The following is a 57,671-nucleotide window of genomic DNA, read 5'->3' as shown; positions in this document are numbered from 1 at the left end:
CGTCCTCGCTCGAAACAATTTGCATTATCACGTTCAGAACGCTATGCAGTCGATAATCCCATTTACTTCGATAGTGATATTTCTCTGGAAAACAAAAGTATTCTCCTTATTGATGATATTTACACGACCGGTCACACTGCTCACTGTGCTGGAAATGTATTATTACAACAAAAAGTCAGAAAATTAAGTATGTTAACGTTTGCGAGATAGCGTAAACATGTTAAAATATAAGTAAGGAATATATTATAAAAAGAGGTTGAAAGGAGCGAGCACTATGATTAACTTTGAAATTCATGGAGACAACCTCACAATCACAGATGCTATTAGAAATTATATTGAGGAGAAAATTGGTAAGTTAGAACGCTATTTCACTAATGTGCCAAATGCAACAGCGCATGTGAAAGTGAAAACATATCAAAATTCAAGTACTAAAATCGAAGTGACAATTCCATTGAAAAATGTAACGCTTCGTGCAGAGGAACGACACGATGATTTATATGCAGGTATCGATTTAATTAATAATAAACTTGAACGTCAAGTTCGTAAGTATAAAACACGTGTCAATCGTAAAAACAGAGACCGTGGTTATGAAGAGGATGTATTTACAGAAGTTGAAGCGACTGAACCAGAAGTGGAACAAGAAGCAACAGCGTCTGATATCGAAATCATTCGTTCTAAAACGTTCAGCTTAAAACCAATGGACTCAGAAGAAGCTGTACTACAAATGAATTTATTAGGACATGACTTCTTCGTGTTTAATGATCGTGAAACAGATGGTACAAGCATTGTTTATCGTCGTAAAGATGGTAAATACGGTTTGATTGAAACTGAATAATCTCTAATCATGATAAAGAGATAGCGTTCATTGCGCAGAACAATTTGATAACTATAAGTCTTGATTGAACGTGTGATGATGCGTGCAAAAAGGGTGGGGCAAGTGTATAAATCTAATCAGATGTATTAGATTTAAAGCTTGTCCCTTCTTTTATCAGATAGGAAATATTTATGTGTGTTTGATTCAAAAGCCTGACTACAAGTTTTTGATTTGGTTGATACGTCGAACGTCTATAAAGTAGGAAGCTGATTCGAATATCATAAAGAAATATCATGCATTGTTATTTGACGGTATGAGGTATTATAATAAAATTGTTAAATGATACGTATATATATAAGTGGTTTGAGTATAAATTTATACCGAAAAATGATATGATGGATAGTTGTAAGCGGCACAGTTTTATGGCTAAAGGAGCGAACAAAATGGGTTTGATAACTAAAATGATTGACGGTAATAAACGAGAAGTCAAACGTTTAAGTAAGTTAGCAGACAAAGTCATCGCATTAGAAGAAGATATTGCGTTGCTAACTGATGAAGAAATGAGAGCAAAGACGAAAGCTTTTCAAGAAGAAGTTCAACAAATAGAAGACATTAAAAAACAGAATAATAAATTAGATGATATTTTACCGGAAGCCTTCGCACTTGTACGTGAAGCTTCTAAACGTGTGTTCAATATGACACCATATAAAGTACAAATCATGGGTGGAATCGCCATTCATAAAGGTGATATTGCAGAGATGAGAACCGGTGAAGGTAAAACATTAACTGCAACGATGCCAACCTATTTAAATGCATTAACTGGTCGCGGTGTGCACGTTATTACGGTAAACGAATATTTATCTAGCGTTCAAAGTGAGGAAATGGCAGAACTGTACAATTTTTTAGGTCTGTCAGTCGGATTGAATCTCAATAGTTTAAGTACAGTAGAAAAACGTGAAGCTTATAGTAAAGACATCACATACAGTACAAATAATGAACTTGGCTTTGACTATTTACGTGACAACATGGTGAATTATAAAGAAGACCGTGTTATGCGTCCATTACATTTTGCGATTATTGATGAAGTCGACTCGATTTTAATCGATGAAGCCCGTACGCCTTTAATTATTTCAGGTGAAGCGGAGAAATCTACATCTTTATATACACAAGCGAATGTGTTTTCAAAAATGCTTAAAGCTGAAGAAGATTATAACTATGATGTACAAACGAAAAGTATTCAATTGACGGAACAAGGTATTGACAAGGCAGAACGTATGTTTAAAATTGAAAACTTATATGATGTGAAACATGTAGATGTGATTCACCATATTAACCTTGCTTTACGTGCGCATTATACAATGCAGCGTGACGTAGATTATATGGTAACGGGTGGCGAAATTCTGATCGTTGACCAATTTACAGGTCGTACAATGCCAGGACGTCGTTTCTCAGAAGGCTTACACCAAGCGATTGAAGCGAAAGAAAATGTCCAAATTCAAAACGAATCTAAGACGATGGCGTCGATTACATTCCAAAACTATTTCAGAATGTACAACAAGTTAGCAGGTATGACAGGTACGGCTAAAACAGAGGAAGAAGAATTCCGTAACATTTACAATATGACTGTAACTCAAATTCCAACGAACCGACCTGTCCAACGTGTCGACCGTTCAGATTTAATTTATGTGAGTCAAAAAGGTAAATTTGATGCGGTTGTCGAAGAAGTGATTGAAAAACATCGCAAAGGTCAACCTGTTTTATTAGGTACTGTTGCAGTTGAAACATCGGAGTATATCTCGAATTTATTGAAAAAACGCGGTATTCGTCATAGTGTTCTTAATGCGAAAAATCATGAAAGAGAAGCAGAAATTGTTTCCGGTGCAGGTCAAAGAGGCGCTGTAACGATTGCGACAAACATGGCTGGACGTGGGACAGACATTAAACTAGGCGAAGGTGTTGAAGAGCTAGGTGGTCTAGCTGTAATTGGCACGGAACGTCATGAATCACGCCGTATTGATGATCAGTTGCGTGGTCGTTCAGGTCGTCAAGGTGATAAAGGGGACAGTCGATTCTATTTATCATTACAAGATGATTTGATGGTGCGCTTCGGTTCAGAACGTATGCAAGCGATGATGAGTCGTCTAGGGATGGATGATTCTACGCCGATTGAATCTAAAATGGTGTCACGTGCTGTAGAGTCTGCACAAAAACGTGTAGAAGGTAACAACTTTGATGCGCGTAAACGTATTTTGGAATATGATGAAGTTTTACGTAAACAACGTGAAATCATGTATGAAGAACGTAATCAAATTATTGACCAAGATCATAGTACGGACCTAGTGATGCAAATGATGCATTCCACATTAGATCGCGCATTGCTACATTACGTGAATGAAGATGAAGAAAAGATGGATTACGAACCACTGATTCACTATGTTCAAGATATCTTTTTACATGAAGGTGACTTAACAGAAAGTGAAATTAATGGCAAAGATAGAGAAGATATGTTTGAAGTCATTTGGGCGAAAATTGAAGCTGCATATAATCGTCAAAAAGATCAACTTGGCGACCGTATGCCGGAGTTTGAACGTATGATATTATTGCGTTCAATCGACAATCATTGGACATCACATATTGATACAATGGACCAACTCCGTCAAGGGATCCATTTACGTTCGTATGGTCAACAAAATCCATTGCGTGACTATCAAAATGAAGGACATCAATTGTTCGATATAATGATGCAAAGTATTGAAGAAGATGTCAGCAAATATATCCTGAAATCTGTCATCACGGTAGAAGAAGATGTTGAACGTGAGAAAACGAAAGAGTTAGAAGGTAAACACGTTTCAGCTGAAGATGGCAAAGAAAAAGTTAAACCACAACCTATTGTAAAAGAGCATGAGGTCGGACGTAATGAAACATGTCCATGTGGAAGCGGCAAAAAATATAAAAATTGCCACGGTAAATAGCGGTGGCAATAGTTGAATATTTAAAAGGAGCGATACATGATGGAATTGTCCGAACTTAAACGCAATCTGGATAGTTATAGTGCAAAATTAGAACAACTTAGGGGGTCTCTTTGACTTAGAAAACAAAGAGACGAACATCCAAGAATATGAAGAGATGATGGCGGACCCACAATTTTGGGATAATCAAGAGCGTGCGCAAACGATTATCGATCAAAACAATGCGATAAAGTCTGTTGTAAACAATTACTATGAAGTTGCTGAAACGCTTGAAGAGATGGTTGCGACGTATGAATTGCTACAAGAAGAATACGATGACGAAATGAAAGATGATTTAGAACAAGAAGTCATTGGATTTCAAACGAAAGTAGACCAATTCGAATTGCAACTCTTGCTAGATGGCGAGCATGATGCAAACAATGCTATTCTCGAGTTACATCCTGGTGCAGGTGGCACAGAATCTCAAGACTGGACAAATATGTTGTTACGGATGTATCAACGTTATTGTGAACAGCAAGGTTTCAAAGTGGAAATTGTCGATTATCAAGCGGGCGATGAAGCAGGTGTGAAGAGTGTTACAATGCTCGTCAAAGGACACAATGCTTATGGCTATTTAAAAGCAGAAAAAGGCGTGCACCGTCTCGTCCGTATTTCGCCTTTTGATTCTTCGGGTCGTCGCCATACGTCATTTGCGTCATGCGATGTCATTCCTGAATTTAACAATGAAAAAATCGAAGTTGAAATCAATTCAGACGATATTACTGTGGATACTTTCCGTGCTTCAGGTGCAGGGGGGCAGCATATTAACAAAACTGAATCAGCCATCCGTATTACGCACCATCCGACAGGTATCGTAGTGAATAACCAAAATGAACGTTCGCAAATTAAAAACCGAGAAGCAGCTATGAAAATGTTGAAAGCAAAACTTTATCAACTCGAGTTAGAACAAAAAGAGCAAGAACTTGCTGCCATTCGTGGTGAACAAAAAGATATTGGGTGGGGCAGTCAAATTCGTTCTTACGTTTTCCATCCTTATTCTATGGTGAAAGATCATCGCACAAATGAGGAGACGGGTAACGTCAACGCAGTCATGGACGGTGAGATTGGTCCGTTTATCGAAGCGTATTTAAGACATCAAATGCAATAAGATGAAGTGTATATCCAACTAGGGGCTAGGGCATTCAATTGTTCAAGCCCCTGAATTATATGGGTGATGAAGACGTTTGATGTTTGGTACGAGCACGTGCAAGTATTTTTTCAAAAGTTGGAGAAACAAGTGATATAAATAATATAAATATGTTAATATAATCAACAAATGGACATCAAATGTAAATATGACAGGAGGAGGTTGATTATGGGAATTCATCAATATTTTAAAAGGTTATCAGACTTAGAAAAGCTCATTCGATTACCTGGGAAATTTAAATACTTCGAGCATAATGTAGCCGCACACTCTTTTAAAGTTACAAAAATTGCTCAGTATTTAGGTACAGTTGAAGAGCATCACGGTAAGACAGTGGATTGGAAAAGTTTATACGAAAAAGCGCTCAACCACGACTTTGCCGAAGTGTTTACAGGAGATATTAAAACGCCTGTGAAGTATGCGAGTGGTGAATTGAAAAAACTGTTTTCACAAGTAGAAGAGGAAATGGTTGATACATTCATTAAAGAAGAAATTCCGGAACAGTATCAAGATATTTACCGTCGTCGCTTGCAAGAAGGCAAAGATGACTCGTTAGAAGGACAAATTCTATCAGTCGCAGATAAGATTGATTTATTGTATGAAACATTTGGTGAAATTCAAAAACGTAATCCTGAACCTCTATTTTTTGAAATATATGAGATGAGTCTTGAAACGATTATGCAATTTGATCATCTGGCTTCCGTACAGGATTTTATTGAAAATATTATTCCAGAAATGTTAACTGAAAGATTTATACCACGCACTGAATTAAAAGAAATGACGATGCAAATCCTAAATAAAAGAAAGATGTGATAGGGTTGATTTGGTATCTACTGGCCGCTTTTTTTCCTTGTGTCCTTGTGGTTATTTTCAGCACGATAACGAGAAGTAAATGGATGGGGACGCTCATTACATTAGTTGTAATCGGTGCATCAGTTTATAAAGGTTTTTTTCATAATGAATGGATTATTTTCCTTGACGTTGTATCATTGTTAGCAGGGTATATTATTGTAGAAGAACTAAAAATTCATCATATCGAACATGATAAAGAGGGCGGCATGTAATCGTTGTGCATACGCCTTCACAATTATAGCGACATCAGGAGTGAATCTGACACAGTTTGAAGGTAATCAGAAGCACTCCTCTTTGTGTTGGATTACGAACAAATGTTTGTATTTTATCATTGTGTTCTGTTAAAATATGAGTATTAAGTAGATAGGAGGCGGACAGTGAATGGAGCATCACGACTTTAAAATTGCTTCAAATTTCGAACCACAAGGGGATCAACCCCAAGCTATCAAAGCACTGGTAAAAGGAATAGAAGAAGGTAAACGTCACCAAACATTACTCGGTGCAACAGGTACGGGTAAAACATTTACGATGAGCAATGTCATTAAAGAAGTGGGCAAACCGACGCTGATTATTGCCCACAACAAAACGTTAGCGGGGCAATTGTACAGTGAGTTCAAAACCTTCTTCCCTGAAAATAGAGTGGAATATTTTGTTAGTTACTACGACTATTACCAACCAGAAGCGTATGTTCCGTCTACCGATACGTTTATTGAAAAAGATGCGTCAATTAACGATGAAATAGACCAACTCCGACATTCAGCAACGAGTGCGCTGTTTGAACGAGATGATGTCATTATTATCGCCAGTGTAAGTTGTATTTACGGTTTAGGTAATCCAGATGAATACCGTGACTTAGTTGTAAGCATTCGTGTAGGGATGGAAATGGATAGAAGTGAGTTATTGCGAAAGCTTGTTGACGTACAATATACACGAAACGACATTGACTTTAGACGCGGAACATTTAGAGTACGCGGCGATGTCGTTGAGATTTTCCCAGCTTCACGTGAAGAGTTATGTATTCGTGTGGAATTTTTTGGTGATGAAGTAGACCGTATTAGTGAAATTAACTATTTAACAGGCGAAGTATTAAAAGAACGTGAACATTTTGCACTTTTCCCAGCTTCTCACTTCGTAACCCGTGAAGAAAAAATGAAGATTGCAATTGAGCGTATTGAAAAAGAATTAGAAGAACAACTAGCATATTTAAGAAGTGAAAATAAATTACTCGAGGCGCAACGTTTAGAACAACGAACAAATTATGATTTAGAGATGATGCGCGAAATGGGCTTTACATCAGGGATTGAGAACTATTCGGTTCATCTTACATTGCGACCACTCGGTTCTACACCGTACACTTTGTTAGATTATTTTGGTGATGATTGGCTTATTATGATTGATGAGTCGCATGTGACGTTACCTCAAATTCGTGGAATGTACAATGGAGACCAAGCACGAAAACAAGTGTTAGTTGAGCATGGTTTCCGTCTTCCAAGTGCATTAGACAATAGACCATTGAAGTTTGAAGAGTTCGAACAAAAAGCGAAACAACTCGTTTATGTATCGGCGACACCAGGTCCATATGAAATCGAACATACAGATGAAATGATTGAACAAATTATTCGACCAACTGGCTTGTTAGATCCAAAAATCGAAGTCCGTCCTACGAAAAATCAGATCGATGACTTGCTCAGTGAAATTCAAGAACGAACAGAACAAGGCGAACGTGTACTGATCACAACGTTAACGAAAAAAATGAGTGAGGATTTAACGACTTATTTAAAAGAAGCCGGTGTAAAGGTCAATTATTTGCACTCTGAAATTAAAACATTAGAACGGATTGAAATCATTAGAGATTTACGTATGGGAACATTTGATGTGCTCATCGGTATTAACCTGCTTAGAGAGGGACTTGATATTCCAGAAGTCTCATTAGTGGTGATTTTGGATGCGGATAAAGAAGGTTTCTTACGTTCTGAGCGTTCGTTAATCCAAACGATGGGCCGTGCAGCGCGTAATGATAAAGGGCATGTCATCATGTATGCAGATCGAATAACGGATTCCATGAAAGTCGCGATTGATGAAACGGAACGACGTCGTGAAATTCAAATCGCATACAATGAAAAACATGGCATTGTACCGAAAACAATTAATAAAGAGATTCATGATGTCATTAGTGCAACGGTCGAAACGGATGAAACAAATGAAGATCAACGTAAAGAAGTACCGAAGAAAATGACGAAAAAAGAACGTGAAAAAACGATTGAAAATGTTGAAAAAGAAATGAAAGAAGCAGCAAAAGCATTAGATTTCGAAAGAGCAACCGAATTAAGAGATTTATTATTTGAATTAAAATCAAAAGGGTGAAACGCATGGAAGAACCATCAATCGTAGTGAAAGGGGCCCGTGCCCACAATTTAAAAAATGTTGATATCGAATTGCCAAAAAATCAGTTAATTGTCATGACAGGACTGTCAGGATCGGGGAAGTCCTCGCTCGCATTTGATACGATTTATGCGGAAGGGCAACGTCGATATGTGGAGTCTTTAAGCGCATATGCTCGTCAGTTTTTAGGGCAAATGGATAAACCAGACGTAGATACAATTGAAGGTTTATCTCCAGCGATATCGATTGATCAAAAGACAACGAGTAAAAACCCACGTTCAACGGTGGCGACTGTAACAGAAATTTACGATTATATTCGTCTCCTTTATGCGCGTATCGGAAAGCCTTTTTGTCCCAATCATGGTATCGAAATCGAATCACAAACCGTACAACAAATGGTTGATCGTATTATGGAATTGGAAGAACGTACGAAAATCCAACTATTAGCACCTGTTGTGAACCATCGTAAAGGGACGCATGAAAAATTATTAACGGACATTAGTAAAAAAGGTTATGTACGTGTGCGTGTTGACGGTGAAATTATGGACGTGACACAAGTACCGGAACTTGATAAAAATAAAAACCACACGATTGAAATCGTCGTGGACCGTTTAGTCGTGAAACCGGGTATTGAAACACGTTTAGCAGATTCCATCGAGACCGTACTTGAATTAGCAGACGGTCGACTCGTCGTGGACATTATTGATGGAGATAAGCTAGAGTTTTCAGAAAAGCATGCATGTCCAATTTGTGGTTTTTCAATCGGTGAATTAGAGCCGAGAATGTTCAGTTTTAATAGTCCGTTTGGCGCGTGTCCAACGTGTGATGGTTTAGGACAAAAGCTAACTGTAGACTTGGATTTAGTCGTTCCGGATAAAGATAAAACGCTGAATGAAGGCGCCATTTTACCGTGGGAGCCGACAAGTTCGGACTTTTATCCATCGATGTTAAAACGTGTATGTGAAGTATACAAAATCAATATGGACAAACCATTTAAAAAATTAACTGAACGCCAAAGAAACATCATTTTATACGGTTCTGGGGACAAAGAAATTGAGTTTACATTCAAGTCGAAATTCGGTCAAGAGCGTAAACGTACGATGCCGTTTGAAGGGGTGGTCCCGAATATTGAGCGCCGTTACCACGAATCACCTTCAGAATACGTACGTGAAATGATGCAAAAATATATGGGTGAACAAGTGTGTGAGACGTGTCATGGCCAACGATTGAGTCGCGAAGCATTGTCGGTGTACGTGGCAGGTAAAAATGTCGGCGAAGTGGTGGAACAATCCATTAAAGAAGCTTTGACATATTACGAAAATATTGAGCTAACTGAACAAGACGCACAAATTGCTCATTTAATTTTAAAAGAGATTACGTCGCGGTTAGCTTTTTTAAATAACGTTGGACTCGATTATTTAACGCTGAACCGTTCATCTGGCACATTGTCAGGTGGGGAAGCGCAACGTATTCGACTCGCAACACAAATCGGTTCTCGTTTGTCAGGTGTCTTGTACGTGCTAGATGAGCCATCTATTGGTTTACATCAACGTGACAACGATCGTTTGATTCATACATTACAAGAAATGCGTGATCTTGGAAACACATTAATTGTGGTTGAACACGATGAAGACACGATGATTGCGGCAGACTACCTTGTTGATATTGGCCCAGGTGCAGGTGAGCACGGCGGTGAAGTCGTTGCGAGCGGTACGCCGAAACAAGTGATGCGTAACGCCAAATCACTCACTGGTCAATATTTAAGTGGTAAAAAGTTCATTCCCGTTCCGGAACATCGTCGTCCAGTGACTGACCGTAAAATTTCAGTCAAAGGTGCGCGCAGTAATAACCTCAAAAATGTCGACGTTGATTTTCCGCTCTCTGTCATGAATGTTGTGACAGGTGTATCAGGTTCAGGAAAAAGTTCGCTCGTGAATGAAGTGTTGTACAAATCATTGGCTAAAGCGATTAATAAATCAAAAATCAAACCTGGTGAACATGACGAAATTACAGGTATGGATCAAATCGATAAAATTATTGATATCGATCAGTCGCCTATTGGAAGAACGCCGCGTTCTAATCCAGCCACATATACAGGCGTATTTGATGATATTCGAGACGTCTTTGCCTCAACGAACGAAGCAAAAGTACGTGGTTATCAAAAAGGGCGTTTTAGTTTTAACGTTAAAGGTGGCCGTTGTGAAGCATGTAAAGGTGATGGTATTATAAAAATAGAGATGCATTTTCTGCCTGATGTGTATGTGCCTTGTGAAGTATGTCATGGCAAACGTTACAATCGTGAGACGTTGGAAGTCACTTATAAAGGAAAAAATATTGCTGACGTGTTAGAGATGACTGTAGAAGACGCAACTCAATTTTTTGAAAACATTCCTAAAATCAAACGCAAATTACAAACTTTAGTCGATGTTGGATTAGGTTATATTACGCTTGGGCAGCCTGCAACGACACTTTCAGGTGGAGAAGCGCAACGTGTTAAACTTGCCTCAGAATTACACAAACGAGCAACAGGACGCTCAATCTATATTCTCGATGAACCGACAACAGGCTTACATGTCGATGATATTAGTCGATTGTTAAAAGTGCTCAATCGACTTGTTGAAAATGGTGATACCGTTGTAATCATCGAACATAATTTAGATGTCATTAAAACAGCAGATAACTTAATTGATTTAGGCCCTGAAGGTGGTGACGGTGGCGGTACGATTCTTGCGACAGGGACACCTGAAGAAATTGCCGCTATCCCAGAATCTTATACGGGTCGTTATCTTAAAACTGTATTAGCGCGTGATAAGGAACGAATGGAGGGCTAAGCCATGGAAGAAGCTAAAGTCAAAGTATTGGAATTACTGAAAGATGGCAAAATTTCTGTAGAAGAAGCAACGACATTATTGGACGCGATGACAACGGAAGAAAAAGTAACACATGCTACAACGACAAATAAAAGTGATCGTACTGAAAAGACGACGCGTGATTTTGAAGAGACGGTAGAGGGTTTTGTGAATAACACATTGGATAGTGTAGCGAGTTTGTTAAAGCATGGTCAAAAGCTTATTAATGTGAATCGTGATAAAGTGAAAGAAATGAGTGAAAGTGAACGTCAAGCGGCTTTGAAAAAAGTGGAGGAGACGTTGAATGAAGTGAGAGAGAAAATGAAGAAAGATTAATAGGTGAGGAAGTGTACTGTGAATGGTATGCTTCCTTTTGTTTTGCCACATATGTTTCACATAGACTAGGTTGTCATCATACATAGATTGTCACACCGTGCTGCACGTTCTTACGGTTTCACAATGAAAGCTGTGTGGTTAATACTACATCGCATTGATTCAACCTGAAAACGTGAATAACATTTTAGATTCGCTGCCTCAAAGTAATCCATTTTTTCAAACTAAAGTTGCGTATCTCTCATGCGTTTTTAATGGTATACTTTGAATTCTAAAGGGTACTGCAAAAAAGATGGGATATGTGTTAAGATATAGCGATGCTCATACGGATACACTGAACTTTTGATAATGGAAATGCACAACAAAGCTAGCACGTTTTTCGTGATTTTGCATACGTGTTGAAATGTGTTTCAATTGTGGAGATTCATGTATAATGAAACAAGTAATGCGTAGTCAAAAGTGATTAAAAATAATGTTTGATTTAAAGTAAACAGTAAAACTGAGGTGATTAGATGTTAACGACGCAAGATTTAGTTAAGCGATTTAATTTGAATGTGGTCGCTGGTGAAGCGGGGTTAAATCGTCCAATACGTAATACAGATATTTCAAGGCCCGGTTTGGAAATGGCAGGGTATTTTTCTCACTACGCTTCCAATCGTATTCAACTTTTGGGTACAACGGAACTATCTTTCTACAATTTATTACCAGATGCTGAACGTCAAGGACGTATGCGCAAACTTTGCCGTCCTGAAACGCCAGCCATTATTATTACACGAGGGCATGATGCGCCGGATGAGTTGTTAGAGGCGGCAGAGGAGTTAGATACGCCATTGATTTATGTCGAAGAAGCAACGACACGTGTCATGGGGCGTTTGACGACGTATCTCGAACATGAACTTGCTAATTCTACATCGTTACATGGTGTCCTCGTCGATGTGTATGGTGTCGGTGTATTAATTACAGGTGATTCCGGTATAGGTAAAAGTGAAACAGCTTTGGAACTTGTGAAACGTGGTCATCGTCTTGTTGCGGATGATAACGTAGAAATCAAAGAGATTACGAAAGATCAACTCATTGGTAAGGCGCCTAAAATCATTGAACATTTGCTAGAAATTAGAGGATTGGGCATTATTAACGTGATGACATTGTTTGGTGCGGGTTCGATTTTAACGCAAAAACGCATTCGCTTAAACATCAATCTGGAAACTTGGCATCAAGATAAATTGTATGACCGTGTCGGTTTAAATCATGAAACACTTAAGATTTTAGATACCGAAATTACGAAAAAAACGATTCCTGTTCGTCCAGGGCGAAATGTAGCTGTCATCATTGAAGTGGCGGCCATGAATTACCGCTTGAATATTATGGGAATTAATACAGCAGAAGAGTTTAATGAACGTTTAAATGCTGAAATCTTAAAAAACAGTCAACAAGATAAAGGAGACATAGAATAATGATAGGATACATTGATCCAGTCGCTTTTTCCTTGGGCGGCTTAGAAGTGAAATGGTACGGTATTATCATAGCGAGCGCGATTTTAATTGGGTATTGGATTGCACAAAAAAGTGCACAGTCAGTCGGTTTCCACGAAGATGATCTTGTCAATATTTTATTAGTTTGTGTATTTGTTGCGATTATTAGTGCGCGTTTATATTTCGTGCTTTTCCAACTGGATTATTATATTCAAAATCCGATAGAAATTCCGATGATATGGCATGGCGGTATTGCAATACACGGTGGTCTCATCGGTGCGTTTGCGATGGGTACTTACTATTGTTATCGCAAAAACTGGCATCCGTTTCAATTAGGTGATGTGGTGGCACCAAGCATTATTTTAGCACAAGGTATTGGACGTTGGGGTAACTTTATGAACCACGAAGCGCACGGCGGTCCAGTGAGCCGTTCATTTTTAGAATCGTTACACTTACCACAATTTATTATTGAAAATATGCAAATCAACGGCATTTATTACCAACCGACATTTTTATATGAATCGATTTGGGATGTTATCGGTTTTATTATTTTAATCACTATCCGTCGTCATTTGAAAATCGGCGAAACATTTTTCATCTATATCATTTGGTATTCGGTCGGTCGTTTTTACATAGAAGGCTTACGTACAGACAGTTTGATGTTAACGGAGACGATTCGAATTGCACAAGCGGTCTCAATTGTATGCATTATCATCGGTGTTATCTTTATTGTATGGCGTCGACTTAAAAAAGATGTCCCGCTCTATCGCGAAGTGAACGTGCTCAATTGGCCGTTCGACAAGAAAGGAAAACGTTAAGTTGAAGCGACGACTTAAAGTTTATCCTGCGGGCTGTCATAATGCATTACATGATCTGTATCGTTATATCCGCTTTATGCGACTTCTTAAAAATACGCTCATTATTGAAATAGCCAGATATGTCCCTCACGTAGGTGTGAAACGATGGATGTACTGCCGTTTATTAAAAATGACGATAGGTGAAAAAACTGCATTTGCTTTTAAAGCGGTGCCTGATTTATTATATCCAGAAAAAATAAAAATTGGTCATAACGTCATCATTGGTTATAATACGACTTTATTAACCCATGAATTTTTAACTGAATCGTTAAGAGTCGGTGAAGTTGAAATCGGGGACCATACGATGATTGGTGCGAATGTGACCGTATTACCAGGTGTGAAAATCGGTAGCCACGTTCAAATTGGTGCGGGGAGTGTCGTTTCTAAAGATATTCCCGATTATACTGTGGCGTATGGCAATCCGATACAACTGCACTCAAAACATTAGAAAAGAGAGGTGACAATGGATGACACAAAAACGAAATATTATACAGTTCAGCGATGATGTGGCACTTTATGAACGTCTAGCAAAACAAAAAATACAACAACAAGATTATGTAAAAGCACAACGCTATTTAGAAAAAGTGTTAGCGTTGTCACCAGATTGTTTTGAGGCGAAACAGCAACTTGCGACATGTTTTATCAAGTTAAATGCGCCAGGACGTGCTGAAGCAATTTATTATGAAGAAATCAGTAAGGGGAATGAATTGGAAGCTTCTTACTATGAATTAAGTCAGTTGAATATTGATTTAAATGAGCCAAACAAAGCGTATTTATTCGGTTTAAGTTATGCTTTTTTAGCTGATGACGAAGCCTATCGAGAAGAGTTGGAAGACTTATTTGAAGTGGCATTCAACGGCGAACATCCGCTTGAAGAAGAAAGTCAGTTGTTTGTCGTACAAGTCATTTTTCAATATTTATTCGGTCAAGGCCGTTTGGTAGAAGCGCGTGAGTATTTGTTGAGACAGGACGAAGAAATTCAAGATAATCGAATCATCCGTAATTTGCTCGCGATGTGTTATCTTTATTTAAATGAAAACAAAATCGCTCAAGAGATGTTTGAGCGTTTGTTGAAAGAGGACCCTTCCGATGTGCATGCGTTATGTCATTACACTTTGTTACTCTACAACATGAATCAACAAACACGCTTCCAAAATTATGTGAAAATATTAAACAAAATCCGACCGATGAATGATGAAGAGTCTTTTAAGCTTGGGATTGTGCTCAGTTATTTAAAGCAGTATCCAGCCTCTCAACAGTTGTTAGTGCCACTTCACCGCAAAGGCAAGTTTCAGACCTTTCAACTGTTTCATGCGCTTTCATTCAATTATTATTACCTAGGAAATATCGAGCAAAGCCATCACTTTTGGCAAGTGTTAACTCAATTTTCGAAAGCGAATCGTGGTTTTCCACCATGGGTCATTGAGGAAAGTGCCCATTATTTTAATCAACATGTGGAGCCTTTGTTGCTAAGTGATGATCAACATGAACGTTTGTACGGTCTCTTTTTGTTAAATCAACTCAACGGTAAAGAAATTTTGATGACGAAAGAAGTTTGGACGATTTTAGAATCAATGGGAGATTATGAAAAATTGTATCTCTCTTATCTCATTCAAAATCTGCAACTGAGAAAACTACACTTTATTCATCAAGGTATGGAGATACTTTATCGCCTCCCAGAAACACAATCTTATGCCTCTCTCTTTTTAAGTTGGATTAGTTATGCAGAAAGTCTATTAGTCGAGCAAGTCGACCAGGAACAAGTGGAAGCGTATGTGGCTGCGGTCGCTTATCTCTTTTTCAATCAAAAAGAAGACCATGATATGACGCGACCACAAATTATTGAACATTTTGATGTGGCAACCGATGCTTTTGAACAAGCACTTCAGCATCTGTTGAGCATTTAAATTTGAGTCCATGAATTAAATGTTGTAAAATGCGTATGATGAAATTAAAGGAGGAACAGATCATGTCAGAACAAGTAAGATATGATGTTGCGATTATTGGTGCAGGACCAGCAGGCATGACAGCTGCTGTTTATGCTTCACGTGCGAATTTAAATACAGTAATGATTGAACGTGGTATGCCAGGTGGACAAATGGCAAACACTGAAGAAGTAGAAAACTTTCCAGGTTTCGAAATGATTTCAGGACCTGATCTTTCAAGTAAGATGTTTGATCATGCTAAAAAATTCGGCGCTGAGTACAAATATGGCGATATTAAAGGCATCGAAGATAAAGGCGATTACAAAGTCATTGATTTTGGTTCTAGTACACTTGAGGCGACAGCTGTGATTATTGCGACAGGTGCGGAATACAAAAAAGTGGGCGTACCCGGAGAAGAACAGCTCGGAGGTCGCGGTGTCAGCTACTGTGCTGTATGTGATGGTGCTTTCTTTAAAAACAAAAATATCTATGTCATCGGTGGTGGCGATTCAGCAGTAGAAGAAGGTACGTTCTTAACTAAATTCGCTAGCAAAGTAACAATCGTACACCGTCGTGACCAATTAAGAGCACAAAAAATTCTCCAAGACCGTGCTTTTAAAAACGATAAAATTGATTTTATTTGGAATCACACACTTAAATCTGTCAATGAAAAAGACGGTAAGGTCGGTTCATTAACACTTGTTTCAACGGTGGATGGCACTGAACAAACAGTAGAAGCAGATGGATTATTTGTATATGTAGGTATGAAGCCTCTTACACAACCATTTGAAAACTTAGGTATCACAAACGAAGCAGGTTATATTGTGGCAAACGATGATATGAGTACTGCCATTAAAGGTATTTTCGTAGCAGGAGACGTTCGTGAAAAAGGCTTACGTCAAATTGTGACAGCAACAAGTGACGGTAGTATTGCCGCTCAAAGTGCACAAGAATATATCGAAAGCTTACATGACTAATTTTTAAACACTTGACATTGAATCAACAGGAGCTGGGACCCCGTTTCCAGTTCTTTTTTTATAGCATTTAAAGGAATGTCTGTGATATTGAATTATTCTTGAAAATTTTATTGATTGAATTTCATCGCGTATGCATGAACCACAATTGGAAATAGGATAAGTGGTCAATGTTCATGTGATAACGCAATGATTTCAAAAACATAGGCGTTACGAGATTCACTTCCTCTCTCTTCTAATAATCATGAATATATGAATTGTTTCTAAGTAGAGGTTAAATTGGACAAAAAAATGACGCTATTGTTTTTTGATTTCATAATCTTGCTCTCAGTTTTTCTATATTTGATGTAAGATTGCCTAGAAGGCTAAGATGCCTAAGGGATAAAGTTGAAAGCAAGCCGAGTTGAGTTGTAGAGCCAGCCTCTAGCAAAAGAGAAGTCACGATGGCACTCAAAAACCACAAACCCAAACCAAAGGAGGAGGGCAAGTTAAACAAATGCTTTATCCATCAGTAGCATCAAAATTTTGATGTCCTATATCCATCCCTCTATAACTTTAGACTGTTTTCATGTAAACTAATAGAGAATATGATTGGATGGTGGTTAATAATGCAACATGAAGAAAATAATGAAATCGTAAAAAGTGAACTCCTTGTTGTCACAGGCCTATCTGGTGCAGGGAAATCATTAGTCATTCAAAGTTTAGAAGACTTAGGCTATTTCTGTGTCGACAACTTACCGCCGATTTTACTTCCGAAATTTGTAGAGTTAATGGAACAAGGTAATCCGTCGATGCAAAAAGTTGCTGTAGGGATTGACTTGAGAGGACGCGAATTTTTCCAATATTTAGTACGTGAAATCGATGCAGTACAAAGTCGCAAAGATGTTATTGTCGATGTGCTATTCGTTGATGCAGATACTGAAAAGCTCATTTCACGCTATAAAGAAACACGTCGTAAACATCCTCTACAAGAACATACCGAGTTACCGCTCGTCAAAGCCATCAATGAAGAACGTAAATTACTAGCAGAAATCAGAAGTTTGGCGAATTACACTTTAGATACAACAACGTTATCACCTAAAGCCTTGAGAAAACGTGTTTATGAATATTTTAACAAAGAAAATAAATCAACATTTACAATCAATGTTTCTAGTTTTGGTTTCAAGCATGGCATTCAAATCGATGCAGATTTAGTATTTGATGTCCGCTTTTTACCGAACCCATACTATGTGCCTGAATTGCGACCACTCACAGGTATGGATGAAGATGTTTATAAATATGTGATGAAGTGGAAAGAAACGAATACATTTTATGAAAAACTATTAGATTTATTGTTATTTATGATTCCCGGTTATAAAAAAGAAGGCAAATCGCAACTCGTTATCGCAATTGGGTGTACGGGTGGTCAGCATCGCTCAGTCGCACTAGCACAACGTTTAGCTGAAGAACTAAAGCAAATTTATGATTATAATGTGTATGTTCATCATCGTGATGCGCATATAGAAAGTGGCGAGTAAAATGAAACAACTTAAATTAGTACTGATTGGTGGAGGTACTGGTTTATCCGTTTTGGCAAGAGGATTAAAAACTTTTCCGATAGATATTACAGCAATTGTGACAGTAGCAGATGACGGTGGCAGCACGGGGAAAATCAGAGATGAGATGGATATTCCGGCGCCAGGAGATGTACGTAACGTATTGGCTGCTTTAAGTGATGTAGAACCGACACTTGAGCAACTGTTTCAATATCGATTTAAAGAAGATCAAATTAGCGGTCACTCATTGGGGAACTTGCTGATTGCGGCTTTAACGAATATTACTCATGATTTCGGTCATGCTGTGAAAGAATTAAGTAAAATTTTAAATATTAAAGGCCGCGTTATACCGTCGACGATTTCGAGTGTCTCTTTGAACGCGGAGATGGAAGATGGTGAAATTGTCACAGGGGAGTCTAATATTCCAAGAAAACAAAAGAAGATTAAGCGTGTGTTTCTAGAGCCTGCAGATGTCCAACCAATGGACGAAGCAATTGAAGCATTGCGTGAAGCGGATTTGATTGTGTTAGGTCCGGGTTCTTTGTATACGAGTGTGATTTCAAACTTGTGCGTCAAAGGCATTGCTAATGCGATAGTCGAAAGTGACGCGAAAAAATTATATGTTTCTAACATTATGACGCAACCGGGTGAAACAGATCATTACACAGTCATGGATCATATCGATGCCATTCATCAACAACTCGGTAATCATGTGCTTGATTTTGTGATTGCGAATCAACTAGAATTTTCACCTCAGATTATTGAAAAATATGAATCAAAGGGCGCAAAGCCTGTGTATTATAATAAGGATGAATTGAATCAACTCGGTGTACAGCTCGTGACAGGACAGCATCTTGTAGAAGTTTCAGAACATGATTATGTGCGCCATCGTACAGAAGTTTTGGCAGAAATGATTTATGAAATTGCCTTACAAGAAATTAGTACGATTCAGTTTGACCCAGATCAATTCAAATCCTAATTGTAGCCATTTTGAACCATAGTAAATAGAAAGGGAAAGATTCATTATGAGCTTTGCATCTGAAATGAAAAATGAACTGACACGAATTGAAGTTGACCATGCGAACGCTAAGGCAGAACTAAGCGCACTGATTCGAATGAACGGGGCTTTGAGTCTGTCTAACCAACAATTTGTGATTAATATCCAAACGGAAAATGCAACGACGGCGCGACGTATTTATTCACTGATTAAATTTGTGTTTAAAGTTGAAGTTGAAATATTAGTACGCAAAAAAATGAAGTTGAAGAAAAACAATATTTATATTTGTCGAATAAAAATGAAGACGAAGGAAATTTTAGATGAACTTGGGATTTTGAAAAACGGCATGTTCAGCCATGATATCGATCCTGAAATGGTAAAAGATGACGAAATGAGACGGAGTTATTTACGTGGCGCATTTTTAGCAGGTGGCTCCGTGAACAATCCAGAAACGTCTTCATATCATTTAGAAATTTTCTCGCTCTATGAAGGTCATTCAACTGGTTTGACACAATTGATGAATACGTATGAATTAAATGCAAAAAGTTTAGAACGTAAAAAGGGATGGATTACATATCTCAAAGAAGCTGAGCGAATTGCTGAATTTTTAAGTTTGATTGGTGGCTATCAAGCGTTACTAAAGTTTGAAGATGTGAGAATTGTCCGAGATATGCGGAATTCAGTTAATCGTCTCGTTAATTGTGAGACGGCAAATTTAAATAAGACAGTCAGTGCGGCTATGAAACAAGTGGAAAGTATTCAATTGATTGATCAAGAAATCGGCATTGATAACTTGCCAGATCGATTAAGAGAAGTTGCGAGATTGCGTATTGAGCACCAAGATGTCTCGCTAAAAGAATTAGGTGAAATGGTGAGCACTGGTACCATTTCTAAATCAGGCATTAATCATCGTTTGAGAAAACTGAATGAAATGGCTGATAAAATTAGAAGTGGAGAACCATTTGAAGTGTAAATATAGTCCTGTTGATAACAAGCATCTTAGACCTCTAAAAAGGTTTAAAGATGCTTATTTTAATGCAGAAATTGATGTATTGTTGAATGAGTGAATTTAGATAGACCATCAGAAGAAGATGAATTAGGGGGATTCGTTAGAGTGATGGAGAAAGAAGTCATCTTTGTTTTTGATAAGTATAAAATAAAACGTAGATGTCAAATCATGAATATGTATATGCTATACGTTGAAGCTTAAGTTATCATCGCAACACTGCTATCAACAAATCAAAAATTTAAAGATGTGTTTATGAATATAGGGGATGTAAGAACAGAGAAGCAAATCTGTGTATATGACACAAGTTGCATAGTGTATAATAAAGCAAGAATTGTTGAGTAAGAGGGATTTTCTATGTTTGATATCAATAAAATTAAAAAGTTGCTAAAGAAATGGGTGTTGAAGTTAATCCTTCAGATGCAAAGACAAAAAACGGTATTTAAAGACCATTGTAAGCGTACGCACCGGCAAATAGAATAAGTTTCCTAGCTATAGTATCTCAGTAAGGAAAATCGCTCATGAACTTGCCAGTAGAGGGAATATCCGTATTAATGTAAACGAGTTATACGATAATGATTTATCGTGTTATCATAGTAAGGACATAAATTTACAATGCTTTTGAGCGACTTTTGTAGTACTAATTCTCATGACCGTATTGATGTTAGTGCGGTTGAGTGAATGTTAATTTTAAGGCTAGATCGCCGTAACCATTATCAACAACGTAAAGGTTACAGTGACGACTGAATCGGGAATAGATGAATGAAAGTCCTTGAAATGTTCGTCATCTAGCGCGCTATTGACTAGCAAAACAAAAAGAACCCCGCCGTTATGGGATTCTTAATTTTAAAAAGTGTGTTATTGAATGGTATGAACCCCCTCGAGAGGAATCGAACCTCTATTGTAAGAACCGGAATCTTATGTGTTATCCATTACACTACGAGGGGTTAATTGCTTAAGTCTATTCACCATTGTACCTTTCGGGCATGCGAGGGTCAACTCCTAGCAAAAATTTGTCTATGAGTGCGTTGTTTTTGACCATTTTTGACTTTTGGGTTAGAATAGAAACAAATTAATAAATTTAGGAGGAATCATCAAATGAATTTAATTCCTACAGTTATTGAAACGACAAACCGCGGTGAGCGTGCATACGATATTTACTCACGTTTATTGAAAGACCGTATCATCATGTTAGGTTCAGCGATTGATGATAACGTAGCAAACTCAATCGTATCACAATTATTATTCTTACAAGCACAAGACGCGGAGAAAGATATTTATTTATATATTAATTCACCTGGTGGTAGTGTAACAGCTGGTTTTGCGATTTACGATACAATTCAACATATTAAACCAGATGTACAAACAATTTGTATCGGTATGGCAGCATCTATGGGCTCATTCTTATTAGCTGCAGGTGCAAAAGGTAAACGTTTCGCATTACCAAACGCAGAAGTGATGATTCACCAACCACTTGGCGGTGCACAAGGTCAAGCGACTGAAATCGAAATCGCAGCGAAACACATTTTAAGAACACGTGAAAGATTAAATAAAATTTTGTCAGAACGTACAGGTCAACCTATTGAAAAAATTGAAAAAGATACAGACCGTGACAATTTCTTAACTGCTCAAGAAGCAAAAGAATACGGTTTAATCGACGAAGTAATGGAGCCTGAAAAAGCTTAATAAAGTGATGCGATAAATGTGGGGTGAGACAACAGTTTCATCCCTTTTTTGCTATATCGGAAGGGTTTGAAAGTGCGTATTAATGGAGGATTGACGATGAAGCAACATGTTAGACGAGCGACACTGAATGATTTAGAAGCAATTATGGCAATCTATAATCACGCCATTTTGCATACTGCAACAGTTTATACATATGAACCCACGCATATTGAAGAACGACGTCAATGGCTAGCAGAAAAGCAACGTGACGGTTATCCGGTTTTTGTTTATGAAAATGAAGGGACAGTGCTAGGTTTTGCGACTTATGGTCCTTTTAGGAATTGGCCTGCCTATCAATATACCATTGAACATTCCATCTATGTTAGCCCCGATGCAAGAAGACAAGGTGTGGCGTCTCAGTTATTAACAGTAGTGATTGAAGATGCAACAGCGAATGGTTATCAAACGATTGTGGCTGGCATTGATGATAGCAATGAAGGAAGTTTGAAATTGCATGAAAAAATGGGCTTCAACTATATGGGAACATTGAAAAAGGTCGGCTATAAATTTGAACGCTGGCTCAATCTCGTATTCTATCAAAAGCAGTTAAAATAAGATGAAAATTGTACGGGCATGCGACATAAAAATTTTTGATGCTATTGATGCAATATTTTTGTTAAACTTGCCCGCCCTATGATTTGTGGCTTTTGATTGCCCTCATGGCTTCGCGTTCTAGGTACTGGCCCTTCAACTTGACTTGATTGAAATAAACACTTGATCGATGCAGAATTAGATTTTTGGAGCAATACAGAAAGCTCATGTGTCACAAAGATTTTGTCGTATTGCCCCCGCATGACTAACTCGACTTCTTAAAAGTATGCGCATTGAGAAGTCAGACAGCTACTGCGTTGAACAGCGGCCACACTCAAAATTAAAAGACATCATTTTGTTTTCAACTGTATCCCTCAGGCGTCTCAGCCTTCTGGGCAAGCTTATATCAAATACAGTAAAACTAAGGGTAAAATTATGAAATCAAAAAACAATAGTATCAATTATCCCATTCACCCTTATTTTCTGACTGCTTTATAGCCGTTAATGAAATATCAATCTATGAATGGATTATGGCTAAAAATTTTCTATGTCCCCCTATAGGCCACTAAAAAGATGACTCGAATGGTTGTAAAATCAACAACATTTCGAGTCATCTATAGTGGTTTTTATTTCGAATATAAATCTTTTAAGGCTAACGGTAAGGTCGGATAGTCAAATTGAAATCCTAAGTCTGATATTTTTTGTGGTACCATGTATTGTGTATCGAGTATGAGCGTTGACATTTTGCCAAGCACAAGACGTAATATCAATGCAGGTACCCAAGTGTAATGTGGTCGATGCATGACGCTTCCTAAAACTTTGCCGAATTGATGTTGAGTTTCGGGTACTGGTGCTGATAAATTATACGGGCCAGAAGCTTTGGGAGACTGAATGAGAAATTGAATGGCACGTACTAAATCTGCTAAATGAATCCATGAATACCATTGACGGCCATTACCCACACGGCCACCTACAAAGAAACGATAAGGCAGTGCCATCATTGGAAGTGCGCCGCCGTCACGAGAGAGAATCAGTCCAAAACGTCCGCAAATGACTCGTGTGCCAAGTTGTTCAAACAGTGTCGCTTGTCTTTCCCACTGATACACGATTTCTGATAATAAATCATGAGGTGTCGTTTGATATGATTCAGTATACACAGCCGTTTTTGATGGCGGGTAATACCCCATAGCACTGGCGTTAAATAGGACATCAGGTGTTTGTTCACGTAGTTTAAATAAGTCAAATAGCGCACGTGTCGCTTGAATACGACTTGTCATCATAATTTGTTGATGTTGCGTTGTCCAACGTTTGTTCAATGTAGCACCTGCCAAATTAATAACTATGTCAATGTGAGGGACTTCTTCCTCCCAACCGTCCTTGCTCCAATTAATATAATGTACATGTTGTTGTTGTGAAGTTTGATCACTTCTTGTCAGGATATAAATTATCGCTTCATTAGAACGTGTAAGTTGTTCAACTAAAGCACGTCCCACCATACCAGTGCCACCTGTAATTAAATAGCGTTTCATAGGCTTCGCTCCTTTACTTTATATGAGTTCATAGTATTGTCAATAAATGGTCATCAATTCTTCACTTACGATGACTTGAATCTGTTTATTTTTTCACAAAGTACGTTATAATAGAGATACCTTCGATAATTAATACATCTCTTAATTAAATTCAGTATACCCCTTAAATATATACGACGAAGGTATTTTTGACTCCCTTTAGTAGAGATCTGGATGATGCAGCATTCAGATCTCTTTATTTATGTTAGGGAATCAACATTGTCTTCGTTAGTGGCTTCAAAGTGACTTATAAAAATGACTCGTGTAAAAAGTTATTTATTTTTACGTTGACGGTCATTCATTTTTTGAGTGATGAACTTGCCAATTACACGATAAACAATGAAACGAATGAGCATATTAACAATTCTTTTCATTTTGACTCTCCTTTACATTTGTCTTAGTACATACATTCCTTTATTTTTACAAATTAAACTTAAGAACGTGTCAGACTTAACTAGAACTAGAAACACGTATTTTAAAATGGTTTCTGTATGAATGATTTCAAGAGATATAAACGGGTAAATAATAAGATGAATAGTACAAAGTTAAATGGTTATATGCCATAGCTATGTCCGACATAATAGACAGAAAGAGAGGGTATCCATGTGATAATTAGATGATTGTGTCATTTACATTAATTGAAATTCCAGTATACTAAAAGCTAACTCATTTTATTAATTTCGGTAAAATGCGTGCGTTAAGTTTTGAATTCATAATGAAATATGATTGAATAAAATATATTGTCATCAATTTATAAAGAGAGGGAATGCAATGTCAGCACCAAAACCAAATGAGCAAGGCAGCCGCAATGTGAAACCTGATAAAAAAAAGAGACGTTTACTTGGCTTTTTAAGTGTCATTGTCATACTGTTATTGCTCGGGGGACTCGTCTTTGCCATTTTTTCATTTGTCGATCAATCGCATAGAGGGAATGAACGTTTAAAAGAGAAGTCAATTGAAGAACAAAAGGAAAAGCGTGACGCAGAGATTAAAAAAGAGAAAGCGCGAAAAGAACGCGAAGCACGAGAAAAAGAACGAAGCATTGAAGCGGCTCAAGCTGAACAAGAACGGTCAATTGAAGCGGCACGCCAAGCAGAAATAGAAGCCGAACGACAAGCGCAACTCGAATGGCAACGTCAACAACAGCAGCAACAACAACAAAGAGAAAAAGAAGCAGAAGCTCGAAAATCGAAGTCGAAAACGGAAGAAGAGAAGGACGACAGCGATAATAAAGCAACGGAAAAGGAACGTACAACGGAAGAGGCAACGACAGAAGAACCGAAAACGACACAATCCAAACCTTCAGCCGAGCAACGTACATCTCAAGGAACACAGACAGGTCAATCGGAGTCAAACGAACGTCCAACAGCTGAAAGGAATACTGCGCCACAACAGCGCTCAGAGCCATCCTCAAAAGCGCGGAATAGTGACGAGTCATAATATATCGTAATCATAGGCAAAATGAATAGGGCAAAAAAGGGTCGTTGAGATATGTAAGTCATCTCAGCAGCCCTTTTTTATTAATGATACGTATCGTTTTAGAATATAAGGTTAAGAAGCAATGTTAAGAGTATCGATAAAATAATTGAGAAAAGACAGCCAGGCAAACATCCCACTGGGGTACAACCTATTGTGCGCACATGTGTCCGCCGAAATGGTCCTGTATCGTTTTGGAATGTATTATCTTGACTGTGGTTAATCTCATCAGGATGTCGATAGCGTGGGTCGGATGGGTCAATGACTTCGGGTTGGTCAGATTGTTTAGACATAGTTTCACCTCTTTCTTTCAATGTAAATTATCTTGTCAATGATTGCAATGAATGGGGTATCGATGTTTAGTTTTAGTGGAAAATGTGAATAATAACATCACATCAGTTATCATGTTGTGTATTGATGGTCGTTATTTGTCCAACGTTTATAAAAATCGGGATGCTTTTTGACTTGCATTTGTTGTGCACAAATAGTATGATGAATTTGTAAACATGATAAGTATTTATTGTATTTGGGACTAAAAATGTCACGGCATGGCTTGAATATGGCCATCTTGTTACTATTAAGGAGGCCTTTATCATGGAACGTATGATTCATGTTCAACAAAAAATTGTGCCTGACTTGATAGACAAAATGCGTCGACGTTTTTCTATTCTAACAACGATTCAAAAGTATCAACCGGTTGGGCGGCGGACTTTAAGTGAGTTGCTTAACCTCACTGAGCGTGTGCTACGTTCAGAGACAGATTTATTGAAACAACAAGAATTAATATCGGTAAAATCGACAGGTATGACATTGACTTCACAAGGTTTAGATGTTGTCTCACAGCTGAATGCATATTTCGATCAGTATACGGACTATCATCACCTTGCACAATCTATCAAATCGACATATCAACTTGATGAAGTTCATGTGATTCCTGGTGATAGTGATAAAGATTCAAACGTTAAAGTAGAATTAGGTCGCATCGCTGGACAACTTCTTGAAAAGCAACTGTATGATCATGCTATTGTGTCAGTAACAGGTGGCTCTACTATGGCATCGGTAAGTGACGCAATGTCGCATTTGCCTTTCCAAGTACTCTTTGTGCCGGCACGTGGCGGTCTCGGTCAAAATGTCATCTTTCAAGCGAACACAATTTGTTCTCGTATGGCTCAAAGGACTGGTGGCAGTTATACAACGTTATATGTGCCTGAACAAGTGAGTGAATTGACCTATCAAAATTTAATGAACGAACCTTCAGTGATTCAAACGCTCGATAAAATACGTGAATCACAGTTTACAATACACGGCATTGGTGATGCGCTGAAAATGGCGAAGAGAAGACAATCGTCATCAGAAGTCATTGAAAAACTTCAACATCATTTTGCTGTGGGTGAAGCGTTTGGTTATTATTTTGATCAACAAGGGCAAATTATTCACAGAGTTAAAACGATTGGTATTCAACTAGAAGAAGCGCAATCAAAAGCACATATTTTTGCTGTGGCTGGCGGAGAATCCAAAGGGCTTGCGATTAAAGCTTATCTTAAGATGGCGACACCTAATACGGTGTTGATTACAGATGAAGCTGCGGCAAAGGTAATCACAAGGGAAAGATTTGTTGAAAATAAAAAGTGAGTGAATTGTTTAAGTATTGAATTGATCCACTTTTTAAATATCATTTAAAGGAGGCCATTAACATGGCAGTAAAAGTAGCAATTAACGGATTTGGTAGAATTGGTCGTTTAGCATTTAGAAGAATTCAAGATGTGGAAAATATCGACGTTGTAGCAGTAAATGATTTAACAGACGACGATATGCTTGCACACTTATTAAAATATGACTCAACACAAGGTCGTTTTACTGAAGAAGTAGAAGTAATTGACGGTGGTTTCCGTGTAAATGGTAAAGAAGTGAAATCATTCTCTGAACCAGAACCTAAAAACTTACCATGGGGCGAGTTAGACATCGACGTGGTATTAGAATGTACTGGTTTCTTCACTGATAAAGAAAAAGCTGAAGCACACATCGAAGCAGGCGCGAAAAAAGTATTAATTTCTGCACCAGCTAAAGGTGACCTTAAAACAGTTGTATATAACGTTAACCACGAAATTTTAGATGGTACTGAAACAGTTGTTTCTGGTGCTTCATGTACAACAAACTCATTAGCACCTGTTGCCAAAACTTTACAAGACAACTTTGGTATCGTTGAAGGTTTAATGACAACAATTCACGCTTACACTGGTGACCAAAACACATTAGACGCACCTCACAGAAAAGGTGACAAACGTCGTGCGCGTGCAGCTGCTGAAAACATTATCCCTAACTCAACTGGTGCTGCGAAAGCAATCGGTTTAGTTATTCCTGAAATCGATGGTAAATTAGACGGTGGCGCACAACGTGTTCCTGTAGCAACTGGTTCATTAACTGAATTAACAGTTGTATTAGAAAAAGAAGTTTCAGTTGAAGAAGTTAACAAAGTCATGAGAGAAGCAACTAACGAATCATTCGGTTACATTGAAGACGAAATCGTATCTTCTGACGTTATCGGTATGACATTCGGTGCGCTATTCGATGCTACACAAACACGTGTAATGACTGTTGGCGACCGTCAATTAGTTAAAGTTGCATCTTGGTACGACAATGAAATGTCATACACTGCTCAATTAGTTCGTACTTTAGAATATTTAGCAAGCCAATCTAAATAATATAGATTAAAATAGGTTTGTAAGTACTTAAATATGTGCTTCTAACTATTTTGTAGCTGATAGTAGGCGGGGGAGCACAAACGCTTCTCCGCTTATTTTAAAATTGAGAGCGATAACGAGGAGGATGCTTTATGGCAAAAAAGGATGTCACAAATGTTGAATTAAAGGATAAGGTTGTTCTTGTACGCGCGGATTTCAATGTTCCTATGAAAGACGGCGAAATCACGAACGACAACCGTATCGTTCAAGCATTGCCAACTTTAAAGTACATCATTGAGCAAGGTGGGAAAGTAGTCGTATTCTCACACTTAGGTAAAGTGAAAGAAGAAAGTGATAAAGAGAAACTTTCATTGGCACCTGTTGCAAAACGTTTATCAGAAAAATTAGGTCAAGACGTCCAATTTATTCCTGAAACACGTGGCGAAAAATTAGAGTCTGCAATCCAAGCATTAAATTCAGGCGATGTGTTGATGTTTGAAAATACACGTTTTGAAGATGTTGATGGTAAGAAAGAATCTAAAAATGATAGTGAATTAGGTCGTTACTGGGCATCACTTGGCGATATTTTTGTTAATGATGCATTCGGTACAGCTCACCGTGAACATGCATCAAACGTTGGTATTTCAACACATCTAGAAACAGTTGCTGGATTTTTAATGGAAAAAGAAATTAAATTTATCGGTGGCGTTGTTGAAAATCCAAACAAACCTGTTGTTGCCATCCTTGGTGGTGCAAAAGTTTCTGATAAAATTGGTGTCATTGAAAACTTATTAAATATTGCTGACAAAGTGCTGATTGGTGGCGGCATGGCGTACACATTCTTAAAAGCACAAGGTAAAGAAATTGGTCTTTCATTACTTGAAGCAGATAAAATTGACTTCGCGAAAGATTTATTAGAACGCGCAAGTGATCAAATCGTATTACCAGTTGATGCAAAAGTTGCGAAAGAATTCTCAAACGATGCACAAATTACAACAGTTTCTATCGACGACATTCCTGAAGATCAAGAAGCAATGGATATCGGTCCTGAAACAGTTGCACTTTTCAAAGAACAATTAAAAGGTGCACATACAGTGGTATGGAATGGTCCAATGGGTGTGTTTGAATTCAGTAATTTTGCGCAAGGTACAATTGGTGTGTGTGAGGCGATTGCTGAGCTGCAAGATGCGACAACAATTATCGGTGGTGGCGATTCAGCAGCAGCGGCAATGCAACTTGGCTTTGAAGATGACTTCACGCACATTTCTACAGGTGGCGGCGCGTCATTAGAATACTTAGAAGGTAAAGAATTACCGGGCATTAAAGCAATCGCAAATCTATAACTCTATAGATGAAATTTGATTGAACAATAGAGGGAGTGTTTAATAGTGAGAAAACCAATCATCGCAGGTAACTGGAAAATGAACAAAACTGTACAAGAAGCGAAAGATTTTGTACAAACGTTACCAGCATTACCAGATACAAATGAAGTTGAGGCAGTGATTTGTGCACCTACAATTCAACTTGATGCACTGATTTCATTAACAAAAGAAAATGTTGCGCCAGGTCTTAAAATCGGTGCGCAAAACACTTATTTTGAAGATAGTGGTGCGTTCACAGGGGAAACATCTCCAGTCGCATTAGAAGCATTAGGTGTGAGCTACGTTGTCATCGGTCACTCTGAACGTCGTGACCTATTCCACGAAACTGATGAAGATATTAACAAAAAAGCGCATGCAGTGTTTAACCACAACATGACACCAATCATTTGTGTCGGTGAATCAGATGAAGAACGTGAAAGTGGTAAAGCAAACGAAATCGTTGAAGCCCAAGTTGAAAAAGCGTTAAAAGGTTTATCAGATGAACAAATTAAAAAAGTTGTTATCGCCTATGAACCAATTTGGGCGATTGGTACAGGTAAATCTTCAACAGCGAAAGATGCGAACGAAATGTGTGCAGCGGTCCGTCAAAAAATCGCGAAGTTAACAAGTGATGAAGTAGCACAAGCAACACGTATTCAATACGGTGGTAGTGTAAAGCCAGGCAATATTAAAGAATATATGGCTGAAACTGATATTGATGGCGCATTAGTTGGTGGTGCATCACTTAAAGTAGAAGATTATACTCAATTGTTAGAAGGTGCAAAATAATTATGGCAAAAAAACCTACAGCGCTTATTATTCTTGATGGGTTTGCGAATCGAGAAGAGGTACACGGTAATGCTGTTAAACAAGCGCATAAACCAAACTTTGATCGCTACTATGAGAAGTATCCTACGACTCAAATTGAAGCAAGTGGTTTAGATGTGGGACTTCCTGAAGGACAAATGGGGAATTCAGAAGTGGGCCATATGAACATTGGTGCCGGACGTATTGTGTACCAAAGCTTAACACGTATCAATAAGTCTATTGAAGATGGTGACTTTTTCGATAATGACGTCTTAAACAAAGCAATGGACCATGCATTAAACAATCATAGCGCATTACACATCTTCGGTTTGCTTTCTGATGGTGGCGTACACAGTCATTACAAACATTTATTCGCGCTGTTAGAATTAGCGAAACGTAAAAACTTAACAAAAGTTTATGTCCACGCATTTTTAGATGGTCGTGACGTTGATCAAAAATCAGCTTTAAAATATATCGACGAAACAGAAGAGAAATTTAAAGCATTAGGTGTAGGTCAATTTGCATCTGTATCAGGACGTTACTATGCAATGGACCGTGATAAACGTTGGGATCGTGAACAAAAAGCATACGATGCAATTCGCGGATTCAGTGATGTAAAGTACGCATCAGCACGTGAAGGTGTTCAAGCAAACTACGACAACAATTTAACTGACGAATTTGTTGAACCGTTTGTAGTTGAAAACCAAAACAATGGTGTGAACGATGGCGATGCTGTGATTTTCTACAACTTCAGACCAGACCGCGCAGGCCAAATGTCTGAAATTTTCACAAGCAAAGCATTCGACGGTTTTGAAGTTGAGCGCGTAAATGATTTATTCTATGCGACATTTACAAAATACAATGATCAAGTAGATTCAGCAGTTGTATTTGAAAAAGTAGACTTGAAAAATACAATTGGTGAAGTGGCACAAGACAATGGTTTAGTCCAATTACGTATTGCTGAAACTGAAAAATATCCACACGTGACATACTTTATGAACGGTGGACAGAATGAAGAGTTTGAAGGTGAACGTCGTATTTTAATCAATTCACCTAAAGTCGCAACGTATGACTTAAAGCCTGAAATGAGTGCTTACGAAGTGCGTGATGCATTACTTAAAGAGTTGGATAAAGGTGAGTTAGACTTGATTATTCTTAACTTTGCCAACCCTGACATGGTAGGGCACAGTGGGATGTTAGCGCCAACAATCAAAGCAATTGAGGCAGTAGATGAATGTTTAGGTGACGTCGTTGATAAAATTTTAGACATGGACGGACAAGCTATCATTACAGCGGACCATGGTAACTCCGATGAAGTATTAACAGATGACGATCAACCGATGACAACACATACTACAAACCCAGTACCTGTCATTGTAACAAAAGAAGGCATCACATTACGTGAAACAGGCCGTCTTGGCGATTTAGCACCAACGTTACTTGATTTATTAAATATCGAACAACCTGAAGATATGACGGGTGAATCATTAATTCAACATTAAATCATTTGAGAAACACAGATGAATCGCTATAATAGCATTAAGTAGTCAAATATAAAACGGAATAAAGTATGTTCAAACCATATTGAATATATATTTATAAATTGATTGAAAAAGGAGATTTAACATTATGCCAATTATTACTGATGTATACGCTCGCGAAGTATTAGACTCACGTGGTAACCCTACAGTTGAGGTAGAAGTATTAACAGAAAGTGGTGCGTTCGGTCGCGCATTAGTGCCATCAGGTGCATCAACTGGTGAACACGAAGCAGTAGAATTACGTGACGGCGATGCGGATCGTTACTTAGGTAAAGGTGTAGAAAAAGCAGTTGAAAACGTAAACGAAATTATTGCACCTGAATTAATCGAAGGCGAGTTCTCAGTATTAGAACAAGTTTCAATCGATAAAATGATGATTCAATTAGATGGTACTGCAAACAAAGGTAAATTAGGTGCCAATGCGATTTTAGGTGTTTCTATTGCAGTTGCGCGTGCAGCAGCAGACTTCTTAGGTCAACCTTTATACAAATATTTAGGTGGATTCAATGCAACAGTATTACCAACACCTATGATGAACATTGTTAACGGTGGTTCTCACTCAGACGCACCAATTGCATTCCAAGAGTTCATGATTTTACCAGTGGGTGCTGAGTCATTCAAAGAAGCTTTACGTTGGGGTGCTGAAGTATTCCACGCATTAGCTAAAATCTTGAAAAAACGCGGTTTAGTTACTGCAGTAGGTGATGAAGGTGGATTCGCGCCTAAATTCGAAGGTACTGAAGATGGCGTAGAAACAATTCTTGAAGCAATCAAAGCAGCTGGTTTAGAGCCAGGTAAAGACGTATTCTTAGGTTTTGACTGTGCATCATCTGAGTTCTATGAAAACGGTGTATATGACTACACTAAATTCGAAGGTGAAAATGCAGCGAAACTTACTGCTGAAGAACAAGTAGACTACTTAGAGCAACTTGTTAACAAATACCCAATTATTACGATTGAAGATGGTATGGATGAAAACGACTGGGAAGGTTGGAAGTTATTAACTGAACGTATTGGTGATCGTGTTCAATTAGTAGGTGACGACTTATTCGTAACAAATACTGAAATCTTATCTAAAGGTATTGAGCAAGGTATCGGTAACTCAATCTTAATCAAAGTTAACCAAATCGGTACTTTAACTGAAACATTTGAAGCAATCGAAATGGCACAAAAAGCAGGTTACACTGCGGTTGTATCACACCGTTCAGGAGAAACAGAAGATACAACAATTGCTGACATCGCTGTTGCAACAAATGCTGGACAAATCAAAACAGGTTCATTATCACGTACAGACCGTATTGCGAAATACAACCAATTGTTACGTATTGAAGATGACCTTTACGAAACAGCTAAATATGAAGGCTTAAAATCATTCTACAACTTAAGCAAATAAGTAGATGAGATTATAATGTTATAATGAGAGGTTAGGACATCGCGTTCTAACCTCTTTTTTAAATGTCCAACATTGATTTTCTTTCATCGTTTTAAACTGTTATAATAGGCTTATATGATATAGAAGGAGCAAAGAAATGCCACAATTACAAGACACGGAGCTACGTGCCCAACATACAGGAAAGTTACTTGCTTATCTGTCGTTTTTATTCGCCGTTTGTTTAGTGATTCATCAAGTCATGATTGTGGATGGTCAAGTGGTGACGTATATGCTTGAACATTCGGGAAATAAAGCGACTGAAAATAGTATTAATGCGATTAATAACAGTTTACGTTACATCGGCATTCTATATATACTCGCGAATGCAGCAGGTGTGGTCGCATTAAAAAATCAACACCCTTATTTATGGTGGTTTATGTTAGCGGTTTTCATTTCACAAATTTTCAACGCGTTACTCAATCCACCAATCCTTTACACAGCGATTTTTCATGTGAAAGGTTTCTTCGGTTTAATCCCGTATGCGTTAGTAATCGTTGGATCGCTCGTACTGGCAGTGATGATGATTAGGGTGAGTGTCAAACGCAAGTCGACGTTTAATCGATAAAGCTTGTTGTGAATCGTTTAAATATATGATAAAATAGCTTTCGTATATGATGAATGGAGGACAGTCTGATGCATAGTTTTTTCGTAGTATTACTCATTATTGACTGTATCGCGCTCATCACTGTTGTTTTATTGCAAGAAGGTAAAAGCAATGGCTTATCAGGTGCCATTAGTGGTGGTGCTGAACAATTATTTGGTAAACAAAAACAACGTGGTGTAGATTTATTTTTGCATAGATTGACAATTGTACTTTCGATTATTTTCTTTGTATTAATGTTAGGTATCAGTTACTTCAATATGTAGAGTCCGGCCGTTGAAAAGTCGGACTTTTTTGTTTGTGTACGCCGTATCAAACCGATAGAATAGAGTGTATGAGTTATTGAAAGGACGAGAGTTTACCGATGAAGATTCAATTACCGAAACCTTTCTTTTTTGAGGAAGGAAAACGTGCAGTATTATTATTACACGGTTTTACTGGCAACAGTTCAGATGTGAGACAATTAGGACGCTTTTTACAGAAAAAAGGGTACACCTCTTATGCACCTCATTATGAAGGACATGCGGCCCCACCTGAAGAAATTTTGCAATCGAGTCCTCATGTATGGTATAAAGATGTGCTCGATGGTTATGAATTTTTAGTGGGACACGGTTATGACGAAATCGCTGTCGCTGGTTTATCATTAGGTGGCGTTTTTGCATTAAAACTAAGCTTAAATCGTACTGTAAAGGGTATTGTAACGATGTGCTCACCGATGTACATTAAAACGGAAGGGGCCATGTATGAAGGTGTACTAGACTATGCCCGTCAATTTAAAAAATATGAAGGTAAAGATGACGAAACGATTGAGCGCGAAATGGCAGCGTTTCATCCGACTGACACGTTGAGAGAGTTACAAGGGACGATTCAAGAAGTGCGCGACAGTGTGGATGAAGTAATTGATCCTATTTTAGTGATACAGGCTGAACAAGATGAGATGATTAATCCAGATTCTGCTAATGTCATTTATGATGAAGTGATGTCGGATGAAAAACGAATTTCTTGGTACAAAGAATCTGGTCACGTCATTACTATTGATAAAGAAAAAGAAGCAGTATTTGAAGATGTTTATCAATTTTTAGAGTCATTAGATTGGTCTGAATAAATAGCCGATAACACATCAATTTTAACTATTTTCTAAAAAGAAAGGAGGAGCAAAATGAATTTAAAAGAAGAGATTATCGGAATCATTAAAAGTGCAGATTATGAACCCATGTCTGTATCTGACTTCCAAGATGCATTAGGATTGAGTAGTGCGGATTCATTTCGTGACCTTATAAAGATTTTGGTAGAGTTAGAACAAACAGGAATGGTGACGCGTACGAAACAAGACCGTTATCAAAAACAACAACAGAAGACAAATTCAGGTTTAGTGAGAGGAACATTAAGCCAAAATAAAAAGGGATTTGCTTTTTTACGTCCAGATGATCAAGAAATGGAAGACATCTTTATTCCGCCGACAAAAATCAACCGTGCAATGGATGGAGACGTCGTATTAGTCGAAGTGAAGAAGTCGCGCGGTGATTTTCGCAAAGGCAAGTTCGAAGGTGAAGTGAAGGCGATTGAATCCCATTCGATTAAACAAGTTGTCGGTACATTTTCTGAAGCGCGTCATTTCGGTTTCGTTGTACCTGATGATAAACGCATTATGCAAGATATTTTCGTGCCAAAAGGTCAAGAACTTGGTGCAGTAGAAGGCCATAAAGTGTTAGTGCAAATTACCCAATACTCAGATGGTACGAACAGTCCAGAGGGGCAGATTTCAGCGATTTTAGGCCATAAAAATGATCCGGGTGTTGATATTTTATCGATCATTTACCAACATGGCATTGAAATTGAGTTTCCTGATGATGTATTGAAAGAAGCGGAAAACGTACCTGAAACAATACAACCCGATGAACTTAAAGGCCGTCGTGATTTAAGAGATGAACTGACGATTACAATCGATGGTGCAGATGCGAAAGATTTAGATGACGCCATTGCTGTGAAAAAGTTGGACAATGGCAACACGGAATTGACAGTCAGTATTGCGGACGTGAGCTATTATGTCACAGAAGGTTCAGCGTTAGACCGAGAAGCGTATGATCGTGCGACAAGTGTCTATTTAGTCGACCGTGTCATTCCGATGATTCCGCACCGATTGAGTAATGGGATTTGTTCGTTAAATCCTGAGGTCGACCGTTTAGCCATGAGTTGTCGAATGGAAATTGATGCACAAGGTCAAGTGGTCAAACACGAGATTTTTGAAAGTGTGATTCATTCTAACGCACGTATGACTTATGACGCGGTAAATCGGATCATTACAGATAAAGATGCAGTGACAAGAGCACAATATCCAGAAATTGTGCCTATGTTAGATTTAGCCCAGACGTTATCACAACAATTGATTGCGATGCGTAAAAAACGTGGCGAAATCGACTTTGATATTAAAGAAGCGAAAGTTATCGTAAACGAGGAAGGGATTCCGAAAGAAGTCGTGACACGTGAGCGCGGTGAAGGTGAACGTTTAATCGAATCATTTATGTTGATTGCAAACGAAACAGTGGCAGAACATTTCAATCAAATGGAAGTGCCATTCATTTACCGTATTCACGAACAGCCGAAGTCAGAACGTCTCCGTCAGTTTTTTGATTTTATTACGAACTTTGGCATTATGGTCAAAGGAACAGGCGAAGATATTCATCCAAGTACGTTGCAAAACATTCACGAAGAGATTGCTGGACGACCTGAAGATATGGTCATTTCAACCATGATGTTACGTTCAATGCAACAAGCACGTTATGATGCTGATAACTTAGGCCATTTCGGTTTAGCGGCAGATTATTATACGCATTTTACGTCACCAATTCGTCGCTATCCAGACTTGATTGTTCATCGTTTAGTGCGTAAATATTTAATCGAAAAGTCGATGGATGGTCGTGCAATGCATGAATGGGAAGAAAAGCTCCCACAAATTGCTGAGCATACATCAAATCGTGAACGTCGTGCCATTGACGCAGAACGTGATACGGATGAACTGAAAAAAGCGGAGTTTATGATTCAACATATTGGTGATGAATTTGAAGGTGTCATCAGTTCTGTCGCGAATTTTGGTATGTTTGTAGAGTTGCCCAACACGATTGAAGGTATGGTCAACATGCAAAATATGTCTGATGACTATTACCATTTTGATGAGCGCCAAATGGCATTGATTGGTGAACGAAAAGCGAAAGTTTACCGCATTGGTGATGTCGTAAAGGTTAAAGTCATTCATGTTGATGTGGATGAACGTCAAATCGATTTCCAAATTGTAGGTATGCCAATTGATGTAAGCTCGAAACGTGAAAGAGACCCACGTGGTAAAACGATTCAAGCGAAAACAAAAGGCACTCAATTTGAGAAAACTGATAAAAAGAAAAAGCGTAAATCACGTAAAGGTAAAAATGCGAGACAACGTGACAAATCAGGTAATACACAACACAAGCCGTTTTATAAAGGTAAAAAAGTAAAGAAAAAGGCACGAAAAAAGAAAAAATAATTTGAGGTGAAACCAATGCCAAAAAAATCAGGAAAAGGCACATTAGCAGAAAATCGTAAAGCGCGCCATGACTATAACATCGAGGACACGATTGAAGCGGGCATTGCGTTACAAGGGACGGAAATTAAATCGATTCGTCGTGGGAGTGCCAATTTAAAAGATAGTTACGCACAAGTGAAACATGGTGAAATCTTCTTGCATAATATGCACATTGCGCCTTATGAAGAGGGGAACCGTTTTAATCATGATCCGCTACGTGTACGTAAACTGTTATTACACAAACGTGAGATTTTGAAATTAGGCGAACGTACGCGTGAGATTGGTTATTCGATTATTCCGCTTAAATTGTATTTGAAACACGGCAATTGTAAAGTATTATTAGGCGTTGCACGTGGTAAGAAAAAATATGATAAGCGTCAATCATTAAAAGAAAAAGCGGTTAAACGTGATATGGACCGTGCGATGAAACAAAAATATTAAGAATTTGCGAAGTATGTCAATTTTTGATATGATATAATGTGCTTTCATATAACGGAAGCACATTGAATACTACGGGGACGTTTATGGATTCGACAGGGGTCCCCCGAGCTCATGAAGCGTGTCGGAGGGTTGTCTTCGTTACCAACACATCAGTTTATAATAACTGGCAAAACTAACAATAATTTCGCAGTAGCTGCCTAATTGCACTCTGCATCACCTAACAGCATCGCCTATGTGCTGTTAACGTGATTCAACTTTAGTAGGATACGCTCGTCACTGCCGTTTGAAGTCTGGCGAGAAGAGATGAATCAAACTAGCATCATGTTGGCTGTCTATCGCCTTGCATGATGTGAAATTGAAAGATAGACTACACACGTAGAAACATTTGTATCAGGACCTTTGGACGCGGGTTCAAATCCCGCCGTCTCCACTACATATAACCTAATTGCTAATATTCGGATTTTAAAAACATCTTACAAACATTGATGTATAAAGTTTGTAAGGTGTTTTTCATTATTTTGAGATTTGGGTCATTTTATGGTCAAAAAATATACGTTGACCAAAAATGATGACCCTCTCCATACAAATTATATTTAATATATTGATATAACAACGTTTTTGAAAAGCAAGTGTCAATAAAGTGTCAAGTGTATAGTACTCTGGCATTGCAACCTTGCTTTTTTTGTGTTGAATGAAAGCTATCATTTTGTGAACATGACCAATGATGGACAAACCTAACAGTCATGTCAATGTAGCAGGTGTCAAACAGGGCGAGTGAGAAACGTTTATATGTCTGTTTTTATATAATCTCAGCTTAAGTGGACAATTGTTTATATAATTTAATTATTATATTATGAGTATATATAGATATTCTTGGACTTTTGGATGGAGGAGAAAAGTATGAACAAGAAACGATTTGTCATCAGTTTATTGTTTAGCATTACAATCTTATTCGTTATTTCAAGTTCTACGGCTTTAGCAGATCATACGCTAGACCCAACACCAGACCAATTACACAAATCAAGTGAATTTAAAGGTTTGATGGGGAATGTGAAATATTTATATGACCGAAATTTTATATCTGAGAGTAATGTTAAATCTATCGATAGTTTATTGGCACACGATTTAATTTTCTGTATAAGAGAGTCTGAAATAAAAGAATATGGATTAGTAAAAACAGAATTTGCGAGTAAAGAATTAGCACAAAAGTATAGAAATAAACAAGTCGATATTTTTGGTGCAAATTATTATGTTAATTGTTATTTCTCTGGAAAAGAAAAGGGGAATGAAGAAGATAATGGTAAAACCTGTATGTATGGTGGCGTAACAAACTATGAAGGAAATCACTTAGATAATCACAAATCACAAACGATCTATGTAAAAGTTTTTGAAAATAGCAAGCATATCATTACATTTGAAATACAAGCCGACAAAAAACTGGTTACAGCACAAGAACTGGATGCAAAGGCGAGAAAATTTTTAATTGATAAACTCAATCTTTATGAATTTAAAGGATCGCCATACGAAACAGGGTATATCAAGTTTATTGAAAATGACGACAAATCGTTCTGGTATGACTTGATGCCGCCACCGGGTAATAATTTTAATCAATCTAAGTATTTAACAATGTATAGTGATAATAAGACCGTTGAATCTAAAGACATAAAAATTGAAGTTCATTTAACAAAGAAATGATATAAACACAATAATATGGCTAATGGATTTGGAGCAGGCCATCACCATAAGGGATACAATAGTTAAGTTCTAAAAGCAAGCATTACAGTGCTTGCTTTTCATTTTGCTCAATCTGACAATGTCGGTATCATGAAACACTGATGTATTCAAAATCGCAAAAAACAAAAAGGGTACGATGATGTACATATACCCTTTATACATTACTGAACCTTTGTACTAAACGTTCTTTATGATGGAATGACAAGACACTCACATTATATTGAGATAGCATGGTTGCCACAGCGTCACTGATATCATCTTCGTTATCAGTAATGATGTTGAGTCTAGCATTAGCATCAAACGTTTGATTTCTATACGTTTCGACATCGTCCCAATCAAAAAGTGCGTTTTTAGCAGTATTGATATTAATATTTTTTATCGCTTTAACATATTCAGTGGTTTGGCCAGGAAATACAGCGTCAAAATGATGAGTCAATTTAGATTTGCCTTCTATTTTAAACTCCGGAAAAATATTGGGATAAAGATTGCGATTATTTAAAAAATAATGTATAACTTCATCTTTAAACATGGATCTTATATTTTCTTTTTTCAAAATAGCGAGGTGGCTGATTTCGGATAAAGTTAAAACATAATCGTGTATCGCTTGAGGTAAGTTTTTTCTATTTGTATACAGCGATAATGTATCGTTTTCTAAAAATAAACCGTGACTGTCCATAATATTTTTTAGGAGTTGATACTTTTTTTGTTGTTTATGACGCATTAAATCTATACCGAATTCCTCCATATTCCACAATGTTTCACCATGGTCTGTTAATTTATAGTGGCTTCCAGTAAATGATATGTTTACAGAAATAGAATCTCCAAAAAAATCAACAACAGGGGAATAAAATTCGATTGACTCATTTTCTAATGGTAGAAACTTAGATTCGTTTTTTAAATAGTTGAAATATTCTTCACTAATAGATTTAATTTCATTTTCAAACATTGTATCACCACCTTAAAAAAATAGATTCGTTTCAACGTTAATATTATCATTGTGTCGTTTTTTTGTATATTCTAGTAGTGCAAACAACTGGTTAACAAAATCTGAATTATCTTCAAAAATTTTATAAGGAAGCGCATAAGCTCTCATGTAAGTAGAACCGTCATTTTTTCTTAAATGTTCTTCCTCAGAAAAGATTTTGATTCTGTTTCCTCTGATTATTTCGTTATTTGAATTTTTATGAAATCCATTATTTAAGTTTATTCTTATGAGACAAATATTGAATTCTGTCTCTCTAAAATTTAATGAGACTTTTCCTGGTCTAACGAAATAGCTTAATACAAAGGATTTTTCTGAATTGGTGGCTGTAATATTTATCGTTCCCTTACATTTTTCCTCCAATTGAATATTATATTGCGTTAAAATCTCTTTACACAAAACTAATAATTTTTGAACATCATTATCAGTTAATTTTATATCCATTGTAAATCTCCTTTTTAAATTTTTTTAAACTTCAGAACTGGTGTTGAGTTGTTTTAAATATTTTTTCTTTAACGATTCTCGCTGAAAATTGTCATATCGTGTGGATACAATGAATTTAAAATGTAGTCAATCAAAAACTTGAGTTAAAGGTAGGTGGATTGAACGGAGGTTGAGGTAACTGGAATATTTACATCAATATTATATTGTGTTTCTTATATTTGCAAGTCTCAATTTGAAGGATTGAATTGCGCTTGGAATGATTTAAGTCAGCCAAAATCCAAGGCGTAATAGGACTAAATAACGACCTTTTTTGTATGAAAGATGGAGGATATATACGAAGTCATCGCAAGTTTATCATTTCACAATAGCGTTGCACGATAAAAACATAAAATCATTTTTAAATTCGATATATTTCATGGTACACTTTTTTATCACATGTTTTTAGTGGCATATGCGATAAATCACATGTATTAAACAGTGGGCTTTCTAACTATTATTTTATTAACACAAAATATAGTTTAAAATATCGTTGAGATAAAAGAAGTCGTGATGTATTAAATGAGGATTTCATGATTAAAGCTATCAATCATATCACATATTCTGTTTCGGATTTAAGGAATTCTATTAAGTTCTATAAAGATATCTTAAAAGCGACATTATTAGTTGAAGGGAAGCATACAGCTTATTTTACACTAGGAGGTGTTTGGTTAGCACTAAACGAGGAAAAGAACATATCTAGAAATGAGATAAAACAATCATACACACATATTGCATTTTCTATAAGTGAAAGTGACTTTGACAGTTGGTACTATTGGCTAAAGTGTAATCAAGTGAATATATTAAAGGGGAGAGAAAGAAATATAAAAGACAAGCAATCGATTTATTTTACAGATCATGATGGTCATAAAATAGAGTTACATACCGGTACTTTACAAGAGCGTTTAGACTATTATCAACAAGAAAAAACACATATGAAATTTTTTAAGCATTAAACACGAATCACTTTTATTAAGGAAGTGATGGTGCTGTTAATACACAATTACTTGAAGGAGGCATTAAATAATTGAATACGAATGGAAACATTTGAAGCCTGAAAATCGGGAAAGTGGGCAATTTATTGAGGTTTTGCATCCAGATTTTAAAGAGTTTGGTATGTCGGGAAAAGTGTATGATAGGAGTGACTTTGAATGTATTGAATTACATGTAGCTGAGTATGAAATAAGTGATTTTCAAGTTGATCATTTAGCAGAAGATTGTAGATTATGTACATATACTTTGATAGATCATACGCGGCACATTAAGACAAATAGAACATCAATCTGGAAAATGCATGAGGGTGATTGGAAGTTATTGTTTCATCAAGGAACAGTGAAACAAGATCCATATTAACATGGAAAAGCACCTAAGACTTTGAGAAAGTCTAGGTGCAGTTTTATTCTTAGCTGGAAATATTGAATTGGAGTTATTTCAACTTTGAATCTTCTGTTATTACTTTACTGTGTCAAAATGGCTTTTATCCTATCTTTATCTGACCAATGTAATATTGAAAGATGTTCATGCTCTGCTGCTTGACGGGCTTTAACTGTAATTGGATGCTCAACGTCATTTGCGACGATGAGCATTTGAGGGGCTAATCCGCTTCTACTAGGTCTATTATGTTTAACATCTCTGTACATAAAAGCATCAGTCGTCACTTTATTAAAATCTAGATGGTTTGCAAAATTGATAAGTTTTTCAGGTTTTGATTTTGTTTCCGGTAAAATGAAATCAATAAAATATTTGATTCCTGATTCTCCTGAAACTGAAACCTTTGCCGAACCTAGAATTTCTTCGTTGTATAAAAAATCGAATACTTCTTCATAAAAGAGTCGTGACACATTTGACTTTGTCGTTAATGTTAAATCATATATTTTTAAAATCCCTTGTATCAAGTTATGTTTTGACTGAGCGAAACTATTATTTTTGACATTAGTGACAATTTCTTCTCCATCTAAAACGAGGTTAAATTGGTTTAACACATTTTGAATGAGTATACTTCTGGCTTTTGTATGAATATCAATACCTGCGAGCTCAAGTTCATTCATTGTTAAACTATCGTCAGATAATCGAATGTCGTTATTGGGTAATACATCAAGATATATTCTAATATAATCATTTAAAGGGTTGATAAACGGTGTAGTTATTTCTGTTGAATCTTCTAATTTTTTGTATTTATAGTTTTGTTTCATCCATTTAAAATATTCATTCATTTTTTGTTCAATGCTCTCCATATGCAATTCACTCCTTTCTGCTTTAAAGTGATTATGGCTTGATGATGATATTGTCTTTTTTTATTTTAGTATAATCCATAAAAAAATCTAGAGCATCTATCATCTCGTTAATCAGTTCAATATTTTGTATGTCGTATAATGGTATAGCAATAGTCCCGTTTTTATATTCATCAGTCATGATATGGAGGTGTGGCGTAGGTATTCGATCAAAGTTTGGAGGATTGGCATGATCACTTCCATTTACGTCAAATCGTATCATAGTGCTATTTTGATTCATACTGTATAGCATTATTGTAAGGTTATCGGGATTTTTATGACCTCGTTTATTAATGATTAATTTAAATCTTTCAGCGTCATCGATAATATGAATCAAATGGTGCTGAATTTGCTCTCCAACTCTCGGTAAGTTGACAATATTTTTTTCGAAGACCTTTATTTTACACATTAATTGTTCGTATATTTCTTTTTCCATAGGCATTCTCCTTTATTAATGTTTCATTGTGATTTGCTGATGTGGGACGGATTAGATTGAAAATAGTAGCTGAAAATTGTCATATCGTGTGGATACAATGAATTTAAAATGTAGTCAATCAAAAACTTGAGTTAAAGGTAGGTGGATTGAATGGAGGTTGAGGCAACTGGAATATTTACATCAATATTATATTGTGCTTCTTATATTTGCAAGTCTCAATTTGAAGGATTGAATTGCGCTTGAAATGATTTAAGTCAGCCAAAATTCAAGGTGTAATAGGACTAAATAACGACCTTTTTTGCATGAAAGATGGAGGATATATCCGAAGTCATCGCAAGTTTATCATTTCACAATAGCGTTACACGATAAAAACATAAAATCATTTTTAAATTCGATATATTTCATGGTACACTTTATACAATACAATTGCTCAAATGTTTCAATGGAGGGACATATCATTAAACAGCGAAGTATTACACCAACACTTCAATTCTCCTAATTTGATGATACCTTTAGTAGTTAACGCTTCAGTTAATGAATAGGTAAAAGTGGAGAATGATAGAGGAGTAGAACAAATGTGAACAAAAGAAAAACATCTCGATTCACTTATTTCATCATGAGTGTTTCAATTATTGCCATATTCGTAAGTGGTTGTTATTTATACTATCAGTTTAAACATTTGAATGAAGAGGATCCGTTGACGATTCAAGATAGGAAACAACAGCGACAAGCGCATACAGCTGAAAAATCACAAGAAATCAAACCACTTGAAACAATCGTTGATCAACAAAACCCTGTATTTAATACAATTGATCGGTATTTAGAAAGTGTCCAATTCAATGGAACTATAGCGGTGTTTGAAAATGGTCATTTAAAAATGGATAAGGGGTATGGTTATCAAGATTTTGAAAAACAAAAGAAAAATAGTCCCAATACGGTTTATTTAATTGGTTCAGCTCAAAAGTTTTTAACGGGTATCATCGTTAAAAAGTTAGAACTTGAAAATAAAATCCATGTTGAAGATTCAGTGTCAACCTATATACCTGACTTTCAATTACCACAAGATGTAACGATTAAAGACTTACTAATGCATCAAAGCGGTTTTTATAAATATCAAGGTTCAGATGATATTTCAGATTTAGATGGGGCGATTAAAGCCATTGAAGCACGTGGTATCGACCCTAAATTTTATCACAAACATTTTTATAACGATGCCAATTATCTTGTGTTGGCTAAAGTGATCGAAAATGTAACAGGACAATCTTATGTTCAAAATTATTATCGTTATATTGGGAATCCATTTAGATTAATGCATACGAGCTTCTTTGATGATGAACGGTATAAAGAGGATATGGCGAAAGGATATCGATTAGATAAAAAGACACACAATGTTGTCTTTCGAGAGCCGCATTATTTAAATCAATATTATGGTGCGGGGAACTTATATATGTCAGCACACGATATGGGTGTGTTGGTGAGAAAGTTACAGACGAATCGTATATTTCCTGAAAAGATTACCTTACCATATATTCACGAATTCATGACGCCACGTTATCCTGAAAAATATCGTTACGGTTTTTATGTATATAATAATTTCAACCGCATCAATGGTATTTTCTTCGGACAAATATTTACGACGTATTACAACGATAAATACATTATTGTGTTAGGTACGAACTATGATCAACCTAAACCGAACAACAACGAAGCACGTATTAAGCATATTTATTTTGACATTTTAAATCAGCATGCGATTATCAATCAGCCTGGTATCACAGTGCCAGTGCCGAAATCGTCATAAATCGACACAATAAAAACGCAATGAATCTCATCATCAAAGGTTCGTTGCGTTTCTTATTATAGTTTCATGATAGCACTTTGAAGTAAATAAGGTTGTTCATATTTTAGCGTGAGGTGCTGGATAAATTGAATACATTTGTCATATGCTACTGCTTGCATGTCAAGTTGTTTGAGTAAAGTGGTATACCTTTCTTTTTCTGAGGGTGTCGCGATTTTTTTGAAATAACCCCATAAATGTTGGAATGTATTCATAAACGCGGGATGTTCAATTGGTTTTATTAAAATCTCTTGAATGGTTGCGTCTACCACTTTAAAAGAGGCGCCTTGTTTGATTAGTGCTTGAATTCTTTGATAGTCCTTATAGTTACGCATCATGACGTTGTATTTTTGATAGCGCCAAGTATGTTGAATTTTCGTCGTTTCTTTCATTTTACACCTCTTATGTATAATAAATGAGCCAATGATCCTCAATGTAATGCCCATTAATCTTACGTGCATTTTCTTCTAAAGCTAGAAATTCGAACCCAAAGTTATCATAAAAAATTTTTGCGGCAATGTTGTTTGATGCGACAGAGATGAAGATGTTTTCAATGCCATTCTCTTTGGCGTGAGGGATGAGGACTTCTAATAATTGTTGGGCAACCCCTTCACTTCGATATTGAGGTACAACATATAAATGTTCAATGACTGCTTTATGACGTTTCGTAAGCTGTGAATTGTAGTTAAGCTGAATGAAACCGACTAATGCATCAGCGTCAAATGCACCTAATAGTACTGTGCGTGCCTGATTATCTGGGTGAAATAAAGCAGCGATGTCTTCAGGTGTGAGTTCAACTTCATAATGATTGGGATTTGTTTCAATCAGTTGCGCGTCGTTGATGAGTTGTTTAAATTGATTCAAATCGTTGTGCGTCAATATTTTTATCATTGCGCCACCTCCAGTTTACTTCAATCCGATATCTCACTATTAATCATAAACAAATAAAATTGTAAATTCAACGTTATTTAAGAATTTTCTGAATTCAAAAACATATTTATACAAATAATGCTGTTTATCTTTATTAAAATTTACCTTTCAATCCATATCGTGTCGTGTTTAAAGACAGTGTGAATAAGCAAGACAAGTTAAAGGTATGATAGCAGTGAGTGAACAAAATTCGGTATCATATCAATAATGGTGGCACATGTGAGTGATGTGGTTCAGCATTTTCCTAATGAAAAGAGCAATCCCACTATGAAAGTAGCATTGCTCTTGGAGGTTGCTGAAAGCGTCTCGATTGATGAGTCTCCAATGACTCGGAAATTGAGATTTGACATAGCAAACTTTATTAATATTTTAAGAAAATGACTTAATCTTCAACTGTCACATTCATGCTGAACTCGATATTACCATTTGTTGCTTTTGAATATGGACAGAATGCATGTGCTTCCTCTAAGCATTTTTCGGCATCTTCTTGTGACATGTTTTTAACTTTTGCTTGAATGTCTACACCTAACATAGGGCTTTCTGAATTAGGGTCATCCATTAATTTCACTGTTAAATCTACGACCGGTTCAGCTTTACGGAAACCGTTACGTTTTAAAATTAAATCAAATGCACCATTGAAGCATGACGCATAACCTGTCGCAAATAATTGCTCAGGATTTGTTTCGTCCTCTTTCGCGTTATCTGGTGGTGCTAATCTAAATTCTAATTTATTGTCATCTGTTTGGACGTGCCCTTTACGTCCGCCAGTGTTTGTTGCAGTTGTTTGATAAATAATACCCATCATGAATACCTCCTTATTTTTAATGCTTCATCCTATGATTTACCCGATGAAATAGTTTTTTAATCATCACACCTTTTCAAGATAAAAAGAATAGGCTATAGTTATTTTATTCAGAATTAACTGACATTTGTAGTGGGAGGAATGAACAATGACAAAAATTTTAGTGTTTGATGTAAGGGAAGACGAGTTACCAGCATTAGAACAATGGAAAGCAGCGCATCAAGATGATGTTGAGGTGGAATTGATTGAAGCACAATTGGATGCGTCACATTTGGTAAAATTAGCGGACGTGGATGGTATTTCAATTTCGCAAACGACGCAATTTGATAGCCAATTTTATAAAGTGTTAGCAGAAAATGGGATTTTTCATATTGCGCAACGTTCGGCCGGCTACGATCAATTTGATTTAGAGGCCGCAAATCTTGAAAATATTAAAATTAGTAATGTACCTAGTTATTCGCCACAATCGATTGCTGAATTCGCTGTGACACGTACGTTAGAGTTAGTGCGACATACGGCACAAATTGACCGTAATATGGCTCAAAATGATTTCACGTGGAATCTAAATTTACAGGGTCGTACGGTGGAATCCTTGAAAATTGGTGTGTTAGGCACAGGGCGTATTGGAAGTCGTGCAGCTAAAATATTTAAAGGATTCGGTTCAGAAGTTTTGGCCTATGATATTGCACCGGATGAAGCACTAAACGATGTTGTGACATATGTAGACAGTCTCGAAAAACTCATTTCACAAGTCGATGTGTTAACACTTCATATTCCTGGTTCTAAAGAAAATCATTATTTGATTAATGAAGATGTTTTAAAACAAGCGAAACCTGGATTGTTACTCATTAATGCCGCACGTGGCAGTGTAGTGGACACGACCGCGTTAATCCGCAGTTTAGAAGCGGGGCATGTCGCAGGAGTAGCCATTGATACGTATGAAAATGAAGGGGCATACTTCAGACATGACTGGGGCGGCCGCGAATTAGAGGATGAGACTTTAAAGACGCTATTGAATCATGAAAAAGTATTGCTCTCACCACATGTCGCATTTTATACTGATGAGGCTGTGAAAAACTTAGTCGACATTCCATTAAATGATGTTTTATCATTTATTCGTACTCGACAAGCAGAAAATATTGTTAATCCATAAAGAGAAAAGGTGAAACAGAATTGAAAACACAAATTGTTGCGAGCTTAATGCCTTTAAGCCCTACATTGACCCCTGAGGAATTGCATGATATCGAACGTTACGCGAATGATTTCGATATTCTTGAGTTGCGCATTGACGGGATTCCTAATTGTGAAATAGCGGTGGTTGAAAAGATGGTTCAACAAATTGTCGCGCTTCCCGTTACATTTGAGTTGCTAGTGACGTATCGAACGTCTCAACAAGGGGGTAAGGGCGTATTATCAACAGATGGGTATTTACAGTTATTGCGTCGGTTAGCCTCGTTAGACAAAATTGACTTTATTGATATTGAATGGGAACCTGATCAAGATGCACGTCGTCAAGTGGTTGAAGCGATTCATCAAGGTGGAAAAGTGTCGATTGCGTCTTATCATAATTTTGAAATGACCCCTACGATAGAGGTGCTTAAGAAAACGTATTATCATATGTCAAAACTAGGAGCGAATCATTTAAAGGTTGCAGTGATGCCCAAGACACGACAAGATGTATTAACATTGTTACAAGCATTGAGTGAGGCAAACGAAGCGTTACAACAATGGGTGACAGGGATTTCGATGGGGCAACTCGGACTGATTTCTAGAACGGCACAAAACACGTTCGGTGGTGCGTTGTCTTATGGTGCATTGTCTGACAGTGTCGCACCAGGACAGCTTCATGTACAAACGTTAGCACAAGTATTGCCGCTATACAGTTTATTTGAAAGTTAAAATACTGTCGTTTATAATTGATAATGATTATCAATAATTGAGGGGTAGATAGGAATGGAACTTCAAGAAGCGATTAAATCAAGAAGAAGTATAAAGAAGTTCGAAAGAGATATGTATATCGATGAGTCAGCTTTAAAAAAAGCAATTTATGAAGCGGCAGATGCACCTAATCATGGTATGCGAGAGCCTTGGCGTGTCGTGTATGTACCAAAACATAAACTGGGCGAGATGAGTCGTGAAGTGTCACGTTATGCCTTTCCAAGAGATCACGAAAAGCAACAAAGTCATTATGATGCGGTAACGAACTTGGGTGGCTTTCTTGCGATTGTGATGAAATGTGACGCAAGACAACGAGAAGAGAATGAAAACTATCTTGCAGTCGGTGCTTTTGCGCAAAACCTGCTTCTATTACTGTATGAAAAAGGTATCGGGACATGTTGGAAAACACCAGAATATATTTTTAAGCCTAAAGTGCGTGCGGCGTTTGGTGTAGGTCCAGATGAAAAGTTGATTGGTTTTCTGTATTTAACAGATTTAAAAGAGGAAGACAAATTTCGTAAAGTACCGCGTAAAAACAAAGCGATGATTACAGAGTTTTAAAGGGGACTGTATTGTTTTACATTGTTGAGACTGCATCTTCAATCAATGTGAAGGATTTGCATATTAAAATAGGAAGAGGCTAGGGCACAATTGAAAGTACTCCTAGCCTCTTTCTACGATATTTGAAAACTAGCCTAAACTTTCAGCCAAATAGCTTTCGACTTGTTCAGGTGACTTAGCATTGGCAGAATGTAAGTGGTACAGCTTTTCGCCATTTTGGAAGATTAAAAGACTCGGAATACCCATCACTTCATATTGCGTTGCTGCGTCTTCTAATTCATCACGATTAACTGCATACCATTCGTATTGGTTATATTTTTCAACGATTGGGTCAATCCACATATCCATCGCCCTACAGTCAGGGCACCAACCGGCTTCGAATTTAATGATGACAGGTTCGTTACTTTGAATCACTTGATTGAATGCATCCATAGTTGTAATACTTTGCATGTTAGACCTCTCCTTTTAACTGATAAGTAACGATATTATAACGAATTTTATAAGAGAAGTCACCCGTACAAATTGGTGAACAGATTTTGGGACGTACAGCGCACACTCCAAAAATCGTTCTGAAGTTAACTCAAAAAGTAATCGTAGTGACGGTAATCAATTTATTGCTATTTATTTGTTATAGCGCAAAAGTTGTATATGTTGAAGTTTACATGCTAAAAATACAAGCATTTTAAATAATAATTTGTTATATTTAAATTAATTTGAACGAGGAGGTTTAATGATGATTAAATTTTATCAATATCCAAACTGTACAACTTGTAAAAAAGCGGCCAAGTTTTTATCAGATAATGGCGTGAGCTTTGAACCTATTGATATTACACAACATACACCGACAAAAGAAGAGTTTCGTCAAATCATTCAAAAATCAGATTTAGAAATTAAAAAATTCTTCAACACGCACGGTGCAAAATATAAGGAATTGAATTTAAAAGACCGATTAGGTGAGATGAGTGATGAAGAAAAATTAGAATTACTCGCATCTGATGGTATGTTAGTGAAAAGGCCACTTGCGGTTTCTGGTGATACGGTCACAGTTGGTTTTAAAGAAGCCGACTATCGTGACATTTGGGTGTCATAAAATAGTTGATTGAACCGTTGCAATGTGTCATGATTAACTTGTAACCGTAATCATTAAATAGGAGGGGATTCAAGTGGCAGTGCCAAGTGGATTAAAATATTCAAAAGAACATGAATGGGTAAAAGTTGAAGGAAATACTGCAATCATTGGTATTACTGACTTTGCACAAAGCGAACTTGGGGATATCGTTTTCGTTGAGCTTCCAGAAGTAGAAGACGAATTAACAGAAGGCGAAACTTTTGGTAGTGTAGAATCTGTTAAAACAGTATCTGAGTTATATTCTCCAGTATCTGGTAAAGTCGTTGCAGTGAATGAAAACTTAGAAGATGCACCAGAAGCAGTTAACGAATCACCATACGAGGAAGCTTGGATGGTTAAAGTTGAATTGAAAGACGAAAGTGAACTAGACGCATTATTAGATGCAGCTGGTTACGAAAAAATGATTGGCGAATAATATCAAAATGAGAACTCCTGGGTAATTTAGTTATCAAGGAGTTTTTTATACTCAAATATTTTTTAGAAGGTGAAGACCATGACGATGATCCATAAAGTTATTGTTGTTGAAGGGAAATCTGATAAAAAACGTGTTCAAGAAGTGTTGTTAGAGCCTGTCGAAATTATTTGTACTCATGGCACGATGGGAATCGAAAAGTTAGACAATATGATTGAATATTTGTATGATAAACAAGTCTACATTTTAGTCGATGCAGATGCAGAAGGTCGTCGCATTCGCAAATGGTTTACGACATATTTGAGTGAAAGTACTGATATTTTCATAGATACAAAATATAGTGAAGTTGCCCGTTGTCCACGCGATTACCTCTCAAATGTATTGCAGCATTTTGACTTTAAGGTGAAGCAAGACTTTTATGTAAAAGGGAAGTATTCATATCATGAGTGTTTCAAAGCAATTGAACAATATATCTAAACATTTTGATCAAAGTGTACATCTAATTTTTGGTTACACACCGATGTGTGGCACATGTAAAATAGCAGAACGCATGTTGGATATCTCGAATGAAATCACCCAGTTGCCGATTGTAAAGTTAGACCTGAATTATCACCCTGAGTGGAGCCAAGAAAAAGAAATTCAATCGGTCCCTATTTTAATCATCATGCGCTACGATCAAGAAGTAGAGAGGCTCTATGCATTCCATTCTGTGCCGTACTTGCTAGAAAAATTAAAAAAAGTCATTGACGACAGTGAATGACGATGATAATATAATAATCAATCGAATAGTCAGAAAACTCTTATCCAGAGTGGCGGAGGGATGTGCCCTATGAAGCCCGGCAACCGTCTATATTATAGAAATGGTGCCAATTCACATAAAGCAACGATTTGCTTTTGAAGATGAGAGAAAAGCGTTTATATTGATGCTTTCTCTTTTTTCTTTAAAAGGGAAAGCATTTTTTATTCCAAATTTTTTAAAGTAGCAACACAGGGAGGAACAGTATGATCACACTTAAAAATATAGTGAAAAAGTACGAAAGCAAGACGAAATCTGTTACTGCTGTTGATGGTGTCAATCTTGAAATTGAAAAAGGTAAGATTTACGGCATTATTGGATTTTCGGGTGCAGGTAAAAGTACTTTAGTCCGTTTATTTAATCATTTAGAAAAACCAACCTCAGGGGAAGTGATTATTGGTGGTGACAATATCGGACAATTAAGTCCAGATGAATTACGACGAAAGCGTCAAAAGGTAAGTATGATTTTCCAACATTTCAATTTATTGTGGTCAAGAACTGTACTAGAGAACATTATTTTTCCACTTGAAATTGCTGGCATGCCGAAAAATGAAGCGAAAAGACGTGCACAAGAATTAATTTCACGTGTGGGCTTACAAGGTAGGGAACATGCCTATCCATCAGAATTGTCAGGAGGCCAAAAGCAACGTGTCGGTATCGCGCGCGCATTGGCTAATGATCCAGAAGTATTGTTATGTGATGAGGCAACAAGTGCATTGGATCCTCAAACGACCGATGAAATTTTAGATTTATTATTACAGCTCAAAACTGAGAAAAATTTAACAATTATAATGATTACACATGAAATGCATGTCATTCGTCGTATTTGTGATGAAGTGGCAGTTATGGAAAATGGCCGTGTAATTGAAGAGGGAAAAGTGTCACACATTTTCGAGCACCCACAACATCAAGTGACACGCCGATTCGTTCAAGAGGATTTGAAACCGAGTGATGATAGTGAGGATTTAGCACAAACTTTTAAATTAGATAAAGATGAAGTCTTGGCTAAACTGATTTTTTCTGGTGAAAACGCAACACACCCAGTTGTATCACATTTAACCCAAAAACACGGCATTTCAGTGAATATTTTAGAGGGCAATATCAAGCATTCTAAAACGGGTACATTAGGTTATCTATTAGTACACATTGAACAATTTTCGAGTATCAACTTTGATCAAATTCAAGCAGAATTAAGGGCGCAAAACGTTGAGATAGAGGTGGTTAGCCATGGGTAAAAGTTTTAGCGAAATCTTGCAAGAAATGATTACAATGCCAAATGTACGTTGGCCGGATGTATGGGAAGCGACGTACGAAACATTGTATATGACCGTTATTTCAACAGCGTTTTCATTTGTTTTAGGTTTAATCTTAGGTGTGATTTTATTCTTAACATCCAAGAGTGAAGCGAAAATCGGACGCGTCTTTTACAACATTGTATCGTTCGTGGTGAATTTATTCAGGGCGATACCGTTCATTATTTTAATTTTGCTCTTAATTCCATTTACAAGTTTGGTGCTCGGTACGATTAGTGGTCCAACAGGGGCATTACCTGCATTGATCATCGGTGCTTCACCATTCTATGGACGTTTAGTGGAAATTGCATTAAAAGAAATTGATAAAGGTGTTATCGAAGCAGCACGTTCAATGGGGGCAACAACTTGGAATATCGTACTTAAAGTGCTGATTCCTGAATCATTACCCGCGCTTATTTCAGGTATTACTGTAACAGCAATTGCATTAGTCGGTTCAACAGCGGTAGCCGGAGTGATTGGTGCTGGAGGATTAGGTAACCTTGCTTACCTTACAGGGTTCACGCGTAACCAAAATGATGTCATCTTAGTATCAACTATTTTAATTTTAATTTTAGTATTTTTAATTCAATTTCTTGGGGATTGGATTACAAATAGAATTGATAAACGTTAATGATTAAGGAGAATGTGGAATGAAAAGGATTTTATCAATTATTGTTATTTTAGCTTTAGCCATTGGACTTGCTGCATGTGGAAATAAGTCAGCAGAAAAAAAGGATGACAAAAAAATCGTTGTTGGTGCTTCACCAGCGCCACATGCTGAAATACTAGAACAAGCGAAACCATTATTAAAAGACAAAGGTTATGACTTAGAAATTAAAACAATTAACGATTACACAACGCCAAACAAATTACTAGATGCTGGAGAATTAGATGCAAACTTTTTCCAACATACACCTTATTTAGATACTGAGAAAAAAGAAAAAGGTTATAAAATTGAATCAGCAGGTGACGTTCACATCGAACCAATGGCTGTATATTCTCACAAGTATAAGCGTTTAAAAGATTTGCCAAACGGTGCTGAAATTTTCGTTTCTAACAATCCAGCAGAACAAGGACGTTTCTTAAAATTCTTTGTTGATGCAGGTTTAATTAAAATTAAAGACGGTGTTAAAATTCAAAATGCAACATTTGACGACATTGTAGAAAATAAAAAAGACATCAAGTTTAATAGTAAACAAGCTGCAGAATTTTTACCAAAAACGTTCCAAAATGATGAGGGCGATGCGGTAATCATCAACTCTAACTTTGCAATCGAACAAAAATTAAACCCTCAAAAAGATTCAATTGCTGTTGAAAAAGGTGAAGACAATCCTTATGCAAACTTAATCGCTGTTAAAGAGGGCCATAAAGACGATGAAAAAATCAAAGCTTTAATGGAAGTGTTACATTCTAAAGACATTAAAGATTTCATTAAGAAAAAGTATGATGGTGCTGTATTGCCAGCAGAGTAAGGTGAGATGCACAACTATTTAATATGAAATAAAAAAACAACATGTGGTGTGATGGGGAAAGTCATTCAAATGGGCTAAACTTTCACACCCTAATCATTTAAAATAGGTCAGATGGGAGAGGAATGTATATGAAAAAATTATCTGTATTATTCATGGCAATTGCTGCATTCGTAGTTGTTTTAGCAGCCTGTGGTAAAGGAAATAATGAAAGTGATAATAAAAAAATCGTTGTTGCAGCAACACCGACACCCCATGGACAAGTCGCTAAAAAAGCTGGAGAAATCATGAAGAAAAAGGGCTATGAAGTTGAAATTCGCGAAGTCAATGATTATAAAATTCCGAACAAGTTATTGGATAAAGGCGATGTAGATGCCAACCTTTTTCAACACGTACCTTATCTAAAAGCTGAACAAAAGTCACACGGTTACCAAATTGAAGAAGTAGGTAAAGTGTTAACAACACCAATGGCTGTATACAGTAAAAAGCATAAAAGCTTAAAAGACTTACCAGACGGTGCTAAAATCTATATTTCAAACAATCCAGCTGAAGAGGGGCGTTTCTTATCATTCTTTGTGAAAGCAGGCCTAATCAAAATTAAAGATGGGGTTAAAATCGAAGACGCAAAATTAGATGATATTGTAGAAAACAAAAAGCATTTAGAGTTTGATAACCAACAAGGCGCAGAATTTTTACCAAAAACTTATAATAATGGTGAAGGTGATGCGGTGATTATGAACTCAAACTATGCAATCGATAATGGATTGAAGCCGTTGAAAGACTCGATTGCAGTAGAAGATGAATCATCGCCGTTTGCCAATATTTTAGCTGTTCAAAAAGGACACAAAAACGATGAGAAGTATCAAGAGTTCTTGAAAGCATTACAGTCAGATGAAGTGCGCGATTATATTAACAAAGAGTTTGATGGTGCTGTCATTCCTGCGAAGTAATGTTTTGGTTCGCATATTATATACAATGAGTTGGAGAAATAGGATGACTATTTAAAACGGGTGACACTTCCGGGATCAGCTGAAGTCTCAACGCGATTTGTCAATATATCGTTATTATTTTTTATAGAAGGCAGATGGGCTTTTCGGGGGCAGTACAGAAATCTTATATGTCACAAAGATTTCGTCGTACTGTCCCCGAAAGACTGGCTAGACTTCCAAAAGAACTATTCCGTTTTTCTTCCTATAATAACATCAAAAAGCACACATGATCATAATGGTTCACGTGTGCTTTTAATTTATTTTGTTTCAGCTTCGGCAGTAAATTGACCTAAGACGTAACTGATAACAAAACCGATAATGAGTGTTACGATAGAAACCAACCATGAGAGTCCTGATGTCGGTAGGCCTGGGAACACTGAGAAAAGTGAGCCGATGACAAGCCCTAATATCGCAGCATATGTTAAATACGTATAATGTTCGAGTAAAAATGTAATGATCTTACTTGCAATAACAAAACCGATGACGACACCGACGCCGACTAATAAAATGACAGGAAGCCCTTCAAAGTTAAAACGAACAGCTTCTGAAATAGAAAATGTCACTGTACTGTAGACGCCGAATAATAATAAAACGAACGAGCCTGAAATACCGGGCAGTAGCATCGCACTTGATGCACAAATCCCAGCTATTAAATATTTTATCAACATCGGTCCTGATACATCGATGTGTGAAGGTACAGCATGATTACTATCGCCTTTGAAAAATGCCATTGATGCTAAAATAATGACGCAGACAAGCATAACGAGCCAATGCTGAATCTGATATGTCTGTCTATATCTTGAGATGCGCAATAAAAATGGAATAATCCCTAGTATCAGTCCAAAGAAAAAGAACATAGTCGGGACAGGATGCTTCGCTAATAAGTAATTAATAACACTACTTAAAATACCGATTGCTAAGCCCATACCAATCACTATCGGTAATAAAAATAAAATACTCTTTTTAAAATTTTTTGAGAACACACCACTTACAGATTGAATAAAATCATCATATATTCCGAGTAATAACGCAATTGTACCGCCACTTACACCTGGGATTAAATCACTGACACCCATTGCGAAACCACGAGGAATATTAGAAAGTTTAAATTTCGACATAATTGTAATCCTTTCTTTTTTGTCCATACATCATAACATATTATACCCATTTTCTATTAGTGATAATATCATCTTGATTTGAATGAGAACAGAGTGCTTTTAATTATCAATAACGTTTCTAAAAAAGTTTGTAAGAATGATTCTTCTACAAACTGAATATATAACGCTAAACGGTTTATCAATCCCTTTATTTCAGTTATAATAAGCAACTAGATAGATTTGAAAACCTTTTGACGTTACATTAAAATTATTATAAACTAAACTATGGAATCTAACATTATTTTGGAGGGAATATTAATGCCATCAACATTAGAAATTAAAGACTTACATGTGTCTATTGACGATAAAGAGATTTTAAAAGGTGTTAACTTGACAATCAACACAGGGGAAATTCATGCCATCATGGGGCCAAATGGTACAGGTAAATCAACATTATCTTCAGCAATTATGGGCCATCCATCTTATGAAGTGACACAAGGTGAAGTGTTATTAGATGGAGTAAATGTTTTAGAATTAGAAGTTGATGAACGTGCCAAAGCAGGTCTTTTCTTAGCTATGCAATACCCATCAGAAATTACGGGTGTGACAAATGCGGACTTTATGCGTTCAGCAATTAATGCGCAACGTG

57 protein-coding genes, 1 tRNA gene, 1 other RNA gene, 1 pseudogene and 1 riboswitch (2 of these 61 cut by a window edge) are annotated in these 57,671 nt (G+C 36.9%); of the genes and pseudogenes, 48 read left to right on the top strand and 12 right to left on the bottom strand.

The window, feature by feature from the left end:
• The 17 genes and pseudogenes from BJK46_RS12390 to whiA all read left to right on the top strand — a co-directional run.
• Window positions 1–210 carry the 3' portion of a ComF family protein gene (locus BJK46_RS12390; protein WP_225549922.1) on the top strand. The gene continues 207 nt to the left of window position 1, outside the view, so 210 of the gene's 417 nt are visible here — the last part of the coding sequence; its start codon lies beyond the left edge, outside the window; the stop codon is at window positions 208–210.
• A gap of 64 nt (window positions 211–274) precedes the next feature.
• The gene (gene hpf / locus BJK46_RS02305) at window positions 275–835 is read left to right on the top strand and encodes a ribosome hibernation-promoting factor, HPF/YfiA family (protein ID WP_014614506.1); all 561 of its coding nucleotides are present in this window, start codon (window positions 275–277) and stop codon (window positions 833–835) included.
• Window positions 836–1,257: 422 nt separating this feature from the next.
• The gene (gene secA, locus BJK46_RS02300; protein ID WP_014614505.1) at window positions 1,258–3,786 is read left to right on the top strand and encodes a preprotein translocase subunit SecA; all 2,529 of its coding nucleotides are present in this window, start codon (window positions 1,258–1,260) and stop codon (window positions 3,784–3,786) included.
• 39 nt (window positions 3,787–3,825) lie between these two features.
• Window positions 3,826–4,930 (top strand): peptide chain release factor 2 gene (gene prfB / locus BJK46_RS02295; RefSeq protein ID WP_099987361.1). Its coding sequence is split into 2 segments (ribosomal slippage): window positions 3,826–3,897 and window positions 3,899–4,930, totalling 1,104 coding nucleotides; the frame shifts between segments, so codons are not numbered across the junction.
• 207 nt (window positions 4,931–5,137) lie between these two features.
• On the top strand, window positions 5,138–5,779 hold the full coding sequence (locus tag BJK46_RS02290) for a YfbR-like 5'-deoxynucleotidase (protein ID WP_014614503.1): 642 nt from the start codon (window positions 5,138–5,140) through the stop codon (window positions 5,777–5,779).
• A gap of 5 nt (window positions 5,780–5,784) precedes the next feature.
• On the top strand, window positions 5,785–6,030 hold the full coding sequence (locus BJK46_RS02285) for a CsbA family protein (RefSeq protein ID WP_103263563.1): 246 nt from the start codon (window positions 5,785–5,787) through the stop codon (window positions 6,028–6,030).
• 169 nt (window positions 6,031–6,199) lie between these two features.
• The gene (uvrB, locus tag BJK46_RS02280) at window positions 6,200–8,182 is read left to right on the top strand and encodes an excinuclease ABC subunit UvrB (RefSeq protein ID WP_014614501.1); all 1,983 of its coding nucleotides are present in this window, start codon (window positions 6,200–6,202) and stop codon (window positions 8,180–8,182) included.
• Between the two features lie 5 nt (window positions 8,183–8,187).
• Window positions 8,188–11,031 (top strand): excinuclease ABC subunit UvrA, encoded by a 2,844-nt coding sequence (gene uvrA / locus BJK46_RS02275; RefSeq protein WP_014614500.1) that lies wholly within the window; start codon window positions 8,188–8,190, stop codon window positions 11,029–11,031.
• A gap of 3 nt (window positions 11,032–11,034) precedes the next feature.
• Window positions 11,035–11,385, top strand: coding sequence for an SHOCT-like domain-containing protein (locus BJK46_RS02270; protein WP_014614499.1), 351 nt, complete (start codon window positions 11,035–11,037; stop codon window positions 11,383–11,385).
• A gap of 509 nt (window positions 11,386–11,894) precedes the next feature.
• The gene (hprK, locus tag BJK46_RS02265) at window positions 11,895–12,836 is read left to right on the top strand and encodes an HPr(Ser) kinase/phosphatase (RefSeq protein ID WP_014614498.1); all 942 of its coding nucleotides are present in this window, start codon (window positions 11,895–11,897) and stop codon (window positions 12,834–12,836) included.
• Complete coding sequence (gene lgt / locus BJK46_RS02260; protein ID WP_014614497.1) at window positions 12,836–13,672, top strand: prolipoprotein diacylglyceryl transferase; 837 nt, start codon at window positions 12,836–12,838, stop codon at window positions 13,670–13,672. The genes hprK and lgt overlap by 1 nt, the downstream gene beginning before the upstream one ends.
• A 76-nt stretch (window positions 13,673–13,748) precedes the next feature.
• Window positions 13,749–14,144 (top strand): annotated as a pseudogene (locus BJK46_RS02255) (acyltransferase); the annotation flags it as partial.
• 34 nt (window positions 14,145–14,178) lie between these two features.
• On the top strand, window positions 14,179–15,618 hold the full coding sequence (locus BJK46_RS02250) for a tetratricopeptide repeat protein (RefSeq protein ID WP_014614495.1): 1,440 nt from the start codon (window positions 14,179–14,181) through the stop codon (window positions 15,616–15,618).
• Between the two features lie 62 nt (window positions 15,619–15,680).
• Window positions 15,681–16,613, top strand: a complete 933-nt coding sequence (gene trxB, locus BJK46_RS02245; RefSeq protein WP_014614494.1) for a thioredoxin-disulfide reductase — start codon at window positions 15,681–15,683, stop codon at window positions 16,611–16,613.
• Window positions 16,614–17,218: 605 nt separating this feature from the next.
• Window positions 17,219–18,127, top strand: coding sequence for an RNase adapter RapZ (gene rapZ, locus BJK46_RS02240; protein WP_014614493.1), 909 nt, complete (start codon window positions 17,219–17,221; stop codon window positions 18,125–18,127).
• 1 nt (window position 18,128) lies between these two features.
• On the top strand, window positions 18,129–19,124 hold the full coding sequence (locus tag BJK46_RS02235) for a gluconeogenesis factor YvcK family protein (RefSeq protein ID WP_014614492.1): 996 nt from the start codon (window positions 18,129–18,131) through the stop codon (window positions 19,122–19,124).
• Window positions 19,125–19,170: 46 nt separating this feature from the next.
• Window positions 19,171–20,115, top strand: coding sequence for a DNA-binding protein WhiA (gene whiA / locus BJK46_RS02230; protein ID WP_014614491.1), 945 nt, complete (start codon window positions 19,171–19,173; stop codon window positions 20,113–20,115).
• Window positions 20,116–21,023: 908 nt separating this feature from the next.
• Here the strand turns inward: whiA and BJK46_RS02220 are convergent.
• Window positions 21,024–21,095 (bottom strand) — tRNA-Arg (locus BJK46_RS02220).
• A gap of 124 nt (window positions 21,096–21,219) precedes the next feature.
• Between BJK46_RS02220 and clpP the strand changes: the two genes are divergently transcribed.
• On the top strand, window positions 21,220–21,834 hold the full coding sequence (gene clpP, locus BJK46_RS02215) for an ATP-dependent Clp endopeptidase proteolytic subunit ClpP (RefSeq protein ID WP_256726599.1): 615 nt from the start codon (window positions 21,220–21,222) through the stop codon (window positions 21,832–21,834).
• Window positions 21,835–21,930: 96 nt separating this feature from the next.
• Window positions 21,931–22,428, top strand: coding sequence for a GNAT family N-acetyltransferase (locus tag BJK46_RS02210; RefSeq protein WP_014614488.1), 498 nt, complete (start codon window positions 21,931–21,933; stop codon window positions 22,426–22,428).
• 602 nt (window positions 22,429–23,030) lie between these two features.
• On the opposite strand, the gene BJK46_RS02205 is transcribed toward BJK46_RS02210, so the two are convergent.
• Entirely contained in the window at window positions 23,031–23,933 is a 903-nt protein-coding gene (locus BJK46_RS02205) for a TIGR01777 family oxidoreductase (protein WP_099987281.1), read from the bottom strand.
• Between the two features lie 810 nt (window positions 23,934–24,743).
• Between BJK46_RS02205 and BJK46_RS02200 the strand changes: the two genes are divergently transcribed.
• Window positions 24,744–25,412 carry a DUF4887 domain-containing protein gene (locus BJK46_RS02200; RefSeq protein WP_063278551.1) on the top strand — a complete coding sequence of 223 codons (669 nt, stop codon included), beginning with the start codon at window positions 24,744–24,746 and terminating at the stop codon, window positions 25,410–25,412.
• Window positions 25,413–25,510: 98 nt separating this feature from the next.
• Here the strand turns inward: BJK46_RS02200 and BJK46_RS02195 are convergent, their stop codons facing one another.
• Window positions 25,511–25,741, bottom strand: coding sequence for a hypothetical protein (locus tag BJK46_RS02195; RefSeq protein WP_081247719.1), 231 nt, complete (start codon window positions 25,739–25,741; stop codon window positions 25,511–25,513).
• A 301-nt stretch (window positions 25,742–26,042) separates the two neighbouring features.
• Between BJK46_RS02195 and BJK46_RS02190 the strand changes: the two genes are divergently transcribed.
• The 13 genes from BJK46_RS02190 (at window position 26,043) to BJK46_RS02130 (ending at window position 39,563) form a co-directional block, all read left to right on the top strand.
• The gene (locus BJK46_RS02190) at window positions 26,043–27,080 is read left to right on the top strand and encodes a sugar-binding transcriptional regulator (RefSeq protein WP_063278552.1); all 1,038 of its coding nucleotides are present in this window, start codon (window positions 26,043–26,045) and stop codon (window positions 27,078–27,080) included.
• Between the two features lie 62 nt (window positions 27,081–27,142).
• Window positions 27,143–28,150, top strand: a complete 1,008-nt coding sequence (gene gap, locus BJK46_RS02185; protein ID WP_014614483.1) for a type I glyceraldehyde-3-phosphate dehydrogenase — start codon at window positions 27,143–27,145, stop codon at window positions 28,148–28,150.
• A 131-nt stretch (window positions 28,151–28,281) separates the two neighbouring features.
• Complete coding sequence (locus BJK46_RS12385; RefSeq protein ID WP_014614482.1) at window positions 28,282–29,472, top strand: phosphoglycerate kinase; 1,191 nt, start codon at window positions 28,282–28,284, stop codon at window positions 29,470–29,472.
• 45 nt (window positions 29,473–29,517) lie between these two features.
• Entirely contained in the window at window positions 29,518–30,279 is a 762-nt protein-coding gene (gene tpiA / locus BJK46_RS12380) for a triose-phosphate isomerase (protein WP_103263562.1), read from the top strand.
• 2 nt (window positions 30,280–30,281) lie between these two features.
• Entirely contained in the window at window positions 30,282–31,799 is a 1,518-nt protein-coding gene (gpmI, locus tag BJK46_RS02170) for a 2,3-bisphosphoglycerate-independent phosphoglycerate mutase (protein ID WP_014614480.1), read from the top strand.
• Between the two features lie 127 nt (window positions 31,800–31,926).
• Window positions 31,927–33,231 (top strand): surface-displayed alpha-enolase, encoded by a 1,305-nt coding sequence (gene eno, locus BJK46_RS02165; RefSeq protein WP_014614479.1) that lies wholly within the window; start codon window positions 31,927–31,929, stop codon window positions 33,229–33,231.
• 136 nt (window positions 33,232–33,367) lie between these two features.
• Window positions 33,368–33,835, top strand: a complete 468-nt coding sequence (locus BJK46_RS02160; RefSeq protein ID WP_014614478.1) for a hypothetical protein — start codon at window positions 33,368–33,370, stop codon at window positions 33,833–33,835.
• Between the two features lie 68 nt (window positions 33,836–33,903).
• Window positions 33,904–34,137, top strand: coding sequence for a preprotein translocase subunit SecG (gene secG / locus BJK46_RS02155; RefSeq protein ID WP_014614477.1), 234 nt, complete (start codon window positions 33,904–33,906; stop codon window positions 34,135–34,137).
• A 98-nt stretch (window positions 34,138–34,235) separates the two neighbouring features.
• Entirely contained in the window at window positions 34,236–34,976 is a 741-nt protein-coding gene (locus BJK46_RS02150; protein WP_103263561.1) for an alpha/beta hydrolase, read from the top strand.
• 54 nt (window positions 34,977–35,030) lie between these two features.
• Window positions 35,031–37,388: a ribonuclease R gene (gene rnr, locus BJK46_RS02145; protein ID WP_063284482.1), complete on the top strand. Its 2,358-nt coding sequence runs from the start codon at window positions 35,031–35,033 to the stop codon at window positions 37,386–37,388.
• A 15-nt stretch (window positions 37,389–37,403) separates the two neighbouring features.
• The gene (smpB, locus tag BJK46_RS02140; RefSeq protein WP_014614474.1) at window positions 37,404–37,868 is read left to right on the top strand and encodes an SsrA-binding protein SmpB; all 465 of its coding nucleotides are present in this window, start codon (window positions 37,404–37,406) and stop codon (window positions 37,866–37,868) included.
• Between the two features lie 73 nt (window positions 37,869–37,941).
• Window positions 37,942–38,301: a transfer-messenger RNA gene (gene ssrA, locus BJK46_RS02135) on the top strand.
• Window positions 38,302–38,768: 467 nt separating this feature from the next.
• Window positions 38,769–39,563: an exotoxin gene (locus BJK46_RS02130; RefSeq protein ID WP_065354460.1), complete on the top strand. Its 795-nt coding sequence runs from the start codon at window positions 38,769–38,771 to the stop codon at window positions 39,561–39,563.
• 193 nt (window positions 39,564–39,756) lie between these two features.
• On the opposite strand, the gene BJK46_RS02125 is transcribed toward BJK46_RS02130, so the two are convergent.
• A complete protein-coding gene (locus BJK46_RS02125) occupies window positions 39,757–40,548 on the bottom strand; it encodes a DUF1828 domain-containing protein (protein ID WP_063284823.1) in 792 nt (263 codons plus the stop codon).
• Between the two features lie 12 nt (window positions 40,549–40,560).
• Window positions 40,561–41,028, bottom strand: a complete 468-nt coding sequence (locus BJK46_RS02120; RefSeq protein ID WP_063284822.1) for a DUF6978 family protein — start codon at window positions 41,026–41,028, stop codon at window positions 40,561–40,563.
• A gap of 569 nt (window positions 41,029–41,597) precedes the next feature.
• On the opposite strand from BJK46_RS02120, the gene fosB reads away from it, so the two are divergent.
• Both fosB and BJK46_RS02110 read left to right on the top strand, forming a co-directional pair.
• Window positions 41,598–42,020, top strand: coding sequence for a FosB/FosD family fosfomycin resistance bacillithiol transferase (gene fosB, locus BJK46_RS02115; RefSeq protein ID WP_014614469.1), 423 nt, complete (start codon window positions 41,598–41,600; stop codon window positions 42,018–42,020).
• A gap of 91 nt (window positions 42,021–42,111) precedes the next feature.
• Window positions 42,112–42,417 carry a nuclear transport factor 2 family protein gene (locus tag BJK46_RS02110; RefSeq protein WP_014614468.1) on the top strand — a complete coding sequence of 102 codons (306 nt, stop codon included), beginning with the start codon at window positions 42,112–42,114 and terminating at the stop codon, window positions 42,415–42,417.
• A 104-nt stretch (window positions 42,418–42,521) separates the two neighbouring features.
• On the opposite strand, the gene BJK46_RS02105 is transcribed toward BJK46_RS02110, so the two are convergent.
• Both BJK46_RS02105 and BJK46_RS12615 read right to left on the bottom strand, forming a co-directional pair.
• A complete protein-coding gene (locus tag BJK46_RS02105; protein WP_063284821.1) occupies window positions 42,522–43,298 on the bottom strand; it encodes a DUF1828 domain-containing protein in 777 nt (258 codons plus the stop codon).
• A 31-nt stretch (window positions 43,299–43,329) separates the two neighbouring features.
• On the bottom strand, window positions 43,330–43,770 hold the full coding sequence (locus BJK46_RS12615; protein WP_014614466.1) for a DUF6978 family protein: 441 nt from the start codon (window positions 43,768–43,770) through the stop codon (window positions 43,330–43,332).
• Window positions 43,771–44,347: 577 nt separating this feature from the next.
• On the opposite strand from BJK46_RS12615, the gene BJK46_RS02095 reads away from it, so the two are divergent.
• Window positions 44,348–45,571, top strand: coding sequence for a serine hydrolase domain-containing protein (locus BJK46_RS02095; protein WP_015728783.1), 1,224 nt, complete (start codon window positions 44,348–44,350; stop codon window positions 45,569–45,571).
• 56 nt (window positions 45,572–45,627) lie between these two features.
• Here the strand turns inward: BJK46_RS02095 and BJK46_RS02090 are convergent, their stop codons facing one another.
• The 3 genes from BJK46_RS02090 to BJK46_RS02080 all read right to left on the bottom strand — a co-directional run bounded on the left by BJK46_RS02090 (window position 45,628) and on the right by BJK46_RS02080 (window position 47,339).
• A complete protein-coding gene (locus BJK46_RS02090) occupies window positions 45,628–45,999 on the bottom strand; it encodes a DUF1722 domain-containing protein (protein WP_014614464.1) in 372 nt (123 codons plus the stop codon).
• Window positions 46,000–46,009: 10 nt separating this feature from the next.
• On the bottom strand, window positions 46,010–46,498 hold the full coding sequence (locus BJK46_RS02085) for a GNAT family N-acetyltransferase (protein ID WP_014614463.1): 489 nt from the start codon (window positions 46,496–46,498) through the stop codon (window positions 46,010–46,012).
• A gap of 421 nt (window positions 46,499–46,919) precedes the next feature.
• The gene (locus BJK46_RS02080) at window positions 46,920–47,339 is read right to left on the bottom strand and encodes an Ohr family peroxiredoxin (RefSeq protein ID WP_031253630.1); all 420 of its coding nucleotides are present in this window, start codon (window positions 47,337–47,339) and stop codon (window positions 46,920–46,922) included.
• A 148-nt stretch (window positions 47,340–47,487) separates the two neighbouring features.
• On the opposite strand from BJK46_RS02080, the gene BJK46_RS02075 reads away from it, so the two are divergent.
• The 3 genes from BJK46_RS02075 to BJK46_RS02065 are packed head-to-tail and all read left to right on the top strand — an operon-like array spanning window position 47,488 to window position 49,838.
• Window positions 47,488–48,492, top strand: coding sequence for a D-2-hydroxyacid dehydrogenase (locus BJK46_RS02075; RefSeq protein WP_103263426.1), 1,005 nt, complete (start codon window positions 47,488–47,490; stop codon window positions 48,490–48,492).
• Window positions 48,493–48,512: 20 nt separating this feature from the next.
• On the top strand, window positions 48,513–49,238 hold the full coding sequence (gene aroD, locus BJK46_RS02070; RefSeq protein WP_096533925.1) for a type I 3-dehydroquinate dehydratase: 726 nt from the start codon (window positions 48,513–48,515) through the stop codon (window positions 49,236–49,238).
• A gap of 54 nt (window positions 49,239–49,292) precedes the next feature.
• Window positions 49,293–49,838, top strand: a complete 546-nt coding sequence (locus tag BJK46_RS02065; RefSeq protein ID WP_014614459.1) for a nitroreductase family protein — start codon at window positions 49,293–49,295, stop codon at window positions 49,836–49,838.
• A gap of 129 nt (window positions 49,839–49,967) precedes the next feature.
• Here BJK46_RS02065 and BJK46_RS02060 read toward each other — a convergent pair whose 3' ends face one another.
• Window positions 49,968–50,288 (bottom strand): thioredoxin family protein, encoded by a 321-nt coding sequence (locus BJK46_RS02060; RefSeq protein WP_065354456.1) that lies wholly within the window; start codon window positions 50,286–50,288, stop codon window positions 49,968–49,970.
• Window positions 50,289–50,571: 283 nt separating this feature from the next.
• Here BJK46_RS02060 and BJK46_RS02055 point away from each other — a divergent pair, with 283 nt between their 5' ends.
• From BJK46_RS02055 to BJK46_RS02020, 8 genes are all read left to right on the top strand, one after another.
• Window positions 50,572–50,928, top strand: coding sequence for an arsenate reductase family protein (locus BJK46_RS02055; RefSeq protein ID WP_031253623.1), 357 nt, complete (start codon window positions 50,572–50,574; stop codon window positions 50,926–50,928).
• Between the two features lie 73 nt (window positions 50,929–51,001).
• Complete coding sequence (gene gcvH / locus BJK46_RS02050; protein ID WP_014614456.1) at window positions 51,002–51,382, top strand: glycine cleavage system protein GcvH; 381 nt, start codon at window positions 51,002–51,004, stop codon at window positions 51,380–51,382.
• Window positions 51,383–51,460: 78 nt separating this feature from the next.
• Complete coding sequence (locus BJK46_RS02045; RefSeq protein ID WP_014614455.1) at window positions 51,461–51,856, top strand: toprim domain-containing protein; 396 nt, start codon at window positions 51,461–51,463, stop codon at window positions 51,854–51,856.
• Entirely contained in the window at window positions 51,822–52,139 is a 318-nt protein-coding gene (locus tag BJK46_RS02040; RefSeq protein ID WP_014614454.1) for a thioredoxin family protein, read from the top strand. Before BJK46_RS02045 ends, BJK46_RS02040 begins: the two co-directional genes overlap by 35 nt.
• Before the next feature lie 37 nt (window positions 52,140–52,176).
• Window positions 52,177–52,286: riboswitch (SAM riboswitch) on the top strand.
• Between the two features lie 95 nt (window positions 52,287–52,381).
• A complete protein-coding gene (locus BJK46_RS02035; RefSeq protein ID WP_065520635.1) occupies window positions 52,382–53,410 on the top strand; it encodes a methionine ABC transporter ATP-binding protein in 1,029 nt (342 codons plus the stop codon).
• On the top strand, window positions 53,403–54,098 hold the full coding sequence (locus tag BJK46_RS02030; RefSeq protein WP_063284816.1) for a methionine ABC transporter permease: 696 nt from the start codon (window positions 53,403–53,405) through the stop codon (window positions 54,096–54,098). The genes BJK46_RS02035 and BJK46_RS02030 overlap by 8 nt, the downstream gene beginning before the upstream one ends.
• 19 nt (window positions 54,099–54,117) lie before the next feature.
• Complete coding sequence (locus BJK46_RS02025; protein WP_014614450.1) at window positions 54,118–54,939, top strand: MetQ/NlpA family ABC transporter substrate-binding protein; 822 nt, start codon at window positions 54,118–54,120, stop codon at window positions 54,937–54,939.
• 128 nt (window positions 54,940–55,067) lie between these two features.
• On the top strand, window positions 55,068–55,886 hold the full coding sequence (locus BJK46_RS02020; RefSeq protein WP_014614449.1) for a MetQ/NlpA family ABC transporter substrate-binding protein: 819 nt from the start codon (window positions 55,068–55,070) through the stop codon (window positions 55,884–55,886).
• Window positions 55,887–56,182: 296 nt separating this feature from the next.
• Here the strand turns inward: BJK46_RS02020 and popT are convergent, their stop codons facing one another.
• Entirely contained in the window at window positions 56,183–57,043 is an 861-nt protein-coding gene (popT, locus tag BJK46_RS02015; RefSeq protein WP_063284815.1) for a polyprenyl-phosphate transporter PopT, read from the bottom strand.
• A 297-nt stretch (window positions 57,044–57,340) separates the two neighbouring features.
• Between popT and sufC the strand changes: the two genes are divergently transcribed.
• A protein-coding gene (sufC, locus tag BJK46_RS02010) for a Fe-S cluster assembly ATPase SufC (RefSeq protein ID WP_014614447.1) crosses the window boundary here: on the top strand, window positions 57,341–57,671 show its beginning. It continues 440 nt past the right edge of the window; only the first 331 of its 771 coding nucleotides appear in the window; it begins with the start codon at window positions 57,341–57,343; the stop codon falls past the right edge of the window.

Source organism: Staphylococcus pseudintermedius, from assembly GCF_001792775.2.
In the GTDB taxonomy this organism is placed as follows: Bacteria; Bacillota; Bacilli; order Staphylococcales; family Staphylococcaceae; genus Staphylococcus; species Staphylococcus pseudintermedius.
The sequence above is the reverse complement of the archived record's forward strand: the minus strand, read 5'-3'. Positions and strand labels throughout refer to the sequence as shown.

Excerpts from the sequence above, each read along its gene's own strand:
- BJK46_RS12385 (WP_014614482.1), top strand. The coding sequence starts at position 28,282 with ATGGCAAAAAAGGATGTCACAAATGTTGAATTAAAGGATAAGGTTGTT.
- BJK46_RS02080 (WP_031253630.1), bottom strand. The coding sequence starts at position 47,339 with ATGGGTATTATTTATCAAACAACTGCAACAAACACTGGCGGACGTAAA.
- lgt (WP_014614497.1), top strand. The coding sequence starts at position 12,836 with ATGATAGGATACATTGATCCAGTCGCTTTTTCCTTGGGCGGCTTAGAA.
- BJK46_RS02235 (WP_014614492.1), top strand. The coding sequence starts at position 18,129 with ATGAAACAACTTAAATTAGTACTGATTGGTGGAGGTACTGGTTTATCC.
- rnr (WP_063284482.1), top strand. The coding sequence starts at position 35,031 with ATGAATTTAAAAGAAGAGATTATCGGAATCATTAAAAGTGCAGATTAT.
- BJK46_RS02200 (WP_063278551.1), top strand. The coding sequence starts at position 24,744 with ATGTCAGCACCAAAACCAAATGAGCAAGGCAGCCGCAATGTGAAACCT.
- BJK46_RS02105 (WP_063284821.1), bottom strand. The coding sequence starts at position 43,298 with ATGGAGAGCATTGAACAAAAAATGAATGAATATTTTAAATGGATGAAA.
- whiA (WP_014614491.1), top strand. The coding sequence starts at position 19,171 with ATGAGCTTTGCATCTGAAATGAAAAATGAACTGACACGAATTGAAGTT.
- rapZ (WP_014614493.1), top strand. The coding sequence starts at position 17,219 with ATGCAACATGAAGAAAATAATGAAATCGTAAAAAGTGAACTCCTTGTT.
- fosB (WP_014614469.1), top strand. The coding sequence starts at position 41,598 with ATGATTAAAGCTATCAATCATATCACATATTCTGTTTCGGATTTAAGG.
- BJK46_RS02085 (WP_014614463.1), bottom strand. The coding sequence starts at position 46,498 with ATGATAAAAATATTGACGCACAACGATTTGAATCAATTTAAACAACTC.
- BJK46_RS02125 (WP_063284823.1), bottom strand. The coding sequence starts at position 40,548 with ATGTTTGAAAATGAAATTAAATCTATTAGTGAAGAATATTTCAACTAT.
- gpmI (WP_014614480.1), top strand. The coding sequence starts at position 30,282 with ATGGCAAAAAAACCTACAGCGCTTATTATTCTTGATGGGTTTGCGAAT.
- BJK46_RS02120 (WP_063284822.1), bottom strand. The coding sequence starts at position 41,028 with ATGGATATAAAATTAACTGATAATGATGTTCAAAAATTATTAGTTTTG.
- uvrB (WP_014614501.1), top strand. The coding sequence starts at position 6,200 with ATGGAGCATCACGACTTTAAAATTGCTTCAAATTTCGAACCACAAGGG.
- BJK46_RS02210 (WP_014614488.1), top strand. The coding sequence starts at position 21,931 with ATGAAGCAACATGTTAGACGAGCGACACTGAATGATTTAGAAGCAATT.
- BJK46_RS12615 (WP_014614466.1), bottom strand. The coding sequence starts at position 43,770 with ATGGAAAAAGAAATATACGAACAATTAATGTGTAAAATAAAGGTCTTC.
- eno (WP_014614479.1), top strand. The coding sequence starts at position 31,927 with ATGCCAATTATTACTGATGTATACGCTCGCGAAGTATTAGACTCACGT.
- BJK46_RS02290 (WP_014614503.1), top strand. The coding sequence starts at position 5,138 with ATGGGAATTCATCAATATTTTAAAAGGTTATCAGACTTAGAAAAGCTC.
- BJK46_RS02195 (WP_081247719.1), bottom strand. The coding sequence starts at position 25,741 with ATGTCTAAACAATCTGACCAACCCGAAGTCATTGACCCATCCGACCCA.
- BJK46_RS02205 (WP_099987281.1), bottom strand. The coding sequence starts at position 23,933 with ATGAAACGCTATTTAATTACAGGTGGCACTGGTATGGTGGGACGTGCT.
- gap (WP_014614483.1), top strand. The coding sequence starts at position 27,143 with ATGGCAGTAAAAGTAGCAATTAACGGATTTGGTAGAATTGGTCGTTTA.
- BJK46_RS02270 (WP_014614499.1), top strand. The coding sequence starts at position 11,035 with ATGGAAGAAGCTAAAGTCAAAGTATTGGAATTACTGAAAGATGGCAAA.
- BJK46_RS02130 (WP_065354460.1), top strand. The coding sequence starts at position 38,769 with ATGAACAAGAAACGATTTGTCATCAGTTTATTGTTTAGCATTACAATC.
- hprK (WP_014614498.1), top strand. The coding sequence starts at position 11,895 with ATGTTAACGACGCAAGATTTAGTTAAGCGATTTAATTTGAATGTGGTC.
- BJK46_RS02075 (WP_103263426.1), top strand. The coding sequence starts at position 47,488 with ATGACAAAAATTTTAGTGTTTGATGTAAGGGAAGACGAGTTACCAGCA.
- smpB (WP_014614474.1), top strand. The coding sequence starts at position 37,404 with ATGCCAAAAAAATCAGGAAAAGGCACATTAGCAGAAAATCGTAAAGCG.
- BJK46_RS02060 (WP_065354456.1), bottom strand. The coding sequence starts at position 50,288 with ATGCAAAGTATTACAACTATGGATGCATTCAATCAAGTGATTCAAAGT.
- BJK46_RS02030 (WP_063284816.1), top strand. The coding sequence starts at position 53,403 with ATGGGTAAAAGTTTTAGCGAAATCTTGCAAGAAATGATTACAATGCCA.
- BJK46_RS02250 (WP_014614495.1), top strand. The coding sequence starts at position 14,179 with ATGACACAAAAACGAAATATTATACAGTTCAGCGATGATGTGGCACTT.
- secA (WP_014614505.1), top strand. The coding sequence starts at position 1,258 with ATGGGTTTGATAACTAAAATGATTGACGGTAATAAACGAGAAGTCAAA.
- popT (WP_063284815.1), bottom strand. The coding sequence starts at position 57,043 with ATGTCGAAATTTAAACTTTCTAATATTCCTCGTGGTTTCGCAATGGGT.
- BJK46_RS02025 (WP_014614450.1), top strand. The coding sequence starts at position 54,118 with ATGAAAAGGATTTTATCAATTATTGTTATTTTAGCTTTAGCCATTGGA.
- uvrA (WP_014614500.1), top strand. The coding sequence starts at position 8,188 with ATGGAAGAACCATCAATCGTAGTGAAAGGGGCCCGTGCCCACAATTTA.
- BJK46_RS02065 (WP_014614459.1), top strand. The coding sequence starts at position 49,293 with ATGGAACTTCAAGAAGCGATTAAATCAAGAAGAAGTATAAAGAAGTTC.
- BJK46_RS02055 (WP_031253623.1), top strand. The coding sequence starts at position 50,572 with ATGATTAAATTTTATCAATATCCAAACTGTACAACTTGTAAAAAAGCG.
- BJK46_RS02035 (WP_065520635.1), top strand. The coding sequence starts at position 52,382 with ATGATCACACTTAAAAATATAGTGAAAAAGTACGAAAGCAAGACGAAA.
- BJK46_RS02160 (WP_014614478.1), top strand. The coding sequence starts at position 33,368 with ATGCCACAATTACAAGACACGGAGCTACGTGCCCAACATACAGGAAAG.
- trxB (WP_014614494.1), top strand. The coding sequence starts at position 15,681 with ATGTCAGAACAAGTAAGATATGATGTTGCGATTATTGGTGCAGGACCA.
- BJK46_RS02090 (WP_014614464.1), bottom strand. The coding sequence starts at position 45,999 with ATGAAAGAAACGACGAAAATTCAACATACTTGGCGCTATCAAAAATAC.
- BJK46_RS02150 (WP_103263561.1), top strand. The coding sequence starts at position 34,236 with ATGAAGATTCAATTACCGAAACCTTTCTTTTTTGAGGAAGGAAAACGT.
- BJK46_RS02190 (WP_063278552.1), top strand. The coding sequence starts at position 26,043 with ATGGAACGTATGATTCATGTTCAACAAAAAATTGTGCCTGACTTGATA.
- secG (WP_014614477.1), top strand. The coding sequence starts at position 33,904 with ATGCATAGTTTTTTCGTAGTATTACTCATTATTGACTGTATCGCGCTC.
- BJK46_RS02020 (WP_014614449.1), top strand. The coding sequence starts at position 55,068 with ATGAAAAAATTATCTGTATTATTCATGGCAATTGCTGCATTCGTAGTT.
- BJK46_RS02045 (WP_014614455.1), top strand. The coding sequence starts at position 51,461 with ATGACGATGATCCATAAAGTTATTGTTGTTGAAGGGAAATCTGATAAA.
- hpf (WP_014614506.1), top strand. The coding sequence starts at position 275 with ATGATTAACTTTGAAATTCATGGAGACAACCTCACAATCACAGATGCT.
- BJK46_RS02040 (WP_014614454.1), top strand. The coding sequence starts at position 51,822 with ATGAGTGTTTCAAAGCAATTGAACAATATATCTAAACATTTTGATCAA.